Consider the following 56,841-nt stretch of genomic DNA (forward strand, 5'->3'; position numbering starts at 1 on the left):
CATGCTAACCCGCGTTTGATTCCTCGCGGCGGGCCAGCCCTCTTTGCCCCAGGGGAGTCATATTGACTAAGCCACCCCTCTCCCCGGCCCTCTCCCTCTGAGGGGAGAGGGAGAGACAGCCGTCGTCATGGCGCGCGGCTTTGGCCTGTTCGGCGGCTTTGCCTAATGCTTCAGGTTTGTCGGCAGGCTGAAAGCCGCCCGAAGGCGGCTTTCTTCGTTGTCACAACATCAAGCCGTCCCGTCGATCCGCACCGACAAGCCCGTGGCCGTGTAGATGGGCGTGGTCTTGTACCCCGGCACCGAGATGGTGGTGAACTGGCCCTTCAGGCTGGTGCTGGAAAGCAGGCTGATGGTGTCCCCCATCGCGGGCCGGAAGCCGCTGCGGAAGTTCACCGTCAGCGTGCCGCCCGCCACCGTGGCGATGCCGCTGACCGCGAGACGGCCGGCGCCGCCGCTGCCCAGGTCCAGTTGCAGCGTGGTATTGGCCAGCTGCGTGTAGGCGCCGGCGATCACCAACTGCGCGTCGGCGCTGGAAGCCAGCGTGCCGCCGCCGAGATAGAGGTCGCCCTTGCCGAATGCGGAGGCCGAGAGGGCCTGCAGCGTGCCGGCGGCGACCTGCGTGCCGCCGGTGTAGCTGTTCTGGCCGCCCAGGCGCAGCGTGCCGCTGCCCTGCTTGTTCAGCTTGCCGGCGCCGCCGATGTCGTTGCGCCAGGTGTCGAGCGCATTGAAGCCGCCCTGGGAGGCATCCATGTTGACCACCACGTCGCCGTTGAAGGCGCCGTAGCCGTCCGCCGCGGCGAACAGGTTGAGGCGGCCCCAGCCTTCGGCGTCGTCCATCACCGGATAGCCCGACGGCATCGCCGTGGTCTTCAGCACCACGCGGCGCTGGTTGGCATCCAGGTAAGGCAGGCGCGTTTCCAGCAGCACCTCGGCGCCCTTGGGCACCACCGCCGGCTTGGTGGTGTCGGCGATCTGCGCGAAGCCGAAGGTCATGCGCCGGTTGTAGTTGGCCTTGTTGGTGGCGTAGTCCGCGAAGCGGTCGGTGGCCGTGGTGCCGGAGTGCGCGAAGTCGTTGAAGGCCAGCTTGGTGTCGGTCTTGGCCGCGGCCATCAGCGTGCCGTGGGCCTGGTCATAAGCGGCGGCCTTGCGCGCGGCGTTGGCGCCGGTGGCGATGCTGGCGGCAGCGGTGGCCTGGCCCAGCATGCGGCCGCTGACCACGTCCAGCGGCGAGTGCATGCCGGCGACGATGCGGTTCTCGCCCAGTTCCAGGCCGCGCGTGACCATTTCCTGGAAGCGCTCGGGCACGGCATAGGCCATGGCGATGGCGTCGCGCACGGCTTCGGCGGTGTGGCCGCTGGTGAAGCCGCCATCGGTGGCGGGCGTGCCGCTCTTGGCCGGCTCCAGCGCGGGGACCACCTTGACGCTGCTGCTCCAGCGCCACGGGCGCGCGTACTTGTAGAAGCGCTTGGCCGGCTCGGTGGAGCCGTTCTCGCCGATGTTGCTGACAAAATCCACCACGGTGCCGAAGCTGGCGTTGGTGCTGCCGCCCACGCCGACGTTGTTGCCGCCGTCGTTGTACAGCACGGTGGTGGCGTCGCTGGCGATGCTGGTGATGGTGGTGGTTTGTTGCGCAGCGGCTTGCCAGGTGGCCGTCAGGGGGCCCAGGCCGTCGCTGACGCTGTAGCCCTTGTTGCGGCGGTCGTCCAGGTAGGCGGCCAGTTCCTGCGCGGCGGTGCGCTGCGCGGTCACGTTGGCCACGTACTGGATGTTGGCGCCGAGCACGCTGGCGTTGAGGATGGTGCCGTCGGTACTGTCGCGGGGGATGCCGGTCCAACTGGACGCGACCACGGCGGGGAAGCTGCCGTTGGCGGCCGCGGTGACGCCGGCATCGACGATCAGCGTGGTGGGCTTCCACAGGTCCAGGAAGCCGCTCAGCACGCGCACGCCGGCGTTGGTTTCCTTGGTGGCGTAGCGCGCGTCGCCGCGCTGGTTGGTGTAGGCGTAGTCCACGAAGGGCAGCACGGCGGCCTGGTCGGCTACCGGTGCGGAGTCGGCGAAGCCCAGGTCCTTGGGCGCGGCGGGGATCGACAGCGGCTGCGCGAGCGCGGAGGTGGTGGCATCGTCGCCACCGCCGCAGGCGGTCAGCAACATGGCGCCGATCAGCGCGGCGGTCAGGGCACGGAGGGAGCTTGGAGGAAACATGAGGCGCTGGCGCTAGGGCCGGTGGCATTGGGATCGGCGGAATGCTACGCAGCCATTGTGTACTCCTTATGACTATTAATGCACTTCTGCGGTGCGCTTCGGAGCGGGAGCCACTTCGTCTCAGCCGACGGTCGATCGCCGCCCGTATGACGCTCGAAAAGGGACAACTGCTCGGTGGGCATCGCGATGGGAACGCGAGTGCAGGTCCCTCCCAACTTACCCGGTGGGCCACGATGTCAAGGCACCGTATGCCATTCGCATAGGTTGCAGCGCACGAGACCCTTGTCGCGCGGGTGCTATCCTTCCCGCCGACACGCATCAAGACAGAAGGCATGCGAAAAAGCTGGCAACGATGGCGTCTTCCTGTTCGACCGCGGAAGAGGGTGTCGGCTGATATGACGCGGGCCCATTGACTCCGTGGCCTGGCAATCGAGAGGGAAGTCAGCACGTCAACTGTTTTGGCCCGTCGACCAAGCCGTTTATCCGAGACCACGCGGGCATGGTGCGCATTGCCAATGCCCGCCAACAATGAGCCATGGCCCAAATGCCGCCGTACCTCGATTACCCCGCCCTGATGGCGCTTGCCGCTCACTCAGAGAGCGTCGCGCAGGCGTGCTCGTGCTGCAAGACGCTTTCGTCCGCTTGGGAAAGCCAGCCCGTCTCCTATCCGGAGGAACAACTCCGCGAAGCCGGCACGCTGCGGGCAGCTGACGATGAATCAGACGACGAACCGACGTTTGGCGAATACCATCCGGACCGCACGCAGTTCTGGTCTCCGGCTGCGCCGATCGCCCCGCGGTATTTTCCATATAACCGGTGCGACGTCTGGGAATGTACCGTTTGCGGCCGCCACTTCTTGCGCTACGTCGAGGGCGGCGGCTATTTCGTTGACCGACGGATTCGCCAGCTTAGGGCTTCGCTGGTGGTCGATGCCGCGCTCTGAAGCGCCCAACGAAATCGGCAGTCCCGCCACCAATAGCGGAAACGGCACGGCACGCGCCTTCTTCGTCTGCTTCTTTTTGCCCCGGCGCTTGCGCGGGGCGGCAAGCTGCATCCGTCACATCGATACCGAGGATGCCTTGCAATCCTCTTGGTGACGCGCGCCAGGCTTAAAAGCACACTGTTGGCCGCAGGGTTCCAGTTCGTCACATGTCTGCCTATTCTTAGTGGTGAGAGTGCATCGTCGTGTCCAACGCAAAGCGGACCAGGCTTGCTACTCATTACCCCATGACAGACCATTCCCCCTCAGCGCCGGACCGGGCAACGCGCCGCCGGCTTGCCATCCGCCTCTCGGCTGCCGCCGCGGTGCTTGCATTCATCGTCTGCGCAGCTTGGTATGCGACCCGGGCCGAGCCGGTGGCGGTGCAGACAGCCAGGGTCGACACGGGGCGGGTCGAGGCCACTGTCGCCAATACCCGGGCCGGTTCGGTGTCCGCCTGCCGGCGGGCAAAGCTGGCGCCGCCGGCGGCAGGGCGCATCGAGGTGCTGAAAATCCGCAAGGGCGATCGCGTGAAGACTGGCCAGGTCCTGCTGGAACTCTGGAACGAGGACCTGCTCGCGCGCGATCGCCTTGCCCAGGAGCAGTTGCTGACGGCCACGGCGCATGTGCGCGAAGTGTGCGAACTGGCCAAGGTGGCGGCCAGCGACGCCAGGCGCTCGCGCGGGCTGGTGGCCAGGGGCTTTATATCCTCCCAGGCCTTGGAGCGGGCCGATGCCGACGCCAGTTCCAGGAGCGCGGCGTGCGAATCCTCCAAGGCCCAGGTGAAAGAGGCTGGTGCGCGGATCGCGGGGTCCCGCGCCGATATCGCGCGCACGGTCCTCAAGGCGCCTTTCGACGGCGTGGTCGCCGAAGTGAATGGCGAAATAGGCGAGTACCTGACGCCGTCGCCGCCCGGCATCCCGACACTGCCGGCGGTGGACCTGATCGACGACTCCTGCCTCTACGTGTCGGCCCCGATCGACGAGATCGACGCGGCGCGCCTGCGGGTGGGCATGCCGGCACGCGTCACCCTGGACGCCTATCGGGGCAAGCACTTTGTGGGCAAGGTGCGGCGCGTCGCGCCCTATGTGCTGGCCCAGGAGAAGCAGGCCCGCACCGTCGAGGTCGAGGTGCAACTCGACAACCCGGACCCGGCGCACTACCTGCTGGTCGGCTACAGCGCGGACGTGGAGATCGTGACCGACGCGCACGACCCGGTCTTGCGCGTTCCCACCACGGCCCTGAGATCCGGCAATGCGGTACTGGTGCTGACCGCCGGGGGCAAGCTGGAAGCGCGCAAGCTCGATACCGGGCTATCCAACTGGGAGTTCACCGAGGTAAAAGCGGGCCTGGAGCGCGGCGCGCGGGTGGTCACCTCGCTGGACCGCAGCGGTGTCCGCGCTGGCGCCGCCGCTGTCGAAGAACAGCCGGCCCCCGCGGGAGGCACGGCGAAATGATCCGGCTCCAGGGCATCAAGCGCGCTTTTGCGCTCGGCGGCGAGACGGTGCATGCGCTGCGCGGCATCGACCTCGCGGTGGCGCAGGGGGAATATCTCTCGATCATGGGCCCATCGGGCTCGGGCAAGTCCACGCTGCTCAATATCCTGGGCCTGCTCGATCGTGCCGATGCCGGCACCTATGCGCTTGACGGCCGCGACGTGACCGCCTTGCCGGACGACGAACTGGCCCGGCTGCGACGCCAGAAGATGGGTTTCGTGTTCCAGTTCTTCCACCTGGTGCCGCGGCTGTCCGCCGCGGGCAACATCGAGCTGCCGATGGTGCTGGCGGGCATGGATCCGGCCGAGCGCCACCGCCGCCTGGCTGCGCTGCTTGGCGAATACGGCCTGCAGGACCGCGCCGGGCACCGGCCGGACCAGCTCTCGGGCGGTCAGTGCCAGCGGGTTGCCATTGCCCGCGCCATGGCCATGCATCCGCCGGTGATCCTCGCCGACGAGCCAACGGGCAACCTGGACCGGCAGACGGGCCAGGATGTCCTTGCGGTGCTGGAACGCTTGCACGCGCAGGGGGGAACGCTGATCCTGATCACGCATGACCCGGAGCTCGGTGCCCGCGCGGCACGCCAGCTGCGCATGGTGGATGGCGCCATCGTCAGCGACCAGCCCCAATGCCCGCCCCGAACCCAGCCCCGAACCCAGCCCCGATAGGTCCGCCAACATGCGCATCGCCGACGTGTTCGATTTCACCTGGCAGGTACTGCGCGGCAACCGCGCACGCAGCCTGTTGATGCTGCTGGCGATGAGCATCGGCGTGGCCGCCGTGGTGACGGTGAGCGCGCTCGGCGAGGGGGCCAGGCTGTATGTGGTCAACCAGTTCGGCGCGCTGGGCACCAACCTGGTCATCGTCTTGCCCGGACGCAGCGAAACGGCGGGCGCGGCACCCGGGATCGTGCTGGGCGCGACCACGCGCGACGTGACGCTGGACGATGCGCTTGCGCTCAAGCGCAGTCCTGCCGTGCTGCGCATCGCGCCGCTGATCGTCGGCGACGGTGACTTGCGCGTGGGCGCGCGCCGGCGCGAAGCGCCGGTGCTGGGTTCCACCGCGGAGTTGCTGGCGGTGCGGCATATGGCCCTGGCCCAGGGCAGCTTCCTGCCAGAAGGCGACCCCCACCATAGCCAGCCCGTCTGCGTGATCGGCACCAGGGTGGCGGCGGAGCTGTTCGGCGCGCGCCCGGCCCTGGGTGAATGGCTGCGCATCGGCGACCGGCGTTTCCGCGTGATCGGGCTGCTGGCCGGGCAGGGCGAGTCGCTGGGCTTCAATACCGATGAGATGGTGATCGTGCCGCTCTCCGCGGCCCAGGCCCTGTTCGATACCGATGCGCTGTTCCGCGTGCTGATCGAAGCCAGGAGCCGCGAGCAGATCCCGCACGCCAAGGCCGACGCCGAGGAGATCATCCGGCAGCGCCACGAAGGCAAGCGCGATATCACCGTCATCACCCAGGACGCGGTGCTCGCCACCTTCGACCGCATCCTGCGGGCGCTCACCCTGGCCGTGGGCGGCATCGCCGCCATCAGCCTGGCCGTGGCCGGCATTCTCATCATGAACGTGATGTTGATTGCCGTGACCCAGCGGCGGCAAGAGATCGGGCTGCTCAAGGCACTCGGCGCGACCGCCGGCCATATCCGGCTGCTCTTCCTCACCGAGGCGGCACTGCTGGCGCTCGGCGGTGCGGCGACGGGCCTGGCGGTGGGGCAGGCTGGCTGCAGCCTGGCTACCCGGCTCTATCCGGCGATCCCGTTCACCGCGCCCTGGTGGGCCTTGCTGGCGGCACCAGCCACTGCGGTGGTAACGGCGGTGGTGTTCACGGTGGCGCCGGCACGGCGCGCGGCCAGCCTCGACCCCGTGCAGGCGTTGTCGCGGAGATGACCATGCGCTACGCCGACTTCATCCGCTTTACGCTCGCCTCACTGGCCGCCCACCGGCTGCGTACCTTCCTCACCGCGCTGGGCATTGCCGTCGGCATTGCCGCGGTCATCCTGCTGACCTCGATCGGCGAAGGGCTGCATCGTTTCGTGATCCAGGAGTTCACCCAGTTCGGCACCAACCTGATCGGCGTGACACCGGGGCGTACCCAGACCCACGGCGCCTCGCTCGGGTCGATCAACACGGTGCGCCCGCTGACCATCGACGATGCCATCGCCCTGGGCCATGCCCCCCACGTGCGCGTGACCAATCCCCTGGTGCAAGGCAATGCCGAGATCGATTACCTCGGCAAGAGCCGCCGCGTCACCTTGTATGGCGTCGGGCACCGCTTCACCGAGGCGCTGAGCATGCGCGTGGCCATCGGCCAGTTCCTGCCCGACGACGATCCGCGCGCCGCGCGGACCCTGGCCGTACTCGGCGCAACCGTGGCACGCGAACTCTTCGGCAGCGACAACCCTTTGGGCGCACGCATCCGTGTCGGCGGGGAACGCTACCGCGTGATTGGCGTGATGCAAGCCAAAGGCCAGATGCTGGGCTTCGACCTGGACGATACCGTCTACATACCGGCCGGCCGGGCGCTGGACCTGTTCAACCGGGAGAGCCTGGTGGAGATCGAGGTCACCTACGACCCGACTGCGCCGCTCACCGAGGTGGAAGCAGGCATCAAGCACGTATTGAGCGCGCGCCATGGCTTTGAGGACTTCACCGTCACGCCGCAGCAAAAGATGCTCGAAGTGTTCGGCGCAGTGCTCGATGCCATCACCTTCGCGGTAGCGGCGATCGGTGCCATTTCGCTGGTGGTCGGCGGCGTGGGGATTCTCACCATGATGACCATCGCGGTGGCCGAACGCACTTCGGAGATCGGCCTGCTGCGCGCCGTCGGCGCAACCCGGCGCCGCGTCATGCTGCTCTTTCTCGGCGAGGCGGCGGTGCTCGCGGCCGTCGGCGGCATGGCGGGTTTGCTGCTGGGGTGGAGCCTCTCCCTGTTGATCGAAGCCGCGTTGCCGGCTCTGCCGGTCCACACCCCATGGTCGTATGCCGTGCTCGCCGAACTGGTGGCGGTGGTGGTCGGCCTGGCTGCCGGCGTCCTCCCGGCGCGCAAGGCCGCGCAGCTGGATCCGCAGGAGGCGCTACGTTCCGAGTAGGGCACGGCCACGCTCGCCATGCCCTCGATCAGCCCCGTGCGGCGGGATGCATAGCCGCACTCACAGAGATGCCAGACCTCGCTGCGAACTGGTCATGGAATCTCATGAGGCTTGCAGCGCGCGCCAGGGCCTTTGATAAGTCGGCTTTATCGAACGCGCCCAATCAGGCCTGGATGCGAGAGGCATGGATGCGCGGGCGCCTGGCTCGCCACGGCAGTGCCTCCTCGAGCGCCGCCGCTACCTGGAGCAGCGTCGCTTCGTCGCACATCGGCGCGGCGAATTGCACGCCTAGCGGCAGTTCGCCGGACATGCCAAGCGGCAGCGAGATCGCCGGCGTGCCGGTGACGTTGAACAGCGGCGTGAAGGGGCAGTAGTCGAATACCTTGTCGCACCAGCCGCGCGCGTCCAGCGAGGTGTCGTCCTGGTCGAGCAGGCCGAGCGGGGCGGTAGGCACGCGCGTGACCGGCGTCACCAACAGGTCGTAGCGGGTAAAGAACTCGCCGACCGCGCGCGAGACCGTGTTCATGGCGGCTAGCGCCAGTTCAAGGTCGAGCGCCTTCAACGTCAGCCCGTGCTCGATGCAGGCGCGCGTGCAGGCTTCCACGCCGCTGCCGTCATAAGGCCGCCCGATCCATTGGCCGGCACCCAGCGCGCTGGCCGCAAGAAACGAAGTCCAGGCAGTCATATTGGCGCGCGCGAACGACTCGGCGCAGTACTCGGGGCTGGCGTCTTCAACCTGGTGCCCAAGCGCTTCCAGCGCTTGCGCCACGGTCTGCACCGCGGCAATGCAGTCCGCATGCGTTTCGCCGGTGCCGGGGAAGCGGGTCGAGACGGCCACGCGCAGGCGGCGCGGCGGGGTGTTGATGACGCTGGCATAGCGCTGGGCGGGGCGTTCGATATGGAACACCGCTCCGGTGTCCGCGCCTTCCACCGCATCGAGAATGGCCGCGCAATCGCGCACGCTGCGCGTCAAGACGAACTCGGCGCCCAGGCCGAGCAGCGGCATGCCGTGGTCCGGCCCGGCCGGCGTGCGCCCGCGCGAAGGCTTGAGGCCGACCAGCCCGCACGCGGCGGCCGGGATACGGATGGAGCCGCCGCCGTCGTTGGCATGCGCCACCGGCACGAAGCCGGCCGCCACAGCGGCCGCGGCGCCGCCACTGGAGCCGCCGGGGCTGTGGTCCGGATGCCAAGGGTTGCGGGTCGGGCCATGCAGCCGGCATTCGGTGCTGGCATTGAATCCGAACTCCGGCGTGGTGGTGCGGCCAAAGGTGGCAAAGCCGGCCCGACGGAACCGCGCCATCAGTTCCGTATCGGCCGCCGGCACGACCCGGCCAGCCGTCATTCGCGAACCATGATCGCAATGCACGCCGCGCGCATGGAGCACCAGGTCCTTGAGCAGGAAGGGCACGCCGGCAAACGGGCCGTCGGGCGAGTATTCGAGCGCCACGGGAAAGGCTTCGATCAGCGCGTTCAGTTGGGGGTTGATGCTGGCCGCGGCGGCACGCGCGGCCGCCAGCACCTCGGCGGGGGATACGCGCCGCGCGCGGATTTCCTGCGCGAGACCGGTGGCATCGTAGCCTGCATATTCAGTGATATTCATTGTGTGCTGTCCCCTGTCCGGGCGGAGTCACGATCGGCTCCGCGCCGCCAGTCGTGGCTGGCGGTACAGGCATTTGAACAGCGCAGCGGAACGGAGGAAACCGTTCAATTGCAGGACCCCGGGTCCCGGCTCCAGCCGGTTGGCAGCTAGGGGCGAAGCCGCCCGGCCAGTGCGCCTTTGTCGCCGATGCCCAGCTTGGCGTAGGCCTGCCGGAGATGGTGGCGCACCGTGGTCGGGGCGATGCCGAGCTGCCGGGCCACTACCTTGTGGGTCTGCCCGGCCGCGAACAGTCGAGCAACGGCCAGTTCGCGCGGCGTGAGCACGCTGACTGCTCCGCGCGTGCCCGCGCGTAGCAGTACCAGATCCCCCACCCTTTCTCCCGACAGCCACACGCATGCACCGGTGAAGCCCGCGCCATGCGCGTGCAGCAGGGCATGGCGCGCTTCGCCCGGCAGCGTGATCCCATTCCATTCCCGCCATTCCAGCGCCATCAGTTCACAGAACGATTCGTCGGCGTACTGCAGGAAGCCGCTGGCGTCGAACAGCGCGATCGCCGTGCCTTCGGTGGCGTTGCCCTGGCTGCGCATCTCGCGCATCCGACACAGCCGGTTCTGCTCCAGCGCCGCAGCCAGGTGAGCGATCACGCATTCCAGCACCCAAAGGTCGCGCTCGGCGTAGGCCTGCCGCCGCGGTTTGCGATACAGCGACAGGTGGGTGGTGCGATGCGCCGGCGCGGCAAAGTGCGCACCGCACAGGACATGGGCGATGCCATGCCGCCGGCACAGCGCGCGCAGCGGCAGGGCCAGCGGCTCGCGCGGCACCGATAGCGCGACCGTCCTGCCCGGCCCGCCGGCTACCAGGCCCACCAGCGGATCCTGTCCCTTCACCTGCTCCCAGTCGGCGAGAAAGTCAGGGGCTGCGTTGTGGGTATGGCTGCTGTGCAGTCGCGGCCCCAGCGGCGTGAGCGTCGAATGCCCGAGCCAGGCGCTGTCGAAATCCATATGCTCGTGCAGCAGGTCGAAGACGCGTTGTTCAAACACACCGATGCGCTCAGTGGCTGCAAGCTGGTAAAGCGACAGCAGCAGGCGGCTGACACTGCCCGCCAGTTGGAATTCGCGGGCCTGCGCCGCGGTATCGCGCGCGATGTGCTGACGCATTGTCATCTCCTGGGCATTGTCAGGTTGCTGGGTCGATCGCGTGGGATGTGGTGATGAAGAAATCGAAACCACTCTATCACGGTCAAGTTTCCAGGCCGGCGGCATCGGTTGCGTGTTCGGCGAAATCCCGGCTCTTCAGACTTTCCCTAGAAGTAGTATTGCCCGCTCTCGCTCCAAAAGACTGGAACGGCATCCAATGCCTCGGGAGGAATGCCTCCTTTCTCGACATATTCTCGAAAGGCGCGCAGCGCCACCTCTCGGGACGAGTAGGGCTCAAACGCGGCATCGTTGAGGTCCAAGGCGCATTGGCCTTGCAGTATCAGCGTCTCACCACGAACACGCAACGCCCATCCGCGGCAGTCTTCAGATTCAGCGGCTATTGGCCCGCCAACGAAATCATCCGAATAGACTCGACGTCTTATCCGCGCCGGGCGCATGGACCCAGGACGACCACACAGCATGGCCGCGATGTGTTCGCGCAGGTGCCGTTGAAAGTTGGAATCGATAGCTTGCCCGGGGTTTATCGCAACCAACCACGCGTCCAGGACTTCGCAAGCTTTTTGTGCCGCGTTGTTGATCGCAGTTTCAGTATCGACCGAGCCAAGGTGGCGCGAATGACATGCTTCTCGTTGGCCTGGCGGTACGTCTTGAGGTACGAGGGTCTGTGGCAGACCAAGTGTGCGGAGTACCTTGTGCAGTTGGGGTGCTGCCACCCCGGAGTTGCCTTGCTCGATAGAAATCAGCGTCTGTACGCACACGCCGCTCTGATTCGCCAGGCCGTATAGCGTTAGTCGACGGAAATCCCTCGCTTTCCTGATCCTAGCGCCCAGTTCAGCTAGTTGTCCGGTCAGATCAGATTCACAGTTGTAGCTCACGAGGGCCTCCGGATTGGGTAAGCCAACATTGGAGAATTGAGGGGGGGAATACCAGACCTTTGATATTTCCAGGCAATGGAGGTGTCAGGTTGAAGAGAACGCTTTGCTGGAAACGTCGGTCACCCGAGATAATCTATTTCATATCTTTACATAAATAGCCGGCGACGACTGCCGCTATTATCTACCGTTGGTGCGCTAGCGCACCAACGCCCAGAAGACAAGTCCGGCACATTCATACAATAGAGAAGGCGACGAAAGACAGAGAAGTCGGTCAGTCGTGGGTGTCTCTTGCAGACTTACCCCAAGCGGTGCGATCCCTCCAACCATTCCGAGGTCATGGAGAGTCAGCCAGAGCCAGTGCCAGTCAGGGTTGTGCGCACACAGCTTGCTTGCGCGAAATGCCGTGCCGTTCGACGAAATCTTGGGAGACTCGCATGCACGTAGGGGAGAGGGGATTTCGCGTGATCGTTGGACGGCTCGAAATCCGAGCCGTCCACTTTAACGTGACCGGAATCCAGTGGGTGGAAAGGTCGATCGCCCACGGTTTTGCGGTGTATAGCAAGGTCAAAAACGGCGATTTGCGGCTGGAGGGTACACACTCCGCATTCGACGACGCCTTTACATACTGCCTGCTGGCATTTTCTCCCAGAGGGCCTGCCACAGGGCACGTTATTGGGATCCTCATTGCCAACTACAACTGGAAGGCTAGCCAAAACAGAGTCCTCATTAACCTGCGAGGTACCGACTAACTGGACCAGACTATTGGCCTGGTTCTGCGCTGCACGTTTCGTGAACAGACTACCGGGTCTACCGACACGGACACCGGGCACCGCGTGGGTTCGAGGCGTCGAACTTCTCTTCATCTCGGTGACGAAAGGACTACTTCCAGGGACCAGGCATTCATGATGCCCTGCTAGCCGTGTTGGACGCCGGAGCGCTGCTCGTGCGCGCGTGATGCAAGAAGGATTTCGGAATATATTTTACTGAAGGCCTCGACGCAATATGCGCTGTACGTAACTTATTCGGCGTTCCGCCAGGACCTTGGTCCATGACAAGCGCATGAAAAATACCGCTCAAAAACCTATGTGTTAACCCTGATATAACTTGGGTTTAAGTATGCGCTACATTAAACTCTGCTGTCCTGCTACCACTCGCTTTGCCATCTCGGTGGCGTGTGCATTTATTTGCATCAGATGATTTTGTCGAGGTCATTTCAACTCGGCAAAGCCATGATTGGTTGCGCATGTGGTGAGCAGTTCGATGCAACATTTTTCGTCCGAGCCGTTGGAGTCCTTCAGGAATATCGCGAACGGCAAATTGCCACGCATCTCGTAGCATCCCTACCAATGCGCGCCCGGGCCAACGGTTGCACAAAGGCGGTCCTCCTCACAACGGAACATCCAGCTTTTTTCGCGCGCTATGGTTTTTCGCTCACCTCCGTGGATGCGATTCTGAAACAGGTGGAGTTATCCAAGACGTTTCAACGACGCTTTGGTGCGAGCACAAACTATATGTGTCGTCGCCTTGACTGAGGCGTCGTCAGCTTTCTGCCCAAGATATATTGGCTTCCCCGAGAAAGTACGCGCTCAAAAACGCAGGTGAAGGAATTGCTAAAGCGTGCGTTAGCGCTGCAGGCGTTTATATCGCGTAATCGGTGCGAGCGGAGTCCATTGACCTTGGCAAACGCGACAACGGGTCAAGAAGGGTCATCCAGTCTGGGTGACCGAGCGGCACGCCTAAAGTTCGGACTCCTGGTGCCGTTATCAAACCAATCGCGCTGTTGAGCTTCGGAGAAGGTCCGCGAGCTACGGGGCGACAGGTAGAGGATCGTTCTTGGGGGATGTGCGGATTTAATAACATCCTCGATCCTTTTCCGCACGGCGTCCTATGTTAGGCACATCCATGCACTGAGCGATTGATGTCGCTAGCGTGGGACTTCGGCGCAAACAACCTGGTGATGGTGGTCCCGACCGGGATTCGGGATGAACCCGGGATCTGAAAGAAGAGCATCTCGTGCGCTGGACCTTGAAAAACCGCGCGGCATTGGCGACGGCACTGGTGGTGTCGCTGTTCAGCGTTGCACTGGCCGCGATCGCACAGTATTACGCCTATACCAGCCTGAAAGAGCTTCTGCAAGCGCAGCAGTACACCCAGGTCAAGCTTGTCGCTGAGCAACTCAATGAGAAGTTCGAAGGACGTGCCGTCCTGCTGCGCACCCTCGCGCGACAACTGGCGCCAATGCTGGAGCGTTCGCCGGAGGAATTGAAGGCGTTTGCCAGCCAGGCCGCCTCCATACCCGAGGCATTCAACTCGGTATCGCTGATCTGGCCGGATGGCCGACTCGCCTTCAACACGGCCATGCCAACCGGCCAGCAGTTTCAGTTGGCGGACCGGGACTACGTGCAAGGCATATTGCAAGGTGCATCCACATTCTTCTCCGAGCCATTGATTGGCCGCAACAATGGCGCACCGGGCTTCGTGATTGCCGTCGCACTTCGCTCGCCAGACGGTCGGTTGCGAGCCATCGTGATTGGCAGCCTGAACTTGCTTCGCGACAACTTCTTGCTGGACGTCGTGCGCAATCGCGTGGGTGCCACCGGCATGTTTTGCCTGGTGTCGTCCGGACAGAATCCCCTCTACGTGATGCATGCCGACCGGGCGCAGTTGATGAAAATTGCTAGCGCCGTGGGCGAGTCCTGCGGCACGGAAAAAGCGTATTCCCCCTTCGAGATTCTCCAGCCGACCCAGCCAATCGTTGCAAGGTACCTGCTCAAATCCAACGGCTGGGAACTCGTGGCCACGCTTCCCGCAAAAGAAGCGTACTCGCCGCTGACCGAAGTCCGTCGCAAGGTTGTGCTAGCGGCAGGTATCGGCCTGCTCGTTGCAGTTGGCCTGATGTGGATCGTGGTCCGGCACCTGCTGGTGCCGCTGGAGCGGCTGCATCGTGCGATCCAGCGGAACCCTGCCAACCTCAATGAGCTTTTACCCAAAGCCGATACACCGCGCGATGAGGTAAGCGAGCTGACAATCACTTTTTCGCGGGTTATCAGGCAATTGGTGGAGCGCGAATCGGCGCTGCAAAAGGCGAAGGAGGAGGCGCACGCGTCAGAGAGGCGCATCCAAACCATCGCCAACCAGGTGCCGGACCTCATCTCCTACGTCGATGCGCAGGGACGCTATGTCTTCGTCAACACAGCTTACGAGCGCCGATTCGGGCTGCCGGCTGCCAGCATTGTCGGGCTTTCCATGCAAGAACTGTGGGGTGCGCCCGCCTATGCCGAGATGAAACCCTACCTGGACCGCGCTTATGCTGGGGAGAGCCTGACCTTTGATCGGGTTCCCCGTGACACTCGCGAATATCAATGCCTTGAGATCACCTATCAGCCGGCTCTGGTTGAAGGTTGTGACATCGTGCAAGGCCTGCACGTCTTCGTGAGAGATGTGACAGTGGAGCGCGCACAGGTCAACCGGCTGGAACAACTGACCCTTGCGGATCATCTGACCGGACTTCTCAATCGGAAAGGCTTTGATCGCTACCTGTCCGCGGCCATCAAGCGTGCCGACCAAAACCAGAGCTCGATGGCGCTCCTTTTGGTGGACCTGGACGGATTCAAATGCGTGAACGACAGCTACGGGCACGCGGTCGGGGACAAGCTGCTCGTTACTTTCGCCGAGCGGCTCGCCTTGATTGTCCCGCAAGCGGGCGCCACCGCACGCATCGGCGGCGACGAATTTGCCGTCGTTCTGGACAATGTCAAATCCTCGGATGAAGCGGAGCGGGTTGCACAAGCCATCATGGAATTTTCAGCCCACCCTTACATTTATCCGGGGTATCAGGTGACGGCTCGCGCAAGCGTTGGCATAGCGCTGCGCCGCCGCGACAGTGGTCGGGTTGCGGCCGGTCAGACTGCCGCAGAACTGTTCTCTCGCGCCGACGCTGCGCTATATGGGGCAAAGCACGATGGGAAAGGTAGATTCTTGGTATGCGAGGCTGAAGCGGATTGAGACTGTCTCAATGCCGCGGTCCCAAGAGGTGCACAGGCATTTCTCACAATTGTTCACCATTCCTGCTTTCATCCCATGCCAGAATCCACCGGGCGAATCGTGACTCGCTACCTTTAATAGGCGGTAGGCTATCTTTTCCACCTACACCCAATTTCTCTCCTTGCAACAGTGCTGAGTAGAGCAAGTGCATGACATTAGTGACTGAATTCCTAGGATTTCTACTCTTCGAAGCTCTGTGGTTCATTCCCTATAGCAGGGCCTTCAAAGCTGCTCGCATTAACGGTTACTACGCCTACCTCGCATTGCTCCCCATCATCGGCCCGCTGATCTGCACCTGGATCCTTGCCTATCGCTCCCTGCCTCCCAAGTCCTAGGGGGAGTTTCCGGCTTTCCAGTCTACCGGGTGGGCTCAATGTTCGAGGGAATCACTGCAAACGAAACAAGACGCTCCAAGATCAGCCGCTTCGTCGCGTTGGACGCCACCTGACAGTCGAGTCGAAGAAGTCTCGGTTGCAACCCTTGGCAATGCGTTGCCGCGCCGGATTGGCGATCAAGGTGGGCGACCGTCTGGCGGCGATTCGGTGGCGCGGCGTAGCTGCCTGGCTACATGCGATACACCACCCCGACCCAGGCGCTGCGCGGCGCGCCGGGGGCGACGAACAGCGCGCTGGCGTTGTCCTCCGGCGTGACGTGCGGGCGCAGCAGGTTGCCGTTGGGGAACAGGTCGTTGGAGATCTGGCCATAGGTCTCGTAGCGGCGGTCGAACAGGTTGGCCACGCGTGCGTAGATCTCGAAGTGCTTGTTCACGCGGTAGGACGCACGCAGGTTCACCGTCGCGTACCCGGGCGTGCTCCAGTCCGCGTACTTGGGCGCCTTGCCGGGCTGCGGGTTGGCGCGCAGGCCGTCTTCATTGCCGTTGGCAGGGCTGCTGGACACGCCAACCAGGTCGGCGCCCAGGGTCAGGCCGGCCAGCGCCTGCCAGTCCACGCCCAGCTTGATGGTGTGTCGCGGCACGCCTGCCCTGCGCATGCCCGGCTTGACGTCGATGGTGCGCTCTCCCACCGCGAGCTGCCCGTTGGCCTGGTAGGTGGCCTGCAGATAGCTGTAGCCCAGGCGCAGCGTGAAGTCGCCCAGGCGCTGCCGCGCGGAGAGGTCGAAGCCCTGGTTGCGGGTACGGTCGAAGTTGGCGAAGTAGCCCTGCTGGGTGTTGGGCGCGCGCAGGAACAGGATGTCGTCGTGATTGTCGATGCGGTAGAACGTGCCGGACACCTCGGTGTCCTTCGACGGGCGCCAGCGCGCGCCCGCCTCGTAGGAGTGCGACACGACCTGCTTGAGGTAGGGGTCGGCCTGCAGGCCGGCGGGCAGGCGGCAGGGCTGGGCCGGATCGGCGCAACCCAGCTCCAGCACCGTCGGCACCCGGTTGTTCTGGGCGTAGCCGCCGAACACCGAGACTCCGCCGCCCAGCTTCTGGGTCAGGCCCAGCGCGGGATTGAGCCGGCGGTAGGTGAAGCTCTCCTGCGGTTGCTCGCTGCCGTCGCTGTTGCGCAGCGTATTGCTCACGGTGACGTGGTTCCACCTGGCCGAGGCGGTGAGGAAGGTGCTGGGCGTCAAGGACCAGGTATCGGACAGGTACAGGCCGACCGCGCGCGAGGTACCGCTGACGCCGGAGAACAGTTGGTTGGGCGCGTTCGGGTCGGCGACCACGCCGCGGTCGTCGGTGAAGGTGGCGAGCTGCTCGTACTGCGAGTAGGTCAGGCGGCTGCGGTCGAAGGTCAGCCCGGCGTTGAGCAGGTGGTGCTCGGTTTCCTTGGCCGCGCTGAGCGCCATGCCGATGGATTGCTGCCACATATGCGTGGTGTTGAGCACCGCCGGGTCCAGCGCGGCGCCTTCGGCCCGGGTGAAGCCGCAGCGGGACTTGCGCGGGCTGCCGTCGGCGGTGAAGCCGTCTTCGCAGTCTTCCGTGTAAGTGTCGTAGTCCGGGTTGATGTCGCCGTTGGTGGTGTCGCGACGGCTGGTGCGCACGTAGGCGAGCATCGCGGCGCTGGTCTTGTCGTCGAACCAGTGGCGGCCGTTGAGGGCTACCTGGGTGACCTGGTTGCGGGTCTTGTCCGGGTAGGTGTATGCCGCGGCGCGGTTGCTTTCATAGAGGCCGGGCAGGAGGGCATTGCCGCTCGCGCGGTAGCTCGGCACCAGGCCGTTGCCGATCAGGGTGCTGCGCCCGTGCAGCAGGGACACGTCCCAGCTGGTGGTCTCGCCCTCATGCCCGGCCTTGACGAACAGGTTGCCGAGCCGGCCTTCGGCATGATCGCGCCAGCCTCGTTCCTGGAACAGGGTGCCGGCGGCGAAGGCGTGCCAGCCGCTGCCGCTGCGGATGCCGCCCGACAGGTCGGCGCGCTTGCGGTTGCCGCTGCCATAGGACAGGTCGGCGGTGAAGCCGGGCGAACTCAGGCCGGAGCGGGTGGTCATGGCCAGCGCGCCGCCGAGCGTGTTGAGGCCGTAGGCGGGGTTGGCGCTGGAGACCAGCGAGACGCTCTCGAGCGCGGCCTCGGGAATCATGTCCCAGCTGACCACGTCGCCGAAGGGTTCGTTGACGCGGATGCCGTCCAGGTAGATGGACAGGCCTTGCGACGCGCCGGGGATCGGCGAGGCGCGAAAGCCGCGGTAGGTGAGGTCGGACTGGAAGGGGCTGCCCTGGATGTCGTTGACATTGACACCGGTGAGGTAGCGCGCCAGGTATTCGGCGAGGGTGCCGGCGCGCTTGCCGTTCAGGTCGTCGCCGCTGACCGTCTGCGCCGTGTACGGCACGAGATCGCGGTCCACGCCGATGCCGGGCAGCGGCGCGGTTGCCACTACCATCACTTCAGGCAGCGTGGCATTGTCCCCGATTTGCACACCATTGTCCTGTTGTGCAACAGCGGGCAGGGCGGCCAGCAGTGCCACGGCCAGTGCGATGGCGGTGGCCGCGCGGCGGCAAAGCGCGCCACGGCGCGGCGCCAGGCGCAGGGCAGCGCCTCCCGGCACGGCCCTGCGCCTGGGCGGGGGTAGGTTGGCTGGCATCTTGCATCTCCTCGGAATGATCGGCCGGGGCACCTGCGTTGGGTGCCGGCTTGGTGGAAACAACTTGAGGGACAGGGAGCAGGTTCCGTACCTCGGGTTTCGGGAAAACCTCCCGATCCGCCAAGCGATGCCCACCGGCCACTGCAACCTTCCGGGAGGCGTCATTGCCATGACGATGTCTCGCTATCTGTTAAACCGTGCCATCTGGATCTGCGCGGCCTGCCTGTGCTGCGCGCTGGCGGTGGCGCTGTGGCTCGCGGTGCGCGCCATCGGCGACGAGCGCCGTGGCGCCGACGCGATGGCGCAACTGATTCCGCGCCTCTCGGCCTTGCAGGTGGCGGCGCCGGCCGAACGCGAGGGGCAGCTTGCAGCCCTGCGCGCCATCAATGCCTCGGCGCAAATGCGCCACTTGTGGCTGCATCTGGAGGACGCCACGGGCCAGGTGCTGGTGAGCGCGCCGCGGCCACGGGATAGCTCCGCCTGGGGCCGCCTGCTCGCCCTTGCGAGCCCAAGGGCCGATGCGGCGAGGCTGGAAGGCACCTGGGAGATCCGCGCCCGCGACGGCACCGCCTACCGCGCCGCCTTGCGCTGGAATCCTGAGAGTGAAATCCAGGAAGCCCGCGACGACATGGCGGGCAACCTCGCCGTGCTTGCGGTCTACAGCACGCTGCTGCTGCTTGGCATCCACTGGGCTCTGGGACGGGCCCTCGCCCCCCTGCAACAGATCCTGGACGCTATCCGGCGCTACGAAGACAAGGACTACAGCGTGCGCCTGCCGTCCATGCGCACACGCGAGATGGACCAGATCCGCCGTGCGCTTAACCACCTGGCTGGCGCGCTGGACGAAACCCAGGCCGAGCGCCGCGCCCTGAGCCGCAAGCTGCTGACAGCCCAGGAAAGCGAGCGCGCACGCCTGGCGCGGGAACTGCACGACGAGTTCGGCCAGGTGCTCACCGCGATGCGCGCCGACACCGCCTACCTGGTGCGCAAGAGCGCGCATGAGCCCGTGCTGCAACTCGTGGCCAACGACCTGGCCGGGCATTGCGCCAGGATCCAGCACGAGGTGCGCCACCTGCTGCACCGGCTGCGGCCGCACGGCGTGCAGCCCGACGGCCGGCTGGCCTCGGTGGAACGCCTGCTGCAAGACCTGGTGCAGGCCTGGCGCGGCCAGCCGGGCCAGCAGGTGCGGGTGGACTGCGAGGTGGCGCTTGGCGGCGCGGCGCCAGGTCCCGACTTGGTCCTGACGCTGTACCGGATGACGCAGGAAGCGCTGACCAACGTGATGCGCCATGCCGGCGCGCGCCGCGTGGCGATCCGCATTGCCGCCACGGCGGGCGGCGAGGTGCGCTGGAGTGTGGAGGACGACGGCAAGGGCATTGCCGACATCGCCGCGGCGCTGCAACGCAGTCATGGTCTTCAGGGCATGCAGGAGCGCGCCTGGGCGCATCTCGGCACGCTGCGCATCGAGCCGGTTGCGGCGCCGGGAACCCAGCCTGCCACGCCGGGCTGCCGCCTGAGCGCGAGCTTTCCGCTCGCGCCGCAAGCCGCTGCCCAGCCAACCCAACTGCATGGGAGCCATAGCGAATGAACACCATCGACGTTGTCATTGCCGACGATCACGCGGTAGTGCGCACCGGATACCGGCGGCTGCTCGAACTGGAGGAGGGCGTGCGCGTGGTGGCCGAGTTCGGCGATAGCGACGCCGCCTATGCCTGGCTGACACAGTATCCGGCCGACGTGCTGATCCTGGACCTGTCGATGCCAGGGCGCGGCGGCATGGAAGTGCTGCAGCGGCTGGGCGCGAGGGTGCCCGCGTTGCGGATCCTGGTGTTCAGCATGCACGACAGCGCGGCCATCGTAAGCCAGGCCATGCGGGCCGGCGCCGCCGGCTACCTGACCAAGAGCAGTGCGCCGGAAGCGCTGGTGGACGCCGTGCGCAAGGTGGCCCAGGGGCGGCAGGTGTTGTCCGACGATGTGGCGGGCATGGTCGATGCCGGCAGCCGACCACCACCGCATCTGGCCTTGTCGCCGCGCGAGTTCGACCTGTTCCGCCTGTTCGCCCGTGGCACGGCCATCGAGGAAGTGGCCGCCCAACTCTATCTCAGTACCAAGACCGTGGCGAACTACCAGACGCTGATCCGCAAGAAGATGGGCCTGGCCAACCGGGTGGAAATGCATCGTTATGCGGTGGAGCACGGCTTCGGCTGATCGCCTGTTTCAAAACGGGACAGGCCTGGCGTGAGCGCCTGCTGCGTGTTCCATGGCGGGACAGCGGCGCGCAGCGCATTGCACAAGCCGCGGCCCGGCAGCAGCGCCTGCCGGCCCATGAAGCCATGCCGGACAACGCCGTGCCCGCAATAGCGCGCATGTTGCACTGCACATGGTATCGGCTTTGCTTCTCTTGCCCGCATGCACACTTATGTCCTGCGCCACGCCATGCTCCGTCGCCTTGCTCTCGCGCTGCTGCTCTGCTTCGGCCTTGCCCATGCGCCAGCCTCAAGGGCAGGCGGCCCGGACCGCTATCCGGTGCGCCCGATCAAGCTGATCGTCCCATGGCCGGCGGGCGGCGCCACCGATATCTCGATGCGCGTGCTGGCGGAACTGGCCGGGCGTGAGCTCGGGCAGCCCATCGTGGTGGAGAACAAGCCCGGCGCCGGCGGCACGCTGGTGGGCGGCGCGCTCGCCGCCGCGCGGCCGGATGGTTACACCATCGGCCAGTTGCCGCTGACGGTCTATCGCTTTGCGCCCCAGCAGAAGACATCGTGGCAGCCTCTGCGCGACATCCAGCCGGTGCTGATGATCTCCGGCTATACCTTCGGTATCGTGGTGCCAGCCGACAGCCAGTTCCACACGCTGGATGACCTGATCGCCTGGGGCCGCGCGCATCCCGGCGCGCTGACGGTGGGCTCCACCGGCATCGGCACCACCGCCCACTTCGCCATGGAAGATGTGCTCGGGCGCAGCGGCGTGCGCTACGTGCACGTGCCTTATCGCGGCACCGCGGACCAGATGCTGGCGGTGGCCAACGGCTCGCTGATGGCGGGCGTGAATTCGACCGGCTTCGCGCCTTTCGTGGACAGCGGCAGGATGCGCCTGCTGGCGGTGTTCAGCGCACAGCGTTCTGCGCGCTGGCCGGACGTGCCCACGGTGAGCGAACTGGGCTTCGATCATGCGATCCATAACTCGCCCTATGGCATCGGCGTGCCGCGCGGCACCGACCCCCTGATCGTCAGCCGCCTGCACGATGCGTTGCGCATTGCCATGCAGCAGCCCCGGCACGTAGCCGAGCTGGCCAGGTACGACCAGGAACTGACCTACCTGAACACCGCCGGGTACGAGACCTACCTGCAACGCGCCTGGGAGGCGGAGCGGCGCTTCGCCGAGCGGGTCGGCACGGCGCAGCCGAAGGAGCACCTGTGATGGCCGCCGAATCCCCGCTGGCGCTGCACTGCGAGGCCGTGCGCAAACGCTTTGGCAGCCAGCATGCGCTGGACGGCGTCTCGCTCGACGTGCGGCGCGGCGAGTTCGTCGCGCTGCTGGGGCCCAACGGCGCGGGCAAGACCACGCTGTTCCAGATCCTCAGCGGCCTGTTCGTCGCCGACGCGGGGCGGGTCACGGTCATGGGGGTGGAGATGCAGCACCACCCGGTGCGCGCGCTGGCACGGCTCGGCATCGTGTTCCAGCAGCCGGCAATTGACCTGGACCTGTCGGTCTTGTCCAACCTGCATTTCCATGCCGGCCTGCACGGGCTGCCGCGCCGCGTTGCCGCGCCGCGCATCGCCCGGCTGCTGGGCGACTTCGGCCTGGCAGAGCGGGCCGGCGCACCAGTGCGCGAGCTCTCCGGCGGCAACCGGCGCAAGGTGGAACTGGCGCGCGCGCTGCTGCACGAGCCCGCCGTGTTGCTGATGGACGAGCCCACCGTCGGGCTCGATCCCGCATCGCGCGCGCAGATCGTTGCCGATGCGCGCCGGCTTGCCGTGCAGGCGCAGGCCGGCGTGCTGTGGGCGACGCACCTGGTGCAGGAGGTCGAGCAGGCGGACCGCGTGATTGTGCTGCATCGCGGCGCGGTGCGATTCGACGGCACGCCGGGCGCGCTGCGTGGCGCCGCCGAGTGCGACAGCCTGGAGCAGGCCTTCCTGGCCCTGACCACCTTCCCCGCGGTGCCGACCCGTGCCACCGAGCGCGTCCCCGCATGAACAAGCCGCCAACCCTGGGCTGGATCGCCTGCGCCACCTTGGCCGCCATGCTACTGCTGATTGCCGCCGGCGTGGCCGGTGCCGCCGACAGCCGCAACGCCACCGGGCAGGTCTTCGTCTCCAGCGAAAAGGACGATGCCGTGGCCGCCTACAGCGCCACCAGCAGGCAACTGATCGCCGTCTGGCGGCAATGCAAGCGCCCGCGCCACCTGCAGTTGTCGCCTGACCGGCGGCGCCTGTACGTGGCCTGCAGCGACGACAACCGTGTGGACGTGGTCGACGTGGCCAGCCGCAAGACCGTGGCCTCGCTGCCGGTCGGCGACGATCCGGAACTGTTCGACCTCAGCCCGGACGGCCGCACGCTGTACGTCTCCAACGAGGAAGACGGACTGCTGTCGGCTTATGACATCGCGTCCGGCAAGAGGGTGTTCGCGATCAACGTAGGTGAGGAGCCTGAGGGCGTGAAAGCCAGCCCGGACGGAAAGCGGGTGTACGTGGCCTCGGAAGTGGCCAACCTGGTCCATGTGATCGACGTGGCGTCGCGCAAGCTGGTCAGGAATATCCGGGTCGGCAACCGGCCGCGCCGCCTGCTGCTGGTCATGGACGGCAAGGAGTTGTGGGTGACCAATGAACTGGCCGCCAGCGTCAGCGTGATCCGCACCGATACGCTGGAAGTGGTGCGGACCATCGCCTTCGCGCCCAAGGGCTTGCGCGCCGAGGACGTGACGCCAGTCGGATTGACCGCCAGCAGCGACGGCAAGCGCGCCTATATCGGGCTGGGCCGTGCCAACCACGTGGCCGTGGTCGATGTGGCTTCGTACCGGGTGCTGGACTACGTACTGGTGGGCCGCCGCGCCTGGGGCCTGGCGCTGACGCGCGACAACGCCTTGCTCTATGTCGCCAACGGGCTGTCGGACGACGTCAGCGTGGTGGACACCGCAAGCAACAAGGCCGTAGCCACGCTCAAAGTGGGCAGGGTGCCGCATTCGGTGGCGATCGATGATTAGTTCGCTGACCAGACTGCGCTGGCTGGCCGTGTTCGCCCTGCTGGCGAGCGCCGCACGGGCTGCCGACGTACGGGTGGCCGTAGTCTCCATGGCCGCAGACGCGCGCTATGAACCCCGGCGGATGGAGCAGCGCTATCCCGGCCAGCCACAAGGCCGTCCGCTGGAGGGCGCGCGCGTGGCGGTGGCGGAATCGCGCTTTGCGCTGGAAGCCGCCGGGCAGGTCCTGCGGCTCGATGCGCAGGAGGCCAGTGGCGAAGCCGAGGTGGCGCCCCTGGTGGCCGCCCTGGCGCGTCAGGGCACGCGCTTTATCCTGCTCGACCTGCCGGCTCCGGCGGTCAGGCTCGCAGCCCGTGCCGTCAAGCCCGGCGAAGCGTTGCTGTTCAACGTTTCCGCCGACGACGACGAACTGCGCGGCGCCGGCTGCGCGCCGCATCTGCTCCATACGCTGCCTAGCCGGCGCATGCAGGCGGACGCGCTGATGCAATACCTGGCGCTGCGCAAGTGGCGCCGCGCCCTGCTGCTGAGCGGCCCGTCGCCAGCGGACGCCGAACAGCGCGCGGCGCTCACGCAGGCTGCCCGCCGCTTCGGCATTGCATGGTCGGCGCAGCGCGCGTTCAAGCTGTCGAACGATCCGCGCGAGCGGGAGCAGGGCAACCTCAACCTGCTGACCACCGGCGTGGACTATGACGTGGTGGTAGTGGCCGACGCCGACGGCGAGTTCGCGCGCAGCGTGCCCTATGCGGCCCAGTTGCCGCGCCCGGTGGTGGGCGCCAGCGGGCTGACCGCCCAGGCCTGGCATTGGGCGTGGGAGCGCAACGGCGGCCCGCAGCTCAACCGGCGTTTTATCAAGGCAGCAGGCCGTCCCATGACCGGCTACGACTGGGCCGCGTGGGTGGCGGTGAAGGCGATTGCCGAAAGTGTGGCGCGGCAGCCCAAGGCCGGCTTTGCCGGCCAGGCCGAGGCTTTGGTCTCCGAGGCGGTGGTGGTGGACGGCTTCAAGGGGCCGCCGCTCTCCTTCCGGCAATGGGACCGCCAGTTGCGCCAGCCGGTCCTGCTGGCGCATCCCGACGGGGTGATCGGCGTGGCGCCCGTGGAGGGCGTGCTGCATCCCAGGAATCATCTCGACACGCTGGGCGCAGACGCTGCCGACACCGCGTGCCGGCCCGGCAAATAAGGGAGCGAGACCCAGACCATGACTACCACCCTGATCCACGCCTGGCGCGCCTTGCGCGCGGTGGCCGGGCGCGAACTGCACAAGTTCTTCCGGCAGCCCGGGAGGCTGTTCTCGTCGTTGGTGCGGCCGCTGCTGTGGCTGCTGGTGTTCGCGGCGGGCTTCCAGAACGCGCTTGGCGTTGCCATCGTGCCGCCCTACGACACTTATGTCGAATACAAGGTCTACGTGACGCCCGGCCTGCTCGGCATGATCGCGCTGTTCAACGGCATGCAGTCCTCGCTGGCCATGGTGTACGACCGCGAGATGGGCGTGATGCGCCTGCTGCTGACTGCGCCGCTGCCCAGGGCCTGGCTGCTTGCCTGCAAACTGGCCGCCGGCACGTTGCTTTCGTTGTTGCAGATGCTGGCCTTCCTGCTTGTCGCCATGGCCTTCGACGTGACGTTCGCGCCCGCCTTTCTCCCCGGCGCGCTGGCGGTCATGGTGCTAGCCGCCCTGATGCTGGGTGCGCTGGGTTTGCTGCTATCGGTGCATGTGCGGCAACTGGAGAACTTCGCCGGTACCATGAACTTCGTGATCTTCCCGATGTTCTTCATCAGTTCGGCGCTGTATCCGCTCTGGAAGCTTGAGGAGTCCGGCGCCACGGTGGTCTACCAGCTCGCGCGCTTCAATCCCTTTACCCACGCCGTGGAAGCGACCCGCTTCGCCTTGTACGGGCAGATCGCGCCGGTTAGCCTTGCGGTGATGGCCGGCTGTGCGGCAGTGTTCTTCGCACTGGCGCTGCTTGGCTACGATCCCCAACGTGGCATGGTGCGTCGCGCGCGCCAGGCCGGGGGGCTGACATGAGGCGTGCCGCTGCGTTGCCGATGGCGGCTGGCCTCGCATTCGCCGTGGCGGGCGCGTGGGCGTCGGATAGCCGCGACCCCTTCCAGTCGCCCCAATGGACACTGATTCACAGGGAAGTCCTGCAACTGGCCCCGGTCGTGTTCGACACCCGCGTCAAGGTGACCGGGCCGGCCTTTGCGGAGGACCCGATGCGCGTGCCGGTCGCCTTCGACGCCTCGGCGCTGGGAGAGGTGGATCGCGTCGTGGTGGCGGTGGACCGCAACCCGATCCGCACGGTGCTGGAGTTCGAGCCGCTGAAGGTGCGCCCCTCGCTGTCGTTCCGTTTCAAGCTGGAGCAGGCGTCGCCTGTGCGGGTCGCAGCCCGCACGCGGGACGGCATATGGCATGTCGGCGGGGTGATGGTGGATGCCAGCGGCGGCGGCTGCACGGTGCCCGGCGCCACCCGCCGCGACGGTTCGTGGAGCACCACGCTGAACCGGGTCGAATCGCGCGTGTTTCCCGGCTTCGGCGGCAGTGGAGGCCGGGTGCGGCTGCGTGTGATGCACCCGATGGACACCGGTCTCGTGGCTGGCATCCCGGCTTTCCATATCGAGTCGCTGACCATCTCCGACGCCGCCCGGCAGCCAATGTTGCGTCTGGCGCTGCATGAGCCGGTGGCGGAGAACCCGATCTTCTCCTTTGACCTGCGCGAGGTCATGGAGCGCGGCATGATGGTATCCGGCCGGGACAACAACGGTAACCGCTTCGCTGCACAGGTGACACCATGAGACGAGCGCTGGGGATCCTGCTGTTGCTGGCGGCTCAGGCGGCGGGTGCGCAGGTTGGGGACTACCGCCTCGCGCCCCGGCAGATCGCTGCCGACGTGTGGCTGCTGGAAGGCGCCAACGCGGATTTTTCACCGGACAACGGCTGCAACATCATCAATACCGCCTTTGTCGATACCGGCGACGGCGTGGTGGTGATCAACACGGGGCCGTCGCGCTTGTACGGCGAGCAACAACGCCGTGCCATCGCCTCAGTCACGGCGGCGCCGGTGCGGCTGGTCCTCAATCTCAACCTGCATCCTGATTACTTCTTCGGCAATCAGGCCTATGCGGACGTGGGTGCCAGCGCCCTGGCCGGCACCATCGCCGGTGCGCAGCGCGAGGGTCCGGCCTATGCCGACAACCTCTACCGCATGTGCGGCGACTGGATGCGCGGCACCGAACCAGCGCCGCCGGGCCAGTCGTTGATGCCGGGCAAGCGCACCATGGGCCGGCACACCTTCGAACTGCTGCGGATGGACGGTCATACCGCTGACGACCTGGTAGTGCTGGACCGCAGCGCTGGCATCGTGTTCGCGGGTGGCGTGGCATTCCGCGAGCGGGTGCCGACCACACCGCATGCGGACCTCAAGCGCTGGCTGGCGAGCCTGGACCGGCTGCAGGCGCTGCTGCGAGAGAGCGGCGCGCGGCTGCTGATCCCCAGCCACGGGCCGGCGCTCGGCAGCGCGGATGCCATCGCGCAGACCCGCGGCTACCTGCACTGGCTGGACGCCCGCATGACCGGGGCGGCATCGCAAGGGCGCGACCTGGCGGAGGTGATCGCCATGCCCGTGCCGAACGAGTATGCCCGTTGGGGCGCCATGCCTGCCGAGTACCTGCGCAACGTGACGCATCTCTACCCGGCTTATGAGGACGCCGCGCTGACGCATTGAAGCGGGTCCGTTGAGTTGTTCAATTCCGCAACAGCGTCAACGCAGTGTCCCGCGCTGGTACGCCGCCGGGGTGAACGCAGGCCACGGCAGGGGCCAGTTGCCAGTGTTTTCCACTGGCATGGGAATTGCCAGGAGTCTGTCTGGTGTGCGTGGCGCACCGTGGAAGATCGACAACAAGACAGAGGAGCAGACAATGAGGACGTTAAGGGTGATGATGGTGGTCGCGGCGACAGCCGCGAGCCTGGCGGCACACGCCGCCGTGACCGATGCCATGATCGAGAACGACGCGAAGTCGGCGGGCGACGTGCTGTCGTGGGGGATGGGCACGCAAGGCCAGCGCTTTTCCACGCTGACCCGCATCAACACAAAGAACGTCAGCCAACTGGTGCCGGCCTGGTCGTTCTCCTTTGGCGGCGAAAAGCAGCGCGGGCAGGAATCGCAGCCGCTGATTCACGACGGCAAGATGTTCGTGACCGCCTCTTACTCCCGCATCTACGCCCTCGACCTGAAGACCGGCAGCAAGCTGTGGAAATACGAACACCGTCTGCCCGAAGGGATCATGCCCTGCTGCGACGTGGTCAACCGCGGCGCGGCCCTGTACGACAACCTGGTCATCTTCGGCACGCTCGACGCGCAACTGGTGGCGCTCGACCAGAAGACCGGCAAGGTGGTGTGGAAGGAAAAAATCGAGGACTATGCCGCAGGCTACTCCTACACCGCGGCGCCCTTGATCGTCAAAGGCATGGTGCTGACCGGCGTCTCGGGCGGCGAGTTCGGCGTAGTTGGCCGGGTCGAGGCGCGCGATGCCAGGACCGGCCAGATGGTGTGGTCCAGGCCGGTGGTGGAAGGCCATATGGGCTACAAGTACGACAAGGACGGCAACAAGACCGAGAACGGCGTGACTGGCACCCTGAACGCCAGCTGGCCCGGCGAGACCTGGAAGACCGGCGGCGGCGCCACCTGGCTCGGCGGCACTTACGATCCGCAGACTGGCCTGGTCTACTTCGGCACCGGCAATCCTGGGCCTTGGAACAGCCACATCCGCAAGGGCGACAACCTGTACTCGGCCTCGACCGTGGCGCTCGACCCGGCTACCGGCAATATCGTCTGGCACTACCAGAACACCCCCAACGATGGCTGGGACTTTGACGGCGTCAACGAGTTCGTGACCTTTGACCAGGACGGGAAGCGGCTCGGCGGCAAAGCCGATCGCAACGGCTTCTTCTACGTCAATGACGCCCGGAACGGCAAACTGGTCAACGCCTTCCCCTTCGTCAAGAAGATCACCTGGGCAAGCAGCATCGACCTGAAGACCGGACGGCCCAATATGATCGCGGAAAGCCGCCCGGGCGATCCGGCCGCCGGCAGCGATCCGAAGAAGGGCCAGTCCGTCTTCGCCGCCCCCGGCTTCCTTGGCGGCAAGAACCAGCAGCCGATGGCCTACAGCCCGCAGACCGGCCTGTTCTATGTGCCGGCCAATGAATGGGGCATGGATATCTGGAATGAACCTGTCGGGTACAAGAAGGGCGCCGCCTTCCTCGGTGCCGGCTTCACCATCCATCCGCTCAACGAGGACTACATCGGCGTGCTGCGCGCGATCAATCCCAAGACCGGCAAGATCGAGTGGGAAGTCAAGAATTACGCGCCGCTGTGGGGCGGGGTGATGACCACCGCTGGCGGCCTGGTGTTCTGGGGCACGCCGGAAGGCTACTTGAAAGCGGCCGATGCCAAGACCGGCAAGGAACTGTGGAAGTTCCAGACCGGCAGCGGCGTGGTGGCGCCCCCGGTCACCTGGGAAGACGGCGGCGAGCAGTATGTGGCGGTGGTGTCGGGCTGGGGCGGCGCCGTGCCGCTGTGGGGCGGGGAAGTTGCCAAGCGCGTGAATTTCCTGGAGCAGGGCGGCTCGGTGTGGGTGTTCAAGCTGCACAAGAGCTGAACGTTGCCGGCAGCCAAGCAGTGAAACTGCCCTGCGCGTGCCGGCATCGCACACCGATGTCGGCACACGCAGGGGTTGGTCGATCAACAGAGAATTGGGATGTGTGCATGCAGAAGGTGAAAGGACTCTTATCGTTGTCGGTCGCGGTGCTGGTGGCCCTGTGTGTGGCTCGGGCCGAAGCAGCGCCCGATATGCAGGCGCTGGCGGACCAGAGCGGTTGCTTTTCTTGTCACAGCATGAAGGCCAAGGTAGTGGGGCCGGGCTTTGCCGAGGTAGCGGACAAGTACAAGGGGGACGGGGAAGCGCCCGAGCGGCTCGCAAAGAAGATCCGTGAGGGCGGAAAAGGGGTTTGGGGGCGAATTCCCATGCCGTCGCACGAAAATATCAGTGAAGCGGATGCCAGGAAGCTGGCACAGTGGGTTCTGAGTATCAGATGAGCATTGGAAGAGACCGGTGCCTGACCTGACGGTCGGAGAAAAGCCGGATACGAAGGAAGAATTTGCAAAGACGTTTCACATCGGCCCGAACGGCTGCCCAGGCACGGCGTGAAACGTCTTTGATTTTTTGTGCTCCGCTTTTTTACTTCCGGCTTTCGCTACCAGCACGGCCCGCTTCGCTGCTTAGCCTGAGCGAATTCCCGTCGCTGCGGAAGACCATCCCGCGCGCCTGTACCTCGGCCAGCCTTCCCTGTAGCACGATCTCCATGACCCTCCCATGTTCTCCCGACCGATCGCAGACCGGATCCGTGGCGGCGGCATCGCCGGTCAGCAGGAACGCCTGGCAGCGGCACCCGCCATGGTCTTCCGCCTGCGAGTCGCAGGAACGGCAAGGCTCGGGTAGCCAGTGCGTGCCGCGAAAGCGCTGGAAGGCGTCGCTCTCGCGCCAGATCTCCCGCAGCGGCCGCGCGGTGACGTTCGGCAGGTCAAGCCCCGGCAGCATGCGGGCCGCGTGGCAGGGCAGCGCGAGGCCGTCTGGCGCGACGCCCAGGAAGGTGGTGCCCCAGCCGTTCATGCATTTCTTGGGCCGTTGCTCGAAGTAGTCAGGCACCACGAACAGGATCTGGCACCGGTTGCCGATGCGTGCCCGGTACGCATTCACGAGCGCCTCGGCTTCGCGCAGCTGCTCGTGCGTGGGCATCAGCGCCTGGCGGTTCTCCCAGGCCCAGCCGTAGTACTGGGTGTTGGCCAGTTCCAGGTATTCCGCGCCCATCTCCAGTGCCATCTCGATGATGGCGCCGACGTGGGGCAGGTTGTGCCGGTGCAGCACGCAGTTCATCACCATCGGGTAGCCGTGCGCCTTGATCAGGCGGGCCACACGCTGCTTCAGGTTGAAGGTGCGGGTGCTGGAGAGAAAGTCGTTGAGCTCGCGGCTGGAGTCCTGGAACGATAGCTGGATATGGTCAAGCCCGGCGGTGCGCAAGGCGGCCAGCCGGGCATCCGTCAGACCGATGCCGGAGGTGATGAGGTTGGTGTAGAAGCCGAGCCCGTGGGCATGTTCGACCAGTTCTTCCAGGTCTTTGCGCAGCAGGGGTTCGCCGCCCGACAGGCCCAGTTGCACGGCGCCCAGCGCGCGCGCTTGGGTGAAGACGTCGCGCCACTGCGCAGTGTCGAGCTCGGCGTCGTGCCGGGCATAGTCCACCGGGTTGGAGCAGAAGGCGCAATGGAGCGGGCAGCGGTAGGTCAGTTCCGCCAGCAGCCATAGCGGCGGCCCGGGCGGCGCTATGGCTGCTGGTGGCTCAGACCAGCCAGCCGCGTTCGATGGCATGTTTGACAAAGGCGTGTACCTCCGGTGCGATACCCTGCACGCCGAAGGCGGACTGCAGGTCGTCGATCAGCATGTCGAGCGTATGGCTGCCGTCGCAGCGTTGCAGGATGGCGGCCGCGCTGTCGTTGAGCGTGACCATGCCTTCGGGATACAGCAGGATCCAGCTTTGCTGGGCGTCTTCCCACTGCAGGCGGAAGTTCCGGTGCAGCGTTGGCTTGGTCAGGTCGGCTTCGGTCGGGGTCATGGGCAGGCGAGTTGGATGGCGTCGAGCATCGACCACAGGATGTCGAGCTTGAATTTCAGGATCTCCAGCGCGCGCTGCTGCTGCTCGTGCGTGCGGAAGTAGCCAAGGGTCACGCGCAGGCCGTGATCGACGTCGCGCTGCGCGAGCGGAATGCGGGAGCGGAAATAATCCAGACCTTGCGCTTCGATCCAGGGATAGTGCCCAGGCCAGCCGGCGAGGCGCTCCTTGTGGATCCGCGGGGCGAACATCTCCGTCAGGGAGGAGCACACGGCCTCCTGCCAGGGCGCGCGGCGCGCGAAGTTCACATAGGCGTCGACGGCGAAACGCACGCCGGGCAGTACATGCCGGTGCGACCACAGTTCCTCGCGCGTGAGCCCCACCGCCAGGCCCAGCCGCAGCCAGGCTTCGATGCCGCCTTCCTGGGTCTCGGTGCCGTCATGGTCCAGGATGCGCACGACCCACTCGCGGCGCGTCGCCCGGTCGGGGCAGTTGGAGAGGACGGCGGCGTCCTTGAGCGGGATGCTGGCCTGGTAGTAGAAGCGGTTGGCCACCCACGCGCGAATCTGCTCCGGCGTGCATTGCCCGGCCGCGAGGCGCAGGTTGAAGGGGTGGTGGATGTGATAGTCGGCTTCTTTCGCGCGCAGGCGCGCTTCGAATTCGGCGGTGCTCCAGGCCGTGGCTTGTGTCATAGCGTGATTTCCATGCCGTCGTATGCGACCTCGATGCCGTGGTCCGCCAGCAGGCTGCGCTGCGGCGAGTCTTCCACCAGGATCGGGTTTGTGTTGTTGATGTGGATCAGGATCTTGCGGGCCGCAGGCAGGCGGTCGAGTGCCTCGATCATGCCGCCGGGGCCGGACAGCGCGAGATGCCCCATGTCGGCGGCGGTCTTGGCGGAGAAGCCAAGCTGCTGCATTTCGTCGGCGCGCCAGAAGGTGCCGTCCACCAGCACCACGTCGGCACGGCGGAGTTCGTCGAGCACATGGGGTTCGATGCGGCCAAGCCCGGGCGCGTAGAAGGCGCGCCGGCCGGTGCCGGACTCGACGATGCGCAAGCCGATATTGTCGCCGCGCTGTGGCGCGTTGCGGTTCGGGGAGTAGGGTGGCGCCTTGCTCTCCAGCGGCACCGGGGTCAGCATCACGCCACGAAGCGGCGGCACCGTGAAGGGCGTGTCATCCAGAGCCAGTGTGTGCGTGTCCACCCCGCAGTAGTGCGACAGCATGCGCGTGAGCGGGAACGCCGTGCCGAGATTCTGCAATACCGCCGCGGTGGCGTAGAGCGGCAGCGCCTGCCGGTGCTCGCGCAGCATCAAGAGGCCGGTAACGTGATCGATCTGCGCATCCATCAGGACCACGCCGGCAATCCCTGTGTCGCGCGGATGGCGCGCCGGCTGCAGCGCCGGCGCGTGGCGCAACTGGTCGAGGATGTCGGGCGAGGCGTTGACCAGCACCCAGTCCTGTCCTTCGTCGGTCAAGGCGATCGAAGATTGGGTGCGCGGCGTGGCGCGCAGCGTGCCGTTGCGCACGCCATCGCAATTCTGGCAGTTGCAGTTCCACTGGGGAAAGCCGCCGCCGGCGGCCGAGCCCAGAACCCGGATTGTTGTCATGGCTGAGTCAGAAACTGAGTCGAAAGGCGGGGTCAATGTGCAAGTCATGAGCAAAAAGCCCGCCAGCGAGAAGAAAGGCCCGCCGGGGGCGGGCCTTGCCGGGACGGCACGGTCAGGCAAACGTGATCAGCGGTTGGCGATATACATCGTGATCTCGAAACCCAGGCGCAACTCTTTGTAGGAGGGGGTGGTCCAGTTCATGTCTCTTCCTTTGGGTGGCATAGTTAATGAATGCATCATCGGTTCTTCTTGCGGCGATCGCCGCGTTATCTCCGAGGCAACATCCATGCCCACAACGCCGGCGTCAACATCCTGCATTTTTCTCCGTACGCGGGATGGCCACCGCGTGCATGTGAGGCAGGCCGGGCTCTCCACGGGCGAGCCCTGGCTGGTGCTGCACGGCGGGCCGGGCAGCGGCTGCAGCCCGTCGATGCTGGCCTGGTTCGATTTGCCGTGGCACCGTGTGGTGATGCCGGATCAGCGCGGGGCGGGGCGCTCGCGGCCCGCCGGAAGGCTGCGCCGGAACACCGAGGGCGCGCTGCTGGCGGACCTGGAACAACTGCGCGAGGCGCTTGGCATTCCGCGCTGGGGCGTGGTGGGCGGATCCTGGGGGGCATCGCTGGCGTTGGCCTATGCCGCGCGCTTTCCAGCGGCGGTGGCAGCCCTGGTCTTGCGGGGGACGTTCCTGACCGGGCGTGACGACATCCATCGGCTTTTTTCACCGCGCCATGGTGGCGCCGGCATGCTGCGCCGCGTCACGGGACAAGGCGAGCGCGTGTCGGATGCCCGGGCGCGCCTGCTTACTGTATCCAGGGTGTTGCAAAGTGGTACGACTGTTCAAAAACTGGACACTGCGGGACATTGGCAGCGCATCGAGCGACACTTGCTGGGCCTTGGCCCGATGCAGCCGGGGCGGCGGCAGCCGAGGCGCGAGCGCATGGCGGTGGTGGACAAATATCGGGTCCAGGCGCACTACCTGCGCCGCCGCGCCGGGCTGGGCAAGCCGGCGCTGCTGAAGGCGGCGGCGGAGATCGGCTCGCGGGAGGCGCCAGTGACGCTGCTGCATGGCCGCGCCGATACGGTCTGCCGGCCAGCCAATGCCCTGCGTTTGCAGGCGGTCATGCCCCGGGCACGGATGGTCTGGGTACCCGGCGGACACCTGGCTTCAGGTGCCATGGCCGAGGCCGTGCGCACCGCCATCCGCGAGTCGGGCTGGCAGCGGTGATGGATCCCGCCCGCCGGGGTTTCATGGGCGCCCTGCTGGCGATGGCGCTCAATGGCGCCGGCCCGGCCGCTGTCGCTGGCCGTGTGGTGCTGGACCGGTTGCAGCCGGGTGTGTATGTGGCTCGTGCCGGCAATGCCGAGGTGGCGCGCGCCAACGCCGGGGAAGTGGTGCCGACCCTGGTCCATGTGACCGGCGCTGGCGTGCTGGTGGTCGATCCGGGCCCGCACCTGACCTGGGGGAACGGTTTGCTGGCGGCGATCCGGGCCGTGACCCCCGAGCCGGTGCGCTGGGTGGTTAACACCCATGCGCATCCGGAGAACGTACTGGCCAACGCCGCCTTGGCGTGCCTGCGGCCGCGCCCCGTGTTCCTGGCGTCGGCAGCCACCGCCAGCCTGATGGGGCAGCGCTGCGAGGCGTGCCTGGCCAGGCTTGCCGAGCAACTGGGGCCGGCCGTCATGCGAGGCACGCAGATCGTGCTGCCGGACCCCGCTTTGCGGCATGGCGACCGGCTGGCTACCGGCGGCACGGCATGGGAGGTACAGGTCCACGCGGCGGCACACAGCGCTTCGGATACGGTGCTGTATGCACCGCGGCGGCGGCTGCTATGCGTGGGCGGCCTGGCTTACCGCGAACGCGTTCCGGAGATGCAGGAGGCTTCCTTGCAGGGCTGGCGGCGCGCGCTTCGTGCACTCTCGGTCCTGCCGGCCGATGTCGTGGTGGGCACCGCGGTGGGGACGCCGGCGCAGATGTTGGCGCCGACGCTGGCTTATCTCGATGCGCTGGCCGAGGGCATTGCCGGCGCGCTGGCAGCGGGCGGCGACGCGGCGCGGATGCCCGGCCCGGCGGCAGGCAAGCCCTACTGCCGTTGGCGCTATTTCGCTTCGCGCCACCCCTTGAACGTGCAGCACGCCTGGCGCGAGCTGGAGGACCTGTGGATGCACGGCGAGCCGCTGGCCTGAGCGCCGCCCGCGGCGTAGCGGGTGTTGGGGGCAAGTGCGCACGGACCGCGCCCCACCAGGGGTAGCGACCGGCGCTTAGGGGGCGCTCAGCCTTCGTGATGGGGCAGCGCGCTGGCCTCATCCATTTTCCGGTAGACCGTGTTGCGCGAGATGCCCAGCGCCTTGGCTGCTGCGGAGATATTGCCGTGGTGCGCCTTGACCGCGGCGATGACGGCCAGCGATTCGACGTCGGCCAGGCGGGTCGGTTGGGCGCGCGGCGCCATTTCCAAGGCGCAAGTGCGATCCGGTGGGGCGTCCGGTGCCACCGCAGCGCCGGGGGGCACGCTGGCGACCCGGCGCGCCTGCCGGTCTTCCAGGAAGTCATCGGGCAGGTGGTCCTCGGTGATCTCGGTCTCGCCTTCGGCCATCAGCCGCGCGGTGCGCAGCAAGTTGCCAAGCTGGCGGATATTGCCCGGCCAGTGATAGGTGCGGAACATCTCCATTACCGATTCACTGATGCGCAGCACACTGGCTTCCTGGCCCTCGTGCAACAACTTGTTGGCCACTACATCAAGGTCGCTGCGTTCGCGCAACGCCGGCAACCGCACCACGAGGCCGTTCAGGCGATAGTAAAGGTCTTCCCGGAACAGGCCATTTGCTACCTGATCGCGCATATTGCGATTGGTGGCGCAAACCACCGAAACATCGACATGGATCACCTTGCTGCTGCCCAGCGGCGTGATCGCGCGCTCCTGAAGCGCACGCAGCATGCGCGCCTGCAGGTGCAGCGGCATATCGCCGATTTCGTCGAGGAATAGGGTGCCCCCGTTGGCGAGCAGCATCTTGCCGATGCCGCCCTTCTTGCGGGCGCCGGTGAAGGCGCCTTCCTCGTAGCCGAACAGCTCGGATTCGATCAGCGTCTCGGGAATCGATGCGCAGTTGACCGCAATGAAGGGCCCGGCATGGCGCGGGCTGTCGGCGTGGATGGCGCGCGCCAGCAGTTCCTTGCCGGTGCCGGTTTCCCCCAGCACCATAACGGGAATATCCTTTCCGATTACCTTACGCAGCTTGGTGATGACGCCCTTGATCTGGGCGTCGCCGGTGTCGAGGTCGTCCAGGCCGGCGCACCGCTGCGCCGGGGCTGTGGCCGGGCGGCGGGGCAGGGCGGCGGCTTCATGCATGCCGTGCGCTTCCCGCGCCTCGGCACCGCCGGGAACGGTGGCAGTGGATGCCTTCCACTGAATGCGCGCACTGACCTTGACACCGCTCGGAAGCGGCAAGCGTACTATGCCTGCGGGCGCCCTGCGCTCTGTGTCGAACAATTGCGACATCGACAGGCCGAACAGCGAAGAGAACGTGTGCGCGTGCAGTGCGCTAACCGACAACCCGAGCTGGAACTGCGCGCTACGGTTGGCGGAGAGGAAGCGGCCGCCCGGCGTAAAGGAGGCGATGCCTTCGACCAGGGTGCCGATGAACTCGGCGCGGGAGTGGAAGCGCACGCAGACCATGTCCTGGAAGGCATTGGCAAAGAGCTGGTTCTCGATCATTTGCGCGGACATCCGCACCAGCGCCATGGTGTGCTTGTGGAATCCGCGCTGATCGCCCGTTACATCCAGCGCGCCGACGGTCTTGCCGTAGGCGTCGAGGATGGGCATGCAAGAGCAGGTGAGGAAGCGGTTGGCCTCCAGGAAATGCTCCGCGCCGTGTACCAGCGTGGCCTTGTTCTCGGCCAGCGCGGTGCCGATGGCATTGGTGCCGCGGCTTTCCTCCGACCACAGCGCTCCGGGCTGCAAGGCCACCTTGTTGGCCTTGGCCAGGAAATCGTCATCGCCCAGCGAGTGCAGGATCAGGCCGGCGGCGTCCGTCAGGATCACCATGCTCTGCGTGTTGACGATCTGGTCATAGAGCGTCTCCATCACCGGCAGAGCGTAGGTGAACAGCGACTGGCTGCGCTCTATCTGGGTCTTCAGCTCGCTCTGCAGCACCGGGCAGAAGTCCGGCGACTCATAGGGACGCAAGCCATAGGACTCGGAACGCTGGTGGGCCTGGGCGATCAGGTCGGGCCGGTTGCCCTCCTCCGCGCTGGCCGATGCGGCCGGCGTGGCGACGGGCTCATGCTGGCCGGCGGCCGCTTGGAAAGTCATTTTCTGTCTCCTGTGGAAATCGCCCGCGATCTGTGCGCGGGTCGCGCCGGGTCCTGGCGTGGTCGACAGGGCCCGGAAGTGTTGCGTCATGAAGCAAAACGCTTGCCAGGTGTTGCATTCCAGGGCACTTGTTCAGGAATGCTGCGCTGCACGCCAGCCATTTGCCGGGGCCGGGGCCGGTTTATGGCCCACATAGCGCTTGGTATGGCTTTTGCGGAAGTCACCTCCAAAACATGGTTCAACGACTGGAGGTGACCCTGATGAAAACACCACGCCGCATGCTTGTCCTGCTCTCGGTCTGCACGCTTTTGTCCGGGGCGATCCCCGCGACTGTCTCCGCCCATGGCGACGTCACGCCGCAAGCCGTGGATACCAAGACACTACCTCAACTAGGTGAGCAATGGCGTCCGGATAATCCATACCGGACCGGAGATGCGCAGCAAGAAGCCATGCGTATCGGTACGTCGGCCTACAATCAGAACTGCGCGCGCTGCCATGGGCTGGAAGCGGTGTCGGGCGGCATCGCGCCGGACCTGCGCAAGCTCGACGGCGATTGCACGTCGCTGGCCGACGCGAAGAAGAAGCAGGCGTGCATGGGCGAGATCTCGCAGTACTTCACCACCACCGTGCGCAAGGGGCGCACTCGCGACGGCCGGGTCTACATGCCGCCGTTCGAAGGCGTGCTGAGCCAGGAAGCGGTCTGGGCGATCAAGACCTATCTGGAATCGCGGCGCGAATAAGGGTGTTGGCCCCCCGGCGCCCAAGGGCGTTGAGCCGGAAACCGGACGGCATTGCCGGCCTGATCCAGGAATGACTGGATTCACGGATTCACGGATTCACGATCAATACAAGAGACCAGGAGACTTCCCATGCGCGCCTGTCCTGTCCGGGACGCCGCTCCGTCCAAGCCCGTCCCATTGCCTTCCCGTCGCCTGGGCGGCGCCCTGTTGGCGCTCGCAGCGCTGCTTTGCGCACAGCCCTCGCTGGCGGATATGGCGAAGATCCGCCAGAGCGTTACCTTGAAGGTCGCGGTCTATAAAGGCCTGCCGCCATTCTCTACCGAGCAGGGCAACCCGCTGCCCGGCATTGACGTCGCGCTGGCCAAGGCCCTTGGCAAGCAGATGGGGCTGTCCGTATCGCTGCTGCCCTTCGATGCCGATGAGAACATGTCGGACGACTTGCGCAGTATGGTCTGGCGTGGCCACTACCTGGGCTACGGGCCGGCGGACGTGATGCTGCACGTGCCGGTCGACCGCGCGTTCATGCGCGAGAACGACAAGGCGCTGATCTTTGCGCCTTACCACCGCGAGATGTTCGTGCTGGTTCATGACCGGGAGCGCATTCCCGAGGTCCGGCACCTGGAGGACCTGGCCGGCCAGCCGACCGGCGCGGAGGCGGGCTCGGCCGGCGCCAACGCTCTGCTGTCAGGGGCGCAGGGCGCGCTGCGCGACAAGGTGAAGATCTATGCCGGAGCCGATGTGGCCCTGCGCGCGTTGTTTGCCGGTGAGATCGCCGCTGCAATGGTCACGCGCGCCCAATACGAAAGCGCACTGAAGGCGTCCGGCCAGTCTGCCGCGCGCTTTGCCACGGTGGACGTGGCTTCGCCACTGCTGCCCGCGCGCGGCTGGGCCATCGGCATGGCCGTCAAGGCCGACGAGCGCGAGCTTGCCGATTCGTTGCGCAACGCGCTGGATGAGCTCCGCCGCAGCGGCGAGCTGCAGCAGATCTTCGCGCAGTACGGTGTGTCGTTGCAAACGCCATGAGATTCTCCTGCTGTTGGGCGTGCGGAACTCGACCTGGCATCAAGTGAGGATTGGCCAAAGGGTAGGGCGCGCAGCCTCTCAAGGTCATGGCCGTTGAAGTGATCGAGCGCAAAGCGGTGCCAGCGGCTCGGCCTGTAATGGTCCTCTGGCGCGTGTCTCGGAAATGGCCCTGGGGGCCGGCTGCCACCTGACTACTCGAACGTCACATCTTTACTACACTTCAGGAGAGCGGATCCCGTCATCCGACGCAATGCTGGAAGTCTTGTTTGGTGGGCCTCCATCAGCGTTGGTCCCGAGCCAACGCTCGAGCAAGCGCTGGTTACGACACTCCACGCGACACCCGCGCAAGCCGGTACCCGGCGGGTATGCTCCGGTCCGCGTCACTAGGGAGCTTTGGGATGGCTGGGAATATCCGTAAGCAGACCGGTAATGGCGAACAAAAGCCAATTGCACTCGCTTTGCAGGGCGGCGGGATGCACGGTGCGTTTACGTGGGGAGTCCTTGACCGGTTGCTCGAAGATGGGAGATTTGCCATCGAAGGCGTCAGTGCAACGAGTGCGGGGGCGATGAATGCCGCCGTGCTCGCCTACGGTCTGCTGCAAGGCGGGCACGACCGGGCGCGCGAGGCGCTGCACGAATTCTGGCTCGCCATCGCGCAATCGGCAGAGAGGTATAGCCCGCTGCGTTGGATGCCGTGGCTGAAAGGGTCGCATAGCTTTGGGCTGAACCACTCGCCCTTGTATGCGATGGCGGACATCGTTCTTCGTATCCTGTCGCCATACCAGTTCAATCCCGATAACATGAATCCGCTGCGGGATGTGCTGGAGAAGCAGGTCGATTTTGCGGTGTTACGCAAGCAATGCCCGATACAGCTTTATCTGTGTGCGACCAATGTTGAGACCAGCAGAATACGCATCTTTTCGAGCGAGGACATTTGCGTTGAAGCCGTGCTGGCTTCCGCCTGTCCGCCAACCCTGTTCCAGGCTGTGTCAATCGATGGTGAGTACTTTTGGGATGGCGGCTATGTTGGCAATCCGGCCATTTTCCCGCTGATCTATCACTGCAATACAAGCGATGTCGTGATTGTCCACATCAATCCGATCGTACGCCATGGCGTGCCAACCACTGCCGCCGAAATCCTCAATCGCGTCAACGAAGTGAGCTTCAACTCATCGCTCATGCGAGAGATGCGCGCGATTGCCTTCGTGACTTCGCTCATCCAGCGAGGCAAGGTCGAGCGGGGCGAGATGAAGGAAATGCTGATTCACTCAATCAGGTCCGATGAGACGATGAGCGCTCTCGGTGTGTCGAGCAAGTACAACGCAGACTGGGACTTCCTTTGCGACCTGCGTGACAAGGGGAAGACTGAGGCCGATGCATGGATCAAAGAAAACTACGAGAATGTCGGCCAGCGCTCGAGCATTGACATCGGAAAGGAATTCCTTTGAGGGCTACGATTGGGCCACCGATGAATTGGCAGGGTAACTCACGGGGCCACCGGATCGTCATTGGTGGGTTGTCCCCCGCTCTCCAATCGGGAGGGCCATCGCTTCAGGTCAGATCAGCCAGTAGTGCCTTGGCTTGTTGCCAGTCGGCGACGTCAAAGCCCTCGCTGAAGGCTCCATGGATCGCGGTCAGGGTCTGGCGCGCGGCGTCCATCTTTCCCTGGCGTCGCCATAGCTGGGCCAGGCTCAGCGCGGCTTGCAACTCCAGTGACCTGGCACCCTGATCGCGGGCGACGGCGATTGCCTTGTGAAAACAAGCCTCAGCGTCTTCGCGGCCGGCGAACGCGCGGGATCCCACGCTCGACTGCTGGAGTATCAGTTCGCCTTTGAGCCGATGCAGCGTCGCTTCGTCAAGCCGCTCTCCCGTCTCTTCCGTCAAGGCTAGAGCCTCGGTCAGCGCCTCCAGTCCGGCGTGGAGGTCCCCGGCTGTCCGATAGGCTTCAGCGAGCAGAGCCAGTAGGTTCGGCCTTCCCAGTGCCGCGCCAGTCACCTCGTAGGCGGTGAGGCCCTGGTGAATCTGGGCAATTCCCTGCTCATGCCTACCGTGTTCGGCCAGCGCCCAGCCTTGCAGGACTGTTCCCCACGCGAGATAAATGGGAAACCCCTGATCACCCGAGACAGCGATGGCGGCCTCAGCGTACTCGCGGGTCAATTGCACCTCACGCCGACATCGGTGCACTTCGGCCGCGAAGACAAGGCAAAGTGCGAGGTTAAAGGCGTCAGGGCGCTGCTTGGCCAGAGCCAATGCCTCGTGGCAGCGCGTGCGAGCCAGATCCGGCAGGCCCAGATACCAAAGAATCCAACCCAACGTGCTCCTGGCATGTACGGCTGGGTCTCGCCCATAACCCAGAAGAAAGGCATAGGCCGGCTGGTCCGGGCGGTGCAGTGCCAGCACCTGCTCCATGTGGCTGCGGGCCACACTGAGCTGGCCCAGACGGAATGTGGTCGCCCCGAGCACGCGATGCGCCTCCGCGAGCTGCTCCGGCTTCTGCGTATCCAGAGCCATGCCAAGCAGCCGTTCCCCAAGCGGCTGCGCAACCTTGTACTGCGCCCGCAATTGATAGAACGCCCATAGTCCAAGCTGCGCCGAGAAGAAATATGGCGTTTGCCCACCTTGTTCGCACAATGCCAGCGCGCGCCTGTAAGTTGCCTCCACTTCCGGGGCGGCCTGACCCCGGGTGGCAATCAAGGCCGGCCCGAGCGTTAGTAGCAGCGTGAGTTCCTCGCATGCGCGCTCGGGAGTGTCGGGCAGTCGCTTGAGCAATTCAACGGCTGTGCTGAGGTGATGCATCGCTTCGCCCTGGGCAGAACGCTCGAGGGCCTGCTGGCCGGCACAGTGCAGGTACTTCACTGCCTTCGGGATGTTGCCGCTATGGCTGTAATGGTGTGCGAGCTCGCTGCAGTAGTCCTTTAACCGACTCCCGAACAGGGTCTCGATGGCCTCGGCGGTGCGCTCGTGAAGCGCGCTGCGTCGCTCGGTAAGCAGGGAGTTGCCGGCAACTTCCTGAGTGAGTGCGTGCTTGAAAGCGTACTCCACATCCGGGAATGCGGGTCGCTCGTAAATGAAATCGCCCGCCCGCAGGTCGGCGAGAAGAGGGCGCAGCTTGTCGTCATCCAGCGCGGTGACGTGCTGGATGAGACTCAAAGGAAATTCCTTGCCGATCACGGCCAGGCTCTGCAGCAGTTCCTTCTGGACGAGGGGGAGCCGATCGATGCGGGCTGCAAGCACGCCCTGGACGGTGGTGGGGATATGCAGTGAGGTAGGCGCCGTCTCAATGCGGTAGCACCCGGGCTGGCCAAGCAGGGCTTTCTCCTCGACCAGGGTCTGGACCACTTCCTCCATAAAGAACGGGTTGCCTTCGGTCTTGTCCAGGATGAGCCGTTTCAGGGGTGCGAGAGCGCGATCATCGCCAAGCAGCGCGGTGAGCAGTCCCTGGGCTTCGGTCGGGCCCAGAGGCTCCAGATGCAGTTGGACGTAATAGCCTCTGGGGTCCCAGTCATGGGAGTACTCCGGACGGTAGTTGACAAGCAGGACGATCCTCGCACCCGGCACATAGTCGATGAGGATATTGAGGAAGGCCTCGGTTTCGCTGTCCAGCCATTGCAGGTCTTCGAAAAGGAGTTCGAGCGGCTGGTTGAGGCTTTCGCGGACCAGCAGGCTTGCAATCGCTTCGAACGTGCGCTGGCGCCGGATGGCAGCGTCCATGGTCGGCAGTGCTGAGCCGGGCTCGACGGATCCGAGCAGGTAGAGCAGGTAGGGCAAATGGTCTTCCAGCGCCCGCTCCAGGGTGAGTAGCTTGCCGGTGACCTTCTCACGGCAGCTTCGATCGTTGTCCTGCGGGGTGATTTGAAAGTAATTTCTCAGCAGCTCGATCAGCGGCAAATAGGCAAAGGCCTTGCCGTGCGAAACCGAGAACGTCTCCAGCACAAGGCAGCCTTGCTGTGATCGTGCCTTGAACTCGTGGAATAGCCGCGATTTTCCTACCCCGGCCTCGCCCACCACCCCGACGACTTGTCCATGCCCTGCCTTGGCCAGCTCCAAGGCGTTGTGCAATTGTTCCATTTCGCTCTGGCGTCCCACAAAGCGGGCCAGACCGCGGTGCGCCGCCACTTGCATGCGCGTGCGCAATGCCCCGAGGCCCAGTACCTCATAGACCGCAAGCGGATCCCGGACGCCTTTTACGTGGGTGGTCCCCAGCGCCTTGAATTCGAAATACCCCTCGGTGAGCTTATGGGTAGACTCGCTGACGAGGATGGACGCCGGTGTGGCAATGCCTTCCATGCGCGAGGCGATGTGGATTGTGTGGCCCACAGGATCGTAGTCCGTGTGCAGGTCGTCCGTGCGGATCGAGCGCACCAACACCTCGCCGGTGTGGACACCGACGCGGATCTGAAGCGGTATGCCTTTGTCCAAACGCACTCGGTCACTGTGACTACGCATCGCTTCCTGCATGCGTAGCGCTGCGAATAGTGCCCGCAGGGCATGGTCCTCGTGGGCAATGGGGGCGCCGAACAGGGCGAGAATGCCGTCACCCAGGAACTTCGCTACGTAGCCCTCATAGTGGTGCACGGCCCCCATCATCAGCGTCACGACGGGGTCGATCAGGTGACGCGCCTCCTCGGGATCCAGGTCCTGGATCAATGCCGTCGAGCCAGCCATATCGGCGAACAGCGCCGTGATGGTCTTGCGTTCGCCGTCCGTCCCGCCCCTGGCTTCCATGGCCGCCTGCTCCGCCCGGATGCGCTCGGCCAGATGGGGAGGCGTGTAGTGAACAGGGGCCGAAGCGGCGGACTTAGGCGCTGGAAGCGACTCTGACGGGTCGCCGTTCAGGGGCGAGCCACATGCGCTGCAGAAATTTGCGGCAGGGCTGGACTCCTCGCCGCAACGCGGGCAGATCCGTGCAAGCTTGGCCCCGCAATGCTCGCAGAAGTTGGCCCTCGCGAGGTTCTCGCCCCCGCAATCTGTGCAGCGCATATCGCCTCCTGACTGCAATCGCCTGCCTCAGATGATTAGACGCGTCATTGGCTTCGTTAGCAAGGCGGGGGGGCGATGGCCCTGGCGCAATGAATTGCGAGTGGAGAGGATTATTCTGTTGGCGGTGACGGGAGTTTGTCGTTCCCCTGCTGCGCCGAGCCAGGCGGGCAGCATGAGGTGGCGGGGAAGGGCGCGCGCCAGCGCGCGGATGACCACCGGTGAAGCGGCCAGCGAAGGGCCCGACATTGCATAAGGCTCAGGCCGAGTACCCCGCCGGGCGCATTCGTACATCCATGCCGAAGGGAGCAGGCGCGCCGGCAGCGCGGCGTCCCGGGCTCATTTTGGCGCGCCCTAATATTCATCAATAATATTGAACAACTGCTACGACTAATTCATCACTTTGCCGTCGTTCTTTGCCATAAAGTTCAACCCATGGACGGCGTAACAACAAAGACGACGTTCAAAAAAAATCAATCAAATGGACAAGCAAAGGGAAATGATCATGACCAACGCCAAGCTCGAAGTGCTGACCCCGGACAACAGCCAACTGATCTTCATCGACCACCAGCCGCAGATGGCCTTCGGCGTGCAGTCGATGGACCGCCAGGCGATGAAGAACAACGTGGTGGGCCTGGCCAAGGCCGCCCGCATCTTCAACATCCCCACGGTCATCACCACGGTGGAGAGCGAGTCCTTCTCCGGCTACACCTATCCCGAACTGCTTGACGTATTCCCTGGCCAGAAGACGCTGGAACGCACCTCGATGAACTCGTGGGACGACCAGAAGGTGCGCGACGCGCTGGCCGCCAACGGCCGCAAGAAGATCATCGTGGCCGGTCTGTGGACCGAGGTCTGCAACACCACCTTCGCGCTGTCCGCGATGCACGACAGCGACTACGAGATCTACATGGTGGCCGATGCCTCCGGCGGCACCAGCAAGGAAGCGCACGACTACGCCATGCAGCGCATGGTGCAGGCGGGCGTGGTGCCGGTGACCTGGCAGCAAGTGCTGCTCGAATGGCAGCGCGACTGGGCCCACCGCGACACCTACGACGCGGTGATGAAACTGGTCAAGGAACACTCGGGCGCCTACGGCATGGGCGTGGACTACGCCTACACCATGGTGCACAAGGCCGCCCAGCGCACGGCCACGCCGCACGAGTCCATCGCGCCGGTGCCGGCCCGCTGACAGGGCGACAGGCGTGGCGGCCTATCAGCGGGCCGCTACGCCGGGGGTGCGACGCCCATGATGCGCAATCTGATGGCGTGCGCAATCCCCCCAAGAGAGGGGAGGTCAGCGCTATTTTCCAAGTCGGGTGATCGTCGTGGCCGCTGCAGCGCATCCCGACAGCCCTCGGTGCCATCGCCGGCGCAGCCGCCCATGCCTGTGCACATGCCTGTGCAAATTCCGAAGGCGGTGTATCCGCGTCGGATCATGCGAGCACCGCGGTCTTTTGCTGACTATTCTTTGCAATTGATGTTGGTCAGGGCTGGTAGCCTGTTTGCCCTCAACATCTGCATCCGATCTCCGACCCATGACAACCATTCTCGCCATCGCCGTTGCTTGCGGCGCATTTCTCAGGCTCTGCGTCGCGTCTCCTTATGAAGAGGCATTCGGGCTGGGTAGGTGCGACGTGGGCGGCCTCAGCGAGGTCCTGGCGCAGGGGCACGATAGTGACGGTGACGGTCAATGGCCGTGCGCTCGAGGCATGGCTGCGGATCATTGTCCGAGTTGATGGTTAGCATGGCGAAGCCGAACACATCTGCACTGGCCTCGCCAGCCCACGCGCGCCTCAGACCGGCAAAAAGCAAACTCGCGCGCGCAACTAACCCACCTTGGTGTCAATGGCAAGGCTGGTAAATGCCCGTTGCAAATTCGAACAGAATGTTAGGTACCTCGGCGCTACAGTGGCCATTCCCATGCCTGAAGGCATTCTAGGAGGTACACGAATGAAGCAACATCTGGCGAAATCCCTGTTGATGGCTGGCGCGATGATCGCGTCCTACCCGCTGTTCGCGCAGCAGGCCCAGCCCATTCAGCCGACCCAGCCGATGCCAACGACTCAGCCGATGCAATCCGCCCAACCTATGCAAGCCATGCCCTCGGCAGCGCCATTGGCCCAAGGGGCGCTGCCAGCCGCACGCGATCCCTATGCGCAGGGTGCCGGACAGTCGGCTCAGCCGGCCATGGCGCCCGCACCAGTCGACCCGACACTGGCCCGCAGCCCCAGCCCGGCAATGGACCCCGCCAGTATGAGCCTGGCACCCGATGCGCTCGGAACGCGCCTTGGCCAGCGCAATCTTTTCCTCGACGGCGCCTGAGCACCTCGCAGCCTTCTTGCACGCTGAAAGTCTGGACCACCACTGCGGAGCGTAGCGTCCGGTAAGCCGGGCAGCGTTCCGCGATGGACAGCAGCGCGGCGCACTGCACCGCCTCTCGGGACGAGTGGCGGTGCGATGCCTCGTTGAGGTCCAGGGCACATTGGCCTTGGGGTCCCGGCCGCTCGGTGTCCCGACCATCTGGCCGGGTGCCTGTGGCGGTCAAGTGGCCAATCACGACGCGGCAGTCGCCTTGGTAGCGCGTATCGAGGGCCATGCTAGGATCGTGTCGGTCATTGGGAGATGTCATGGTTCAGAAGCTATTCGAAGAACTACCGGTGGACGAGCAAGAGGACTTCGAGTCGGCGTGCAAGAAGCATGGCCGGATCCGCGAAGAATTTACGATCGTCTTTGACGAAGGCAACCCTTCCAAGGACGGCGTAAGCCCCATTTCCCGTGAGGTGACCGTGGCGGCAAATCTCACCGGTGCCCGCCAGCACTACGCTGCTGGAAGCGGTACGTCCTGGACCGTCGAGTTCGAGCGAGACCTCGATCGCGGCTTTTTCTGGGAAACCTACGACTAGGTTGATACCGCCTGCGCCGGCTGTACCACCGACAGGGCAATGACATCGGCCCACCGGACCCTCCGCGTGGGCGACAGCAATGACAATGCTGCAAGGCCATGATTTAGAGAGGTCCCGGCCCGGAATGCGACCCGTTCTTGAGCAACGCCGAAGCCTTACCCAAAGGTCTCCTCCCATCACCTCCATCACCTCCATCACCTCCATCACCTCCATCGGGTCCACATAGAGGGCGATCATCCGAATAAGGGTCTCCGCCGATCCCCTGAGGCCGACATCCTCTGACTGCCGGCCGAGCCACGCGTGACTTGCCGGATTCGATAAGCGGTGGACTGGACGTCGCATCGCCGCGGAGTCCTTCACAGGAACTATACAGAACCAATTCAGTTCTAATTAGCAACGATAGTTTGGGGTGAAGATGCTCAGACTAAGCAAACTGACCGACTACGGCACGGTGATCATGACGCACATGGCGCGGGAGCCGGGCCGGATCTGCAGTGCCGCCGAGGTTGCGGCCGAGATTGGCGTGCCGATGCCCACAGCGAGCAAGATCCTCAAGATGCTTGCGCGGCAAAAGCTGCTGCATTCGCTGCGCGGCGCGAAGGGCGGTTACCTGCTGGCACGGCCGCCGCAGGAGATCTCGATCGCGCAGGTGATCGACGCCATGGAAGGCCCTGCCGGCATGACCGAATGCAGCATTGCAGCCGGCTTGTGTGCCCAGGAAGGAACCTGTTCCATCCGTGCGAACTGGCAGCGGATCAGCCTGGCGATCTTTCATGCCCTGGATGGCGTAACGCTGGCAGACATGACGCAACCGACGTTGCATCCGGTCGATATCGGCACGCTGCACGCCTGGAAGGCGGCAGGCCGCAAGCAGGCGTTCGAGTGACGCATGGCAATCGAAGGCAGAACATGGCAACCCCGGCGCACAAGCTCGACGAACTGATCAGCCAAGGCTATCAGCACGGTTTCTACACGTCCGTGGCAACGGACACGGTGCCATGCGGGCTGAACGAGGACGTGATCCGCATGATCTCGGCCATGAAGGACGAGCCGGAATTCATGCTTGACTGGCGCCTCAAGGCCTATCGTCACTGGCTGACGGTGTCCGAGCCGCACTGGGCGACAGTCAGGCACCCGCCCATCGACTACCAGGCCATTGCGTACTATTCCGCGCCAAGCTCCCAAAAGGCCGGGCCCAAGACGCTGGACGAGGTCGATCCAGAACTCCTGCGCACCTACGAGAAGCTGGGTGTGCCCCTGCGGGAACGCGAGTTGCTCGCGGGCGTCGCCGTGGATGCGGTATTCGACAGCGTCTCGGTAGCCACCACATTCAAGGCGAAACTGGGCGAGCTCGGCATCATTTTCTGTTCGTTCTCGGAGGCGGTGCGGGAGCACCCCGAACTGGTGCGGCAGTACCTCGGCACGGTCGTGCCCTACACCGACAACTACTTCGCCACGCTCAACTCGGCTGTGTTCAGCGACGGGTCGTTCTGCTATATCCCCCCCGGAGTACGCTGCCCGATGGAGTTGTCCACTTACTTTCGCATCAATGCCCAGAAGACCGGTCAGTTCGAGCGTACCCTGATCATTGCCGACGAGGGCGCTTATGTCAGCTATCTGGAAGGCTGCACCGCCCCGATGCGCGACGAAAACCAGCTGCATGCCGCGGTGGTGGAACTGATCGCGCTGGAGGATGCGCAGATCCGGTACGCGACGGTGCAGAACTGGTATCCGGGCGACAAGGAAGGCAAGGGCGGTATCTATAACTTCGTGACCAAGCGCGGCGACTGCCGTGGCGCCCGTTCGAAGATTTCATGGACCCAGGTCGAGACCGGATCGGCCATTACCTGGAAGTACCCAAGCGTGATCCTGCAGGGCGACGACTCGGTCGGGGAGTTCTATTCCGTGGCGCTGACCAACCACTACCAGCAAGCCGACACGGGCACCAAGATGACCCACCTCGGCAGGAATACCCGGAGCACGATTCTCTCCAAGGGCATTTCGGCCGGCCACGGCCAGAACGCATACCGTGGGCTGGTGAAGATGGCGAAGAGCGCCAGCGGCGCGCGCAACTACTCGCAGTGCGACTCGCTGTTGCTGGGCGACAAATGCGCGGCCCACACCTTTCCGTATATCGAGGTGAAGAATGCCACTGCCCGCGTCGAACACGAGGCCTCCACCTCGCGCATCGGCGAGGACCAGCTGTTCTATTGCCAAAGCCGCGGCATCGGCCCCGAAGACGCGGTATCGATGATCGTGAACGGCTTTTGCAAGGAAGTGTTCAAGGAACTGCCGATGGAGTTCGCGGTGGAAGCACAGAAGCTGCTGGGCGTTAGCCTGGAGGGAAGCATCGGCTAGGGAGCGCGCGGGCCGCGCCGCCTCGGAGCCGCATTGGCGTCATGTCGGAGCCACATTGGAGCAACAAGCCAGCCATGCTTGAAATCCGCAACCTGCACGTCTCAGTCGACGACAAGCCCATCCTGCACGGCATCGACCTCACCGTGAAGGCTGGGGAAGTGCACGCCATCATGGGCCCCAACGGCTCCGGCAAGAGCACCCTTGCCCATGTGCTGGCCGGGCGGGACCGCTACGTCGTGAGCGCGGGCGAAGTCCTCTACGACGGCGCGAACCTGCTTGGCATGCCGCCCGAAGAGCGGGCGCGCGCGGGCGTCTTCCTGGCCTTCCAGTATCCGGTGGAAATCCCCGGCGTTTCGAACATCTATCTGCTCAAGGCGGGACTCAACGCGATCCGCAAGCATCGCGGCGAGCCGGAGCTGGATGCCATGGACTTTCTCGCGCTGGTCAAGGACAAGCTCCGGCTCATGGAGATGGACCCAAGCCTGCTTTACCGCTCGGTGAACGAAGGCTTCTCCGGTGGCGAAAAGAAGCGCAACGAGATTCTGCAGATGGCGGTGCTCGAACCCCGGCTCGCCATTCTCGACGAGACCGACTCCGGCCTCGACATCGACGCGCTCAAGATCGTCGCCAGCGGCATCGGCGCCATGCGCGGCCCGCAACGCGCCATCGTGCTGGTTACCCACTACCAGCGGCTGCTCAACTACATCGTGCCGGATCGTGTGCACGTACTGGCGCAGGGCCGCATTGCCAGGTCCGGCGGGCCCGAACTGGCGCTGGAACTGGAGCGTCATGGCTATGTGGGAATGGAGGCGCAGGCCTTCACCGTTACGGAGGCGTCGGCATGAGCGCAACCGGGGTGGAACACTATCTTGCCGAGTTCGCCCGCGTCGAGGCTGCGTTGCCCGGCCGGCGGCTGCCCTGGCTCGCGCGCATGCGCCAACAGGCGCGGGAACACTTCGCGCAAGCCGGGTTTCCGACGCTGCGCCACGAGGACTGGAAATACACCAGTGTGGCCGCGATCGAGAGGAGCCGCTTTACCGCAGGGCCGACGCAGTCCGACGCCAAGCCGGACGCCCTGGCTGCGCGGATCGAGTCGCTCGCCTTGCCCGGCGCGCACCTGATGGTATTCCTCGACGGCCACCACCAGCCGCAATGGTCACGCATCGGCATGCTGCCAGCAGGGGTTGAACTCCTCAGCCTCGCCGCCATGCTGGAGCGCACGCCCGAGCCCGTGGAAGCGCTGCTTTGCCGCGGCGTGAGCGACTACCCGTCCGGCTTTGCCGCTTTGAACACCGCGTTCATGGTCGATGGCGCTTATATCCGCCTGGCCGCAGGCACCACTCCCGACCAGCCGATCCACCTGCTGTTCATCGCCACGGCACCGGAGCAGGTCACCCATACGCGTAATCTCGTGATGGCGGAAGCAGGCAGCCGGGTCTGCATCGTGGAACACCACGTGGGTGTGGACGGCCTCGCTTATTTCACCAACAGCGTCACCGACATCGTTGCCGCGCGTGACGCGCAGGTCGAGCATCACAAAGTGCAGCAAGAGAGCCTCAAGGCGTTTCACATTGCCGGCGTGAAGATGGACCAGCAGCACGGCAGCCACTTCACCTCCAGTGCCTTCGCCCTGGGCGGCGCCCTGGCGCGGGTCGACATCCAGGTCGGGCTGAACGCCGAGCGCGCCGAATGCTCGCTCGACGGGCTGTACATGACCGGCGGGCGGCAGCATATCGACCACCACACGCGCATCGACCACGCCAGGCCGCAAGGCAAGAGCCGGGAGTTCTATAAGGGCGTGCTGGCCGGCGCCTCGCGCGCCGTGTTCAACGGCAAGGTGGTGGTGCATGCCGATGCCCAGCATACCGATGCGCACCAATCCAACCGCAACCTGCTCCTGTCCGAGAACGCCGAAGTCGATACCAAGCCACAGCTGGAGATCTACGCCGACGACGTCAAATGCAGCCATGGCGCCACCGTCGGCCAGCTCGAACCCGACCAGATCTACTACCTGCGTTCGCGCGGGCTGGACGACGCCTCGGCGCGGGCCCTGCTGACTTTCGCCTTCGCGGAAGAGATGGTCAACCGGCTAGGCCTGGCCTCCTTGCGCACGCGGCTGGAGACGCTCTTGCGCGGCCACTTGCCCGAGCCGGTGAAGGTGCTGACATGAGCACGGCCGCGCATGAATTCAGGGCACTGTGGGGCACGGCCCCGGCCGCGGGCCTGGACGTCATGCGGCTGCGCTGGGATTTCCCCATCCTGCGGCAGATGGTCAACGGCAAGCCGCTGGTCTATCTGGACAACGCAGCCACCAGCCAGAAGCCACAGAGCGTGATCGACTGCGAGGCACATTACTACGCCGCGCTCAATGCCAACATCCATCGTGGCGTGCACACCCTGAGCCAGCTCGCGACCGATGCCTACGAGGCGGCGCGCGACGCGGTGCAAGGATTGATCCACGCGGCCCGGCGCGAGGAGATCGTGTTCGTGCGTGGCGCCACGGAGGCGATCAACCTGGTGGCGGCCAGTTTCGGACAACGCCTGCGGCCCGGCGACGAGATCCTGGTCAGCGCGATGGAGCACCATTCCAATATCGTGCCGTGGCAACTGGCGTGCGAGCGCACGGGTGCCATCCTGCGGGTGGCGCCGATCAACGACGCGGGCGAACTGCTGCTGGAAGAATTCGAGCGCCTGCTTGGCCCCCGCACCAGGCTGGTTGCAGTGACCCATCTCTCCAACGCCCTTGGCACGGTCAACCCGGTGCGGTACCTGATCGAACTGGCGCATGCCAGGGGCATTCCGGTACTGGTCGATGGGGCCCAGGCCGTGCCGCACTTCAAAGTCGATGTGCAGGCGCTGGATTGCGATTTCTACGCATTCTCGGGGCACAAACTCTACGGCCCCACCGGCGTTGGCGTGCTCTACGGCAAGGCCGCGCTGCTCGATGCCATGCCGCCTTACCAGGGCGGGGGCGACATGATTCGGGAAGTCACTTTCCGCAAGACCACTTACAACGACCTGCCCTTCAAGTTCGAGGCCGGCACGCCCAATATCGCCGGCGTAGTCGGCCTGGGCGCTGCGATCGACTATGTGAGTGCGGTGGGCCTGGACGCCATCGCGGCCCACGAGCACGCGCTGCTCGCCTACGCCACCGGGCAGGCGGCGCAGATTGCCGGCCTGCGCATCATCGGCACGGCGGCGGACAAGGCGAGCATTCTCTCGTTCGTCCTGGATGGCGTGCATCCCCATGACGCAGGCACCATCCTCGACCTGGAAGGCGTGGCGGTCCGTGCGGGCCACCATTGCGCGATGCCCGTGATGGAGAGGTTCGGCGTGCCTGCCACGGTGCGTGCGTCGTTCGCGCTATACAACACGCGGGAGGAGGTGGATGCGCTGTTGCGCGCCGTGCGCAAGGCACAGGAGGTATTTGCCTGATGTCCGATCTGCTCGATCTTTACCGGGAAGTTGTGGTCGACCACAGCCGCTCGCCGCGCAATTGCAGGCGGCTGATGGGCGCGAACCGCAGCGCCGAGGGGTTCAACCCCCTGTGCGGTGACCGGCTGACGCTGTACCTGAGGGTCAGCGACGGCGTGATCGAGGATGCGAGCTTCGAGGGTTCCGGCTGTGCCATCTCCACCGCCTCGGCATCGCTGATGACCGAGGCGCTCAAGGGTAAGACCGAGGCGCAGGCACAGGCGTTGTTCTCCGGCTTCCATGCGCTCGTGACCGGATCTGGCCCGGCGCAGGCCGGCGCGCCGCTGGGGAAGCTGGCCGTGCTGGGCGGCGTACGCGAGTTTCCGGCGCGTGTGAAGTGCGCGACGCTGGCCTGGCATGCCATGCACGCCGCCCTGCAAGGCAGCGCCCAGCCGGTCTCAACGGAGTGATGCGATGAGCATGATCGATTGGCTGCGCAAGGCCGAGGCACACGAAGCCAGGCTCGAGCCTGGCCTCGATACGATGGAGGGACGGGTGATAGAGGCGCTGCGCACCGTCTATGACCCGGAGATCCCGGTCAATATCTACGACCTGGGCCTGGTCTACAGCCTGTCCGTGGACGACGCCGCCGGCAAGGTGGGCATCCGCATGACGCTGACCGCGCCGGGCTGCCCGGTGGCGCAGACCTTCCCCGGCGTGGTCGAGAGTGCCGTCATGGAAGTCGGCGGCGTGGACGAAGTCGAGGTTGAACTGGTATGGGATCCGCCCTGGTCGCGAGAGCGGATGAGCGAGGCGGCGCGGCTGGAACTGGGGTTGCTCTGAAATGAGCGAATGGATCGATGTCGCTCCGGCCGACGAATTTGCGCCCGGGACTTGCCGCAGCGTTGACGTCGACGGCCTGCAGGTCGCGGTATTCAATGTGCGCGGGAGCTACTACGCCGTCGAGGACATGTGTTCCCACGAGGCGGAGCCGCTATGTGGTGGCGACATCGAAGGCGAGGAAGTCGTCTGCCCGCGCCACGGTGCGCATTTTTCCCTCATCACGGGGGCGGCGCTGTCCCCGCCGGCTTACGACCCGGTGGCGATTTTCCCGGTCCGGGTCGTGGACGGCAAGGTACAGGTCAAGGATGATCGCTGGGACTAGGGGGCAACGTGCTGCTTCTCCAATCCGAAATCCCTCTTCAGCTTTCCGGGCAGAAGATCCAGCTCACGGTCGCGCGCTTTGCGACATCGGCGAGAGGGGATACCGTCAACTAACCAACATGCGAAAGGCGCTCCCATGTCGCGCATGCTCATCGGCCTCGGCCTGATCCTGGTAGCTGGAGGACTCCTCTGGCCCTGGCTGTCCGGGCTCGGACTCGGTCACTTGCCCGGGGATATCGTTATTCATCGCCATCACTTTCACCTCTACCTTCCCTTTACGACCTCGCTGCTCCTCAGTGCGGCGGCGTCGTTCATTCTTTGGTTAATAGGTCGGTGAAGCGGGCGCTTGGCCTGTTACCCGGGTGTCGGCGCGTGATTGCGGCAGGAACCGCGCCTGGTTGGCCTGGTCTTCCCCGAAGCCTGCCCCTCATAGGACAGAACAGCCAGTCCTCGGACTGTGGCGTTGTTGTTTGGCCTTGTGCCGGCGCTGGTCCGGCATATATTGAAAGTCCTTCCAGTGCAAGCTTCCAGAAGCCCGTATGCTCTACCAGTTCATCGAGTATCAGCGTTCGCTGATCGAGCCGTGGACGGCGTGGGCGGCGCAGGCCACCAACGCGTTCACCGACCGCGACTGCTTCCTTGCCCATATTCCAGGGGCGTCCTGCTTCGCCGCGAGCTATGAAATGCTCTACCGTCTAGGCAAGACATATGGGAAGCCCGCCTTTGGCATCACCGCGTTCGACGCGGACGGCCGTGTCGTGGCTGTGGACGAGCAGGTCGTGCTGGAGCGGCCATTTTGCCGCCTGCTGCGCTTCGCACACGACCCGGTTGCCGCGCCCGGACGAAAGCCGGCCGTGCTGGTGTGCGCGCCGCTGGCGGGCCATCATGCCGTGCTGCTGCGTGAAGTCGTGGAAATGCTGCTGCCCGCCCATGAGGTCTATGTGACGGACTGGCGCGATGCGCGCTACGTACCCGTGGCCGAGGGGCCGTTCCGCCTGGACGACTGCGTCGGCGAGATACAGGCGTTCATCCGGCAAATCGGCGGGCAACGCCTGCACGTGCTTGCCGTCTGCCAGGCGACCGTGCCTGCATTGGCGGCGGTTTCTCTCTTGGCCAGCGCTGGCGAGCCGACACCAAGAAGCCTGGTCCTCATTGGCGGCCCGATCGACGCCCGCAGCAACCCGACAGCGGTCGGCAGCCTGGCGGCCCGCCAACCGCTGGCGTGGTTTGAACGCAACCTGATCTACGCGGTGCCGGCCCGATATCCCGGTGCGGGCCGCAAGGTGTACCCGAGCTTCCTGCAACATGCCGGCCTGGTGATGGCGCACCCGGCTCGCATGGTGGGTGCGCAATGGGACTACTATCTCGATCTGCTGCAGCGTGACGCGGAGCACGCCCTGGCACACCGGCGCGCTTGCGATGAATACAACGCGGTGCTCGACATGGCGGCCGAGTTTTACCTGGATACCATCCGCATCGTGTTCCGCGAGTTTCAGCTAGCCCGCAGCAGTTGGAACGTGCGGGGGCAGGCCGTGCGGCCACAGGACATCCACGACACCGCGCTGCTCACCGTCGAGGGAGAGCTGGACGACATTGCCGGCCGCGGGCAGACCCAGGCTGCGCACGAATTGTGCAGCGGTATCGCTGCGTGCAACAAGCGGCATATCACGGCACGCCAGTGCGGTCACTATGAGCTGTTCTCGGGGCCGTCGTGGCGCAGCGAGATCTATCCCCGCGTCCGCGACCTGATCCGGCAATACGCCTAGCAGCCTGGTGCTGTGCCTGCCGACCCGGCGGGGCGCTTCCCTGATGAGGGACGGGGAGGACAGGCCGGCCCGCGCATTGTCATCGCGCCTGCCACATGGGACCGCAGAAAGCGAAAAAAAACCGGAACTGTGCGGGGGTGCCCATTCCGGTTTCGCGCAGCGTGCGCGTAAGTGGTGCAGCAACGCTGCGAGGGACGAATTTAAACATATCAAGATCTGATATAGACGTCTCTTAATTCACATGTTGTTGTATGCCAACGCTGAATAGCGATTTCATGTCCGGCACGTGCGGATTTCTCCATATCTGGACGCCGAGATGGCAAGCAAGCTTTGCTCTAACCTGGCGGGCTTTCGAGCGCGTGGACGGCACCGGGTTCAGCGCAGTGGCCGGAAAGCCGCACGTAGCTCGGCGCCTCCCATCCGGTTTTCGGTAGATCGGGGACCATCAGGTCGTGCGACGACATGACTTGGTGATGCGACAAAGGCACCGCACTGTGCGATCAGGTAGCGCGCTACGCCGGCCGTCATGCTTACTCCACGCCATCCTCCACCCCGCATGACACGCTGATCTTCTCGATCAGACCGAGCAGTAGCGGCGCATAGCGCGCCACATCGCGCGGCTTTTCGCTGGGCTTGTGCGGGAAGCTGATGTTGAGTCCGTACCACTGGTGGTCCGGCCCGCGGAACGCCGCGCCCACGGCGGTCAGGTGGCCCGGCTGGTAGTTGGCGGTGCAATAGCCTTGCGCCTGGGCCTGGGCAATGCCGCGCGACAGTTCCTTGTGCAAGGCCGGCCATTCGTCGCCGGCCTTTTCCGCGATCCGTGCGAGGAAATTGTCGCGCACGCCGGCTGGCACCGCGGCCAGCCATGCCATGCCGATCGAGGTCAGTTCCATTGGAATCCGCGTGCCGGGCGCCACGCGCCGGGTGCGCGACACGCTGTCGCGGCTGTGGCGCACCGCGGCCAGGTAGACCATGGCGGTCTGGTCGGGCACGGCCAGGCCGACATTGACCTTTTCCGCCTCGGCGATCTTGCGCATCAGTGGCAGGGCGATATCAGGCACCGCGGTGGCATGGTGGAAGGCGTCCGCGAGGCTCACCACCACGGCTGCCAGCCGGTAGGCGCGCTCGGTGGTGTCATAGCGCAGGAAGCCGCCGTCCACCAGCGAGCGCGTCAGGCGGCTGACGGTGGGGCGCGGCAGACCGGTGCGCGCGGCCAGGTCGGCATTGGTCAGGCTGGACGAGCCGACTCGGAACGCGCGCAGC

At 65.3% G+C, this 56,841-nt stretch carries 49 protein-coding genes (1 of these 49 only partly in view); 36 read left to right on the plus strand and 13 right to left on the minus strand.

Annotation, left to right across the window (positions count from 1 at the left end; all coding sequences use genetic code 11):
• Positions 1–228: 228 nt before the first annotated feature.
• Positions 229–2,202 (minus strand): acid phosphatase, encoded by a 1,974-nt coding sequence (locus ACYP5B_RS52020; RefSeq protein ID WP_459575328.1) that lies wholly within the window; start codon positions 2,200–2,202, stop codon positions 229–231.
• 544 nt (positions 2,203–2,746) lie between these two features.
• On the opposite strand from ACYP5B_RS52020, the gene ACYP5B_RS52025 reads away from it, so the two are divergent.
• The 5 genes from ACYP5B_RS52025 to ACYP5B_RS52045 all read left to right on the plus strand — a co-directional run bounded on the left by ACYP5B_RS52025 (position 2,747) and on the right by ACYP5B_RS52045 (position 7,766).
• Entirely contained in the window at positions 2,747–3,145 is a 399-nt protein-coding gene (locus tag ACYP5B_RS52025) for a hypothetical protein (RefSeq protein ID WP_400094775.1), read from the plus strand.
• Positions 3,146–3,429: 284 nt separating this feature from the next.
• The gene (locus ACYP5B_RS52030; protein WP_267602372.1) at positions 3,430–4,638 is read left to right on the plus strand and encodes an efflux RND transporter periplasmic adaptor subunit; all 1,209 of its coding nucleotides are present in this window, start codon (positions 3,430–3,432) and stop codon (positions 4,636–4,638) included.
• Positions 4,635–5,345, plus strand: a complete 711-nt coding sequence (locus ACYP5B_RS52035) for an ABC transporter ATP-binding protein (protein ID WP_400094778.1) — start codon at positions 4,635–4,637, stop codon at positions 5,343–5,345. Before ACYP5B_RS52030 ends, ACYP5B_RS52035 begins: the two co-directional genes overlap by 4 nt.
• A 10-nt stretch (positions 5,346–5,355) precedes the next feature.
• On the plus strand, positions 5,356–6,564 hold the full coding sequence (locus tag ACYP5B_RS52040) for an ABC transporter permease (RefSeq protein WP_400094780.1): 1,209 nt from the start codon (positions 5,356–5,358) through the stop codon (positions 6,562–6,564).
• Between the two features lie 2 nt (positions 6,565–6,566).
• Positions 6,567–7,766, plus strand: coding sequence for an ABC transporter permease (locus ACYP5B_RS52045; RefSeq protein ID WP_459575329.1), 1,200 nt, complete (start codon positions 6,567–6,569; stop codon positions 7,764–7,766).
• A gap of 163 nt (positions 7,767–7,929) precedes the next feature.
• On the opposite strand, the gene ACYP5B_RS52050 is transcribed toward ACYP5B_RS52045, so the two are convergent.
• The 3 genes from ACYP5B_RS52050 to ACYP5B_RS52060 form a co-directional block, all read right to left on the minus strand.
• Positions 7,930–9,366 carry an amidase gene (locus ACYP5B_RS52050; RefSeq protein ID WP_459575331.1) on the minus strand — a complete coding sequence of 479 codons (1,437 nt, stop codon included), beginning with the start codon at positions 9,364–9,366 and terminating at the stop codon, positions 7,930–7,932.
• Positions 9,367–9,512: 146 nt separating this feature from the next.
• Complete coding sequence (locus tag ACYP5B_RS52055) at positions 9,513–10,523, minus strand: helix-turn-helix transcriptional regulator (RefSeq protein ID WP_459575333.1); 1,011 nt, start codon at positions 10,521–10,523, stop codon at positions 9,513–9,515.
• 146 nt (positions 10,524–10,669) lie between these two features.
• Positions 10,670–11,398, minus strand: a complete 729-nt coding sequence (locus ACYP5B_RS52060) for a helix-turn-helix domain-containing protein (protein ID WP_400094787.1) — start codon at positions 11,396–11,398, stop codon at positions 10,670–10,672.
• Positions 11,399–12,627: 1,229 nt separating this feature from the next.
• Here ACYP5B_RS52060 and ACYP5B_RS52065 point away from each other — a divergent pair.
• Both ACYP5B_RS52065 and ACYP5B_RS52070 read left to right on the plus strand, forming a co-directional pair.
• A complete protein-coding gene (locus tag ACYP5B_RS52065; RefSeq protein ID WP_400094866.1) occupies positions 12,628–12,930 on the plus strand; it encodes a GNAT family N-acetyltransferase in 303 nt (100 codons plus the stop codon).
• Positions 12,931–13,411: 481 nt separating this feature from the next.
• Positions 13,412–15,403: a sensor domain-containing diguanylate cyclase gene (locus ACYP5B_RS52070; protein WP_400094789.1), complete on the plus strand. Its 1,992-nt coding sequence runs from the start codon at positions 13,412–13,414 to the stop codon at positions 15,401–15,403.
• 603 nt (positions 15,404–16,006) lie between these two features.
• Here ACYP5B_RS52070 and ACYP5B_RS52075 read toward each other — a convergent pair.
• A complete protein-coding gene (locus tag ACYP5B_RS52075) occupies positions 16,007–18,460 on the minus strand; it encodes a TonB-dependent receptor (protein ID WP_459575336.1) in 2,454 nt (817 codons plus the stop codon).
• Between the two features lie 169 nt (positions 18,461–18,629).
• On the opposite strand from ACYP5B_RS52075, the gene ACYP5B_RS52080 reads away from it, so the two are divergent.
• The 11 genes from ACYP5B_RS52080 (at position 18,630) to ACYP5B_RS52130 (ending at position 29,749) form a co-directional block, all read left to right on the plus strand.
• Entirely contained in the window at positions 18,630–20,048 is a 1,419-nt protein-coding gene (locus ACYP5B_RS52080; RefSeq protein ID WP_459575338.1) for a histidine kinase, read from the plus strand.
• A complete protein-coding gene (locus ACYP5B_RS52085) occupies positions 20,045–20,668 on the plus strand; it encodes a response regulator transcription factor (protein ID WP_267602382.1) in 624 nt (207 codons plus the stop codon). The genes ACYP5B_RS52080 and ACYP5B_RS52085 overlap by 4 nt, the downstream gene beginning before the upstream one ends.
• 228 nt (positions 20,669–20,896) lie before the next feature.
• The gene (locus ACYP5B_RS52090) at positions 20,897–21,880 is read left to right on the plus strand and encodes a tripartite tricarboxylate transporter substrate binding protein (protein WP_400094793.1); all 984 of its coding nucleotides are present in this window, start codon (positions 20,897–20,899) and stop codon (positions 21,878–21,880) included.
• Positions 21,880–22,656, plus strand: a complete 777-nt coding sequence (locus tag ACYP5B_RS52095; protein ID WP_400094795.1) for an ABC transporter ATP-binding protein — start codon at positions 21,880–21,882, stop codon at positions 22,654–22,656. The genes ACYP5B_RS52090 and ACYP5B_RS52095 overlap by 1 nt, the downstream gene beginning before the upstream one ends.
• The gene (locus tag ACYP5B_RS52100; protein ID WP_400094796.1) at positions 22,653–23,663 is read left to right on the plus strand and encodes a PQQ-dependent catabolism-associated beta-propeller protein; all 1,011 of its coding nucleotides are present in this window, start codon (positions 22,653–22,655) and stop codon (positions 23,661–23,663) included. Before ACYP5B_RS52095 ends, ACYP5B_RS52100 begins: the two co-directional genes overlap by 4 nt.
• Positions 23,656–24,837, plus strand: coding sequence for an ABC transporter substrate-binding protein (locus ACYP5B_RS52105; protein WP_400094798.1), 1,182 nt, complete (start codon positions 23,656–23,658; stop codon positions 24,835–24,837). Before ACYP5B_RS52100 ends, ACYP5B_RS52105 begins: the two co-directional genes overlap by 8 nt.
• Positions 24,838–24,855: 18 nt before the next feature.
• Positions 24,856–25,680, plus strand: a complete 825-nt coding sequence (locus ACYP5B_RS52110; protein ID WP_459575341.1) for an ABC transporter permease — start codon at positions 24,856–24,858, stop codon at positions 25,678–25,680.
• The gene (locus tag ACYP5B_RS52115; protein WP_459575343.1) at positions 25,677–26,447 is read left to right on the plus strand and encodes a quinoprotein dehydrogenase-associated SoxYZ-like carrier; all 771 of its coding nucleotides are present in this window, start codon (positions 25,677–25,679) and stop codon (positions 26,445–26,447) included. The genes ACYP5B_RS52110 and ACYP5B_RS52115 overlap by 4 nt, the downstream gene beginning before the upstream one ends.
• Positions 26,444–27,376, plus strand: a complete 933-nt coding sequence (locus ACYP5B_RS52120; RefSeq protein WP_267602389.1) for a quinoprotein relay system zinc metallohydrolase 1 — start codon at positions 26,444–26,446, stop codon at positions 27,374–27,376. Before ACYP5B_RS52115 ends, ACYP5B_RS52120 begins: the two co-directional genes overlap by 4 nt.
• A 193-nt stretch (positions 27,377–27,569) precedes the next feature.
• Positions 27,570–29,312, plus strand: a complete 1,743-nt coding sequence (locus tag ACYP5B_RS52125) for a PQQ-dependent methanol/ethanol family dehydrogenase (protein WP_400094804.1) — start codon at positions 27,570–27,572, stop codon at positions 29,310–29,312.
• Positions 29,313–29,419: 107 nt separating this feature from the next.
• On the plus strand, positions 29,420–29,749 hold the full coding sequence (locus tag ACYP5B_RS52130) for a c-type cytochrome (RefSeq protein WP_400094805.1): 330 nt from the start codon (positions 29,420–29,422) through the stop codon (positions 29,747–29,749).
• Positions 29,750–29,891: 142 nt separating this feature from the next.
• Here the strand turns inward: ACYP5B_RS52130 and pqqE are convergent, their stop codons facing one another.
• The 5 genes from pqqE to pqqA form a co-directional block, all read right to left on the minus strand.
• The gene (pqqE, locus tag ACYP5B_RS52135) at positions 29,892–31,076 is read right to left on the minus strand and encodes a pyrroloquinoline quinone biosynthesis protein PqqE (RefSeq protein WP_400094807.1); all 1,185 of its coding nucleotides are present in this window, start codon (positions 31,074–31,076) and stop codon (positions 29,892–29,894) included.
• Positions 31,048–31,320: a pyrroloquinoline quinone biosynthesis peptide chaperone PqqD gene (gene pqqD, locus ACYP5B_RS52140; protein ID WP_400094809.1), complete on the minus strand. Its 273-nt coding sequence runs from the start codon at positions 31,318–31,320 to the stop codon at positions 31,048–31,050. Before pqqD ends, pqqE begins: the two co-directional genes overlap by 29 nt.
• The gene (pqqC, locus tag ACYP5B_RS52145) at positions 31,317–32,009 is read right to left on the minus strand and encodes a pyrroloquinoline-quinone synthase PqqC (protein WP_400094811.1); all 693 of its coding nucleotides are present in this window, start codon (positions 32,007–32,009) and stop codon (positions 31,317–31,319) included. The genes pqqD and pqqC overlap by 4 nt, the downstream gene beginning before the upstream one ends.
• Positions 32,006–32,923: a pyrroloquinoline quinone biosynthesis protein PqqB gene (gene pqqB, locus ACYP5B_RS52150; protein WP_400094813.1), complete on the minus strand. Its 918-nt coding sequence runs from the start codon at positions 32,921–32,923 to the stop codon at positions 32,006–32,008. Before pqqB ends, pqqC begins: the two co-directional genes overlap by 4 nt.
• Before the next feature lie 126 nt (positions 32,924–33,049).
• Complete coding sequence (gene pqqA / locus ACYP5B_RS52155; protein ID WP_318236424.1) at positions 33,050–33,124, minus strand: pyrroloquinoline quinone precursor peptide PqqA; 75 nt, start codon at positions 33,122–33,124, stop codon at positions 33,050–33,052.
• A gap of 85 nt (positions 33,125–33,209) precedes the next feature.
• Between pqqA and ACYP5B_RS52160 the strand changes: the two genes are divergently transcribed.
• Both ACYP5B_RS52160 and ACYP5B_RS52165 read left to right on the plus strand, forming a co-directional pair.
• Positions 33,210–34,148 carry an alpha/beta fold hydrolase gene (locus ACYP5B_RS52160; protein WP_400094815.1) on the plus strand — a complete coding sequence of 313 codons (939 nt, stop codon included), beginning with the start codon at positions 33,210–33,212 and terminating at the stop codon, positions 34,146–34,148.
• Positions 34,148–35,107, plus strand: a complete 960-nt coding sequence (locus ACYP5B_RS52165) for an MBL fold metallo-hydrolase (RefSeq protein WP_400094817.1) — start codon at positions 34,148–34,150, stop codon at positions 35,105–35,107. The genes ACYP5B_RS52160 and ACYP5B_RS52165 overlap by 1 nt, the downstream gene beginning before the upstream one ends.
• 86 nt (positions 35,108–35,193) lie before the next feature.
• Here the strand turns inward: ACYP5B_RS52165 and ACYP5B_RS52170 are convergent, their stop codons facing one another.
• Entirely contained in the window at positions 35,194–37,230 is a 2,037-nt protein-coding gene (locus ACYP5B_RS52170; protein ID WP_459575348.1) for a sigma-54-dependent Fis family transcriptional regulator, read from the minus strand.
• A 260-nt stretch (positions 37,231–37,490) separates the two neighbouring features.
• On the opposite strand from ACYP5B_RS52170, the gene pedF reads away from it, so the two are divergent.
• From pedF to ACYP5B_RS52185, 3 genes are all read left to right on the plus strand, one after another.
• Positions 37,491–37,970, plus strand: coding sequence for a cytochrome c-550 PedF (gene pedF / locus ACYP5B_RS52175; protein ID WP_400094820.1), 480 nt, complete (start codon positions 37,491–37,493; stop codon positions 37,968–37,970).
• Between the two features lie 129 nt (positions 37,971–38,099).
• Positions 38,100–38,993 carry a substrate-binding periplasmic protein gene (locus tag ACYP5B_RS52180; protein WP_459575349.1) on the plus strand — a complete coding sequence of 298 codons (894 nt, stop codon included), beginning with the start codon at positions 38,100–38,102 and terminating at the stop codon, positions 38,991–38,993.
• Between the two features lie 398 nt (positions 38,994–39,391).
• Positions 39,392–40,441, plus strand: a complete 1,050-nt coding sequence (locus ACYP5B_RS52185; protein ID WP_459575351.1) for a patatin-like phospholipase family protein — start codon at positions 39,392–39,394, stop codon at positions 40,439–40,441.
• Between the two features lie 103 nt (positions 40,442–40,544).
• On the opposite strand, the gene ACYP5B_RS52190 is transcribed toward ACYP5B_RS52185, so the two are convergent.
• A complete protein-coding gene (locus tag ACYP5B_RS52190; protein WP_400094826.1) occupies positions 40,545–43,973 on the minus strand; it encodes an adenylate/guanylate cyclase domain-containing protein in 3,429 nt (1,142 codons plus the stop codon).
• A gap of 502 nt (positions 43,974–44,475) precedes the next feature.
• Between ACYP5B_RS52190 and ACYP5B_RS52195 the strand changes: the two genes are divergently transcribed.
• The 13 genes from ACYP5B_RS52195 (at position 44,476) to ACYP5B_RS52255 (ending at position 55,578) form a co-directional block, all read left to right on the plus strand.
• A complete protein-coding gene (locus ACYP5B_RS52195) occupies positions 44,476–45,162 on the plus strand; it encodes a hydrolase (RefSeq protein WP_267602396.1) in 687 nt (228 codons plus the stop codon).
• A gap of 761 nt (positions 45,163–45,923) precedes the next feature.
• Positions 45,924–46,295 carry a hypothetical protein gene (locus ACYP5B_RS52200; protein ID WP_318236402.1) on the plus strand — a complete coding sequence of 124 codons (372 nt, stop codon included), beginning with the start codon at positions 45,924–45,926 and terminating at the stop codon, positions 46,293–46,295.
• Positions 46,296–46,600: 305 nt separating this feature from the next.
• Positions 46,601–46,876 (plus strand): hypothetical protein, encoded by a 276-nt coding sequence (locus tag ACYP5B_RS52205; protein ID WP_318236403.1) that lies wholly within the window; start codon positions 46,601–46,603, stop codon positions 46,874–46,876.
• A gap of 415 nt (positions 46,877–47,291) precedes the next feature.
• A complete protein-coding gene (locus ACYP5B_RS52210; RefSeq protein WP_318236404.1) occupies positions 47,292–47,762 on the plus strand; it encodes an SUF system Fe-S cluster assembly regulator in 471 nt (156 codons plus the stop codon).
• Positions 47,763–47,785: 23 nt separating this feature from the next.
• Positions 47,786–49,234 carry a Fe-S cluster assembly protein SufB gene (gene sufB / locus ACYP5B_RS52215; protein ID WP_400094828.1) on the plus strand — a complete coding sequence of 483 codons (1,449 nt, stop codon included), beginning with the start codon at positions 47,786–47,788 and terminating at the stop codon, positions 49,232–49,234.
• A gap of 74 nt (positions 49,235–49,308) precedes the next feature.
• Positions 49,309–50,079: a Fe-S cluster assembly ATPase SufC gene (gene sufC / locus ACYP5B_RS52220; protein WP_318236406.1), complete on the plus strand. Its 771-nt coding sequence runs from the start codon at positions 49,309–49,311 to the stop codon at positions 50,077–50,079.
• A complete protein-coding gene (gene sufD, locus ACYP5B_RS52225; RefSeq protein WP_400094830.1) occupies positions 50,076–51,404 on the plus strand; it encodes a Fe-S cluster assembly protein SufD in 1,329 nt (442 codons plus the stop codon). The genes sufC and sufD overlap by 4 nt, the downstream gene beginning before the upstream one ends.
• Entirely contained in the window at positions 51,401–52,669 is a 1,269-nt protein-coding gene (locus ACYP5B_RS52230) for a SufS family cysteine desulfurase (protein ID WP_400094832.1), read from the plus strand. The genes sufD and ACYP5B_RS52230 overlap by 4 nt, the downstream gene beginning before the upstream one ends.
• Positions 52,669–53,118: a Fe-S cluster assembly sulfur transfer protein SufU gene (sufU, locus tag ACYP5B_RS52235; RefSeq protein WP_400094834.1), complete on the plus strand. Its 450-nt coding sequence runs from the start codon at positions 52,669–52,671 to the stop codon at positions 53,116–53,118. The genes ACYP5B_RS52230 and sufU overlap by 1 nt, the downstream gene beginning before the upstream one ends.
• A gap of 4 nt (positions 53,119–53,122) precedes the next feature.
• Entirely contained in the window at positions 53,123–53,491 is a 369-nt protein-coding gene (locus tag ACYP5B_RS52240) for an SUF system Fe-S cluster assembly protein (RefSeq protein ID WP_400094836.1), read from the plus strand.
• Between the two features lies 1 nt (position 53,492).
• On the plus strand, positions 53,493–53,813 hold the full coding sequence (locus ACYP5B_RS52245; RefSeq protein ID WP_267602403.1) for a Rieske (2Fe-2S) protein: 321 nt from the start codon (positions 53,493–53,495) through the stop codon (positions 53,811–53,813).
• A gap of 144 nt (positions 53,814–53,957) precedes the next feature.
• Complete coding sequence (locus tag ACYP5B_RS52250) at positions 53,958–54,149, plus strand: DUF2905 domain-containing protein (protein ID WP_267606356.1); 192 nt, start codon at positions 53,958–53,960, stop codon at positions 54,147–54,149.
• Positions 54,150–54,351: 202 nt separating this feature from the next.
• On the plus strand, positions 54,352–55,578 hold the full coding sequence (locus ACYP5B_RS52255) for a polyhydroxyalkanoate depolymerase (RefSeq protein WP_400094840.1): 1,227 nt from the start codon (positions 54,352–54,354) through the stop codon (positions 55,576–55,578).
• Between the two features lie 530 nt (positions 55,579–56,108).
• Here the strand turns inward: ACYP5B_RS52255 and ACYP5B_RS52260 are convergent.
• A protein-coding gene (locus tag ACYP5B_RS52260; protein WP_400094842.1) for an IclR family transcriptional regulator crosses the window boundary here: on the minus strand, positions 56,109–56,841 show its 3' portion. It continues 122 nt past the right edge of the window; the window shows 733 of its 855 coding nt (coding positions 123–855); its start codon lies beyond the right edge, outside the window; its stop codon occupies positions 56,109–56,111.

Source organism: Cupriavidus sp. 8B, assembly GCF_054589115.1.

Excerpts from the sequence above, each read along its gene's own strand:
- ACYP5B_RS52090 (WP_400094793.1), top strand. The coding sequence starts at position 20,897 with ATGCTCCGTCGCCTTGCTCTCGCGCTGCTGCTCTGCTTCGGCCTTGCC.
- sufD (WP_400094830.1), top strand. The coding sequence starts at position 50,076 with ATGAGCGCAACCGGGGTGGAACACTATCTTGCCGAGTTCGCCCGCGTC.
- ACYP5B_RS52075 (WP_459575336.1), bottom strand. The coding sequence starts at position 18,460 with ATGCCAGCCAACCTACCCCCGCCCAGGCGCAGGGCCGTGCCGGGAGGC.
- ACYP5B_RS52165 (WP_400094817.1), top strand. The coding sequence starts at position 34,148 with ATGGATCCCGCCCGCCGGGGTTTCATGGGCGCCCTGCTGGCGATGGCG.
- ACYP5B_RS52160 (WP_400094815.1), top strand. The coding sequence starts at position 33,210 with ATGCCCACAACGCCGGCGTCAACATCCTGCATTTTTCTCCGTACGCGG.
- ACYP5B_RS52055 (WP_459575333.1), bottom strand. The coding sequence starts at position 10,523 with ATGCGTCAGCACATCGCGCGCGATACCGCGGCGCAGGCCCGCGAATTC.
- ACYP5B_RS52245 (WP_267602403.1), top strand. The coding sequence starts at position 53,493 with ATGAGCGAATGGATCGATGTCGCTCCGGCCGACGAATTTGCGCCCGGG.
- ACYP5B_RS52085 (WP_267602382.1), top strand. The coding sequence starts at position 20,045 with ATGAACACCATCGACGTTGTCATTGCCGACGATCACGCGGTAGTGCGC.
- ACYP5B_RS52065 (WP_400094866.1), top strand. The coding sequence starts at position 12,628 with ATGATTGGTTGCGCATGTGGTGAGCAGTTCGATGCAACATTTTTCGTC.
- ACYP5B_RS52050 (WP_459575331.1), bottom strand. The coding sequence starts at position 9,366 with ATGAATATCACTGAATATGCAGGCTACGATGCCACCGGTCTCGCGCAG.
- ACYP5B_RS52210 (WP_318236404.1), top strand. The coding sequence starts at position 47,292 with ATGCTCAGACTAAGCAAACTGACCGACTACGGCACGGTGATCATGACG.
- sufC (WP_318236406.1), top strand. The coding sequence starts at position 49,309 with ATGCTTGAAATCCGCAACCTGCACGTCTCAGTCGACGACAAGCCCATC.
- pqqD (WP_400094809.1), bottom strand. The coding sequence starts at position 31,320 with ATGACCCCGACCGAAGCCGACCTGACCAAGCCAACGCTGCACCGGAAC.
- ACYP5B_RS52120 (WP_267602389.1), top strand. The coding sequence starts at position 26,444 with ATGAGACGAGCGCTGGGGATCCTGCTGTTGCTGGCGGCTCAGGCGGCG.
- ACYP5B_RS52125 (WP_400094804.1), top strand. The coding sequence starts at position 27,570 with ATGAGGACGTTAAGGGTGATGATGGTGGTCGCGGCGACAGCCGCGAGC.
- ACYP5B_RS52250 (WP_267606356.1), top strand. The coding sequence starts at position 53,958 with ATGCTCATCGGCCTCGGCCTGATCCTGGTAGCTGGAGGACTCCTCTGG.
- ACYP5B_RS52130 (WP_400094805.1), top strand. The coding sequence starts at position 29,420 with ATGCAGAAGGTGAAAGGACTCTTATCGTTGTCGGTCGCGGTGCTGGTG.
- ACYP5B_RS52180 (WP_459575349.1), top strand. The coding sequence starts at position 38,100 with ATGCGCGCCTGTCCTGTCCGGGACGCCGCTCCGTCCAAGCCCGTCCCA.
- ACYP5B_RS52020 (WP_459575328.1), bottom strand. The coding sequence starts at position 2,202 with ATGTTTCCTCCAAGCTCCCTCCGTGCCCTGACCGCCGCGCTGATCGGC.
- ACYP5B_RS52240 (WP_400094836.1), top strand. The coding sequence starts at position 53,123 with ATGAGCATGATCGATTGGCTGCGCAAGGCCGAGGCACACGAAGCCAGG.
- sufB (WP_400094828.1), top strand. The coding sequence starts at position 47,786 with ATGGCAACCCCGGCGCACAAGCTCGACGAACTGATCAGCCAAGGCTAT.
- ACYP5B_RS52200 (WP_318236402.1), top strand. The coding sequence starts at position 45,924 with ATGAAGCAACATCTGGCGAAATCCCTGTTGATGGCTGGCGCGATGATC.
- ACYP5B_RS52080 (WP_459575338.1), top strand. The coding sequence starts at position 18,630 with ATGACGATGTCTCGCTATCTGTTAAACCGTGCCATCTGGATCTGCGCG.
- ACYP5B_RS52115 (WP_459575343.1), top strand. The coding sequence starts at position 25,677 with ATGAGGCGTGCCGCTGCGTTGCCGATGGCGGCTGGCCTCGCATTCGCC.
- ACYP5B_RS52110 (WP_459575341.1), top strand. The coding sequence starts at position 24,856 with ATGACTACCACCCTGATCCACGCCTGGCGCGCCTTGCGCGCGGTGGCC.
- sufU (WP_400094834.1), top strand. The coding sequence starts at position 52,669 with ATGTCCGATCTGCTCGATCTTTACCGGGAAGTTGTGGTCGACCACAGC.
- ACYP5B_RS52195 (WP_267602396.1), top strand. The coding sequence starts at position 44,476 with ATGACCAACGCCAAGCTCGAAGTGCTGACCCCGGACAACAGCCAACTG.
- ACYP5B_RS52105 (WP_400094798.1), top strand. The coding sequence starts at position 23,656 with ATGATTAGTTCGCTGACCAGACTGCGCTGGCTGGCCGTGTTCGCCCTG.
- ACYP5B_RS52040 (WP_400094780.1), top strand. The coding sequence starts at position 5,356 with ATGCGCATCGCCGACGTGTTCGATTTCACCTGGCAGGTACTGCGCGGC.
- pedF (WP_400094820.1), top strand. The coding sequence starts at position 37,491 with ATGAAAACACCACGCCGCATGCTTGTCCTGCTCTCGGTCTGCACGCTT.
- ACYP5B_RS52035 (WP_400094778.1), top strand. The coding sequence starts at position 4,635 with ATGATCCGGCTCCAGGGCATCAAGCGCGCTTTTGCGCTCGGCGGCGAG.
- ACYP5B_RS52100 (WP_400094796.1), top strand. The coding sequence starts at position 22,653 with ATGAACAAGCCGCCAACCCTGGGCTGGATCGCCTGCGCCACCTTGGCC.
- ACYP5B_RS52185 (WP_459575351.1), top strand. The coding sequence starts at position 39,392 with ATGGCTGGGAATATCCGTAAGCAGACCGGTAATGGCGAACAAAAGCCA.
- ACYP5B_RS52025 (WP_400094775.1), top strand. The coding sequence starts at position 2,747 with ATGCCGCCGTACCTCGATTACCCCGCCCTGATGGCGCTTGCCGCTCAC.
- pqqE (WP_400094807.1), bottom strand. The coding sequence starts at position 31,076 with ATGCCATCGAACGCGGCTGGCTGGTCTGAGCCACCAGCAGCCATAGCG.
- ACYP5B_RS52230 (WP_400094832.1), top strand. The coding sequence starts at position 51,401 with ATGAGCACGGCCGCGCATGAATTCAGGGCACTGTGGGGCACGGCCCCG.
- ACYP5B_RS52030 (WP_267602372.1), top strand. The coding sequence starts at position 3,430 with ATGACAGACCATTCCCCCTCAGCGCCGGACCGGGCAACGCGCCGCCGG.
- ACYP5B_RS52205 (WP_318236403.1), top strand. The coding sequence starts at position 46,601 with ATGGTTCAGAAGCTATTCGAAGAACTACCGGTGGACGAGCAAGAGGAC.
- ACYP5B_RS52255 (WP_400094840.1), top strand. The coding sequence starts at position 54,352 with ATGCTCTACCAGTTCATCGAGTATCAGCGTTCGCTGATCGAGCCGTGG.
- pqqB (WP_400094813.1), bottom strand. The coding sequence starts at position 32,923 with ATGACAACAATCCGGGTTCTGGGCTCGGCCGCCGGCGGCGGCTTTCCC.
- ACYP5B_RS52170 (WP_459575348.1), bottom strand. The coding sequence starts at position 37,230 with ATGACTTTCCAAGCGGCCGCCGGCCAGCATGAGCCCGTCGCCACGCCG.
- ACYP5B_RS52095 (WP_400094795.1), top strand. The coding sequence starts at position 21,880 with ATGGCCGCCGAATCCCCGCTGGCGCTGCACTGCGAGGCCGTGCGCAAA.
- pqqC (WP_400094811.1), bottom strand. The coding sequence starts at position 32,009 with ATGACACAAGCCACGGCCTGGAGCACCGCCGAATTCGAAGCGCGCCTG.
- ACYP5B_RS52190 (WP_400094826.1), bottom strand. The coding sequence starts at position 43,973 with ATGCGCTGCACAGATTGCGGGGGCGAGAACCTCGCGAGGGCCAACTTC.
- ACYP5B_RS52045 (WP_459575329.1), top strand. The coding sequence starts at position 6,567 with ATGCGCTACGCCGACTTCATCCGCTTTACGCTCGCCTCACTGGCCGCC.